Genomic DNA, 57,019 nt, shown 5'->3' with positions numbered 1-57,019 from the left:
CGGGAAACGGCGCTGGGATGTTTGGTCAGCGCGCGGGCGGCGAACCAGCGACTCAGCGGGTTGCCGACGGGAAAACCACCGAGATGTTTGCCTGCCCATACGAGCGGGATCAGGGCCGCGAATTTCCAGGCCGCCCGCCAGCGCACGGGGGAGGACGATGTCCAGCCGCCGGTGGGGGTGATGGCGGTGAGGGTGCGGGCCCTGCCGCGGCGTGCGAGTTCGACACCGACGGCCGCACCGAGCGAGTGGCCTGCGATATGGCAGGTGCGCCAACCCATCTCGTCGAGTTGGGCTTCCACATGGTCGGCGAGTTCGCGGGCGCCGAGGGCGTGGTGCTGGGATTCGGGGCCACCCCAGTGTCCGGCGAGTGTCGGTGCGAACACTTCGCATTGGGTGGCGAGCCGGTTCGCGGCCTGCTCCCAGTAGTGCGGTGACAGCAGCAACCCGTGCAGTAACAGCAGCGGATCACCGGACCCCAGGTGCAGCGCCTTGGTCGGTGTGATGGAAACGGACGCTGAGGTGTGTGAGGTGTTCGAGGTGCCTGACGTCATTGTCACCACCCCTTCCTGGAGCACGAACGGGGAGTATCGGTGCACTGCATTGTACGGTCGGATGGTGCCTTACATCATCTCGACTGTGAACGTCAACGGTGTTCGTGCCGCCGCAGGGAAAGGCCTGCTGGCCTGGTTGGCTACCACCGAGGCCGATATCGTCTGCCTGCAGGAGACCCGCGCCGACGACGCACAGACCGCCGCCGCGCTCGCGCCCGCACTGGCCGGCGGATGGCATCTGGCGCACGCCGAGCCCGCCGCGAAAGGCCGCGCCGGGGTGGGGATTCTGTCGCGGCGGCCCGCGAACACGGTGCGGATCGGGATCAGCCCGGACAGCGAATTCCGTGATACGGGCCGGTATATCGAAGCCGAGTTCGACGAAGTGACCGTCGCCAGCGTGTATGTGCATACCGGCGAGGCGGACACCCCGCGACAGGAAGAGAAGTACCGGTTCCTGGATGAACTGGCTGTGCATATGGGACAGATGAGCTCCCGCACCGGTTCTTACGTCGTTGCAGGCGACTGGAACATCGCGCACACCGAGCGGGACCTGAAGAACTGGAAGGGGAATCTGAAGAAGTCCGGGTTCCTGCCCACCGAACGCGCCTGGGTGGATGCGCGCCTTGCCGCAGGCTATGTCGACGTGGTGCGTGTCCTGCACCCTGAAGGTGCGGGCCCGTACAGTTGGTGGTCGTATCGGGGCCGTGCTTTCGACACCGATGCCGGTTGGCGGATCGATTACCAGCTGGCGTTGCCGGAGCTCGCTTCCCGGGCCAAGCAGGCCGTGGTCGAACGGGCCGCGACCTATGCGCAACGTTGGTCCGATCATGCGCCGGTCACCGTGCAGTATCGGTGATGTCGAGCGCTGGTCAGGCGTGGCGTAATCGGCTGGCGAGATCCTCGCCCAGTAGTACGAACACATCGGTGGTGTGCTCGATCAACTCGTCGCGGCTGATCGCCAGTTCGCCGCGCAGCCAGCCGGTGAGCGTCTGGATGAGGCCGCCGACCAAGTAGGTTGCGCGGAAGTCGATCACCGGGTCCGGTGCGGGGTCGGCGATACCGTAGAACTCGACGCCCTCGGTGGCGACGATGCGGGCGAACACCCGGATCGTTTCGGTGGTGCGGGCGCGCAACTGCGGGGTCGCCATCGACGCCACCAGCGATGTTTCCGCCTTGCGCGGGTCGTCGGTGAGCAGATGGATACCGGCGGCGATCGCGGCCCGCGCCTTGGCCCTTGAATCGTCGGGGGCGGTGTGCAACGCGCCGAGGATGGCGGCGGCCAGTTCTTCGGCAATGGTGTCGAACAGGGCGGTGAGCACTGCGTCACGGCTGTCGAAGCTCTCGTAGTAGTACCGCTCGTTGAGCCCGGCCTGGGTACACAAACCAGACACGGTGAGCTTGGACAAACCTTGGGTGCCGATGATGTCCAACGCGGCCTCCAGCAGCGCCGCGCGTCGCTGCGCCCGGCGCTCGTCCGCGGAGATACCGCCATAGGTCCGCTGCGCTGCCACGCCTCGATTCTGTCAGGTGTCGAACCGATATCGGTGGGACGCCACACGAGCCACAATTTTGGCTGAGCCTATTGCCAGAAAGAGAGTATCTGGAGGATGCTATTGCCAGATGGGCTCGATGAGGAGGCTGTGATGTCCGCACACGGGATGCCCGCACACGTGATGTCCGCAGACAGCAGCGGCAACGGCTACTTCGCCGACGATTCGATGATCCGGCGGGTGATGAGCAAACGCGCGGTCGGTGTGACCTACGGATTGCGCGCCCTGGTGATCGGCGCGGTCAACCCGCTGCTGTACGTCGGCACCGCGGAGAGCACCGCACACCGGGCCACTCCCTACACCCGTCTGGCGCTCACCGGAAAACTGTTCGAGGCCGTCTTCTTCGGCACCAAGGAAGAAGCCGACCGAGCCCTGGCGTTCACCGGCAAGAAGCACGCCGATGTCGCCGGGGCGCTCCCCGAGGACGCGGGCGCAGCACACCCGGCAGGCAGCCCGTACTCGGCCTACGACCCGCATCTGATGTTCATGACCATGGCATTCACCTTCGAATCCGCCGAAGTCATGCACGATCTGCTGGTCCGCAGACTCACCGCCACCGAACGTGAGGACCTCTACCAGGATTTCGTGCACTGGGGCGAACTGTTCGGAATGCCGCGCGCCGCCGCCCCCGCCACCTACCCGAAGTTCCGCCGCTACTTCGACGACTACCTCGAATCGGACGAACTGTTCCTCACCGACGAGGCCCGACTGGTCGGTAACTACCTGTCCGGTCACACAGTGCCCTACCCGCAGCAGGTCCCGGTACAACAGGCGACCTCGGCCTACTATCTGCTCATCCAGGGCAGCCTGCCGTCTCGCATCCGGCGCATGTACGGCATCGACTGGAAGATCACCGACCAGCTCGCCTGCCACGCGCTGGCCCGAGCGGTGCGCACCACCCATACCGCTATGCCGGTGCTGCCGCGCCAGGTGCGCGAGGCTCTGGCCGGTCCGAGCACGCCGTTGTACACCATGATCACCAAACGTGAACAGCGCCTCGCGCGACAGGGACGGCTGAGCATGCCCGCGGTCGATCCGCGCAATTGGGTGGAGCGTAATTCGGGTTGATGCCCATGGGAAGATGCAGGGCATGTCCAGTCCTGCCACCGATGCGGTGCCCACCGCGGAACGTAAACAGCGAGTCCTGTCCGGTATCCAGCCGACCAGCGCCTCGTTCCATCTCGGCAACTACCTCGGTGCGTTGCAGTACTGGGTGACCATGCAGGACGACTACGAAGCGCTGTATTTCATCCCGGATATGCACGCGATCACCGTGCCGCAGGACCCGAAGGAACTGCGGCTGCGGACCCGCCGCGCCGTCGCACAGCTGCTGGCGATCGGCGTCGACCCCACACGGTCCACCCTGTTCGTACAGAGCCAGGTACCCGAGCACGCCGAATTGACCTGGGTGCTGAGCTGTCTTACCGGTTTCGGGGAAGCCAGCCGAATGACCCAGTTCAAGGACAAATCGGTGAAGCAGGGCGCGGAAAACGCCACCGTCGGCCTGTTCACCTACCCGGTACTGATGGCCGCCGACATCCTGCTCTACCGCCCGCACCAGGTCCCGGTAGGCGAGGACCAGCGCCAGCATCTGGAGCTGACCCGCAATCTGGCGCAGCGTTTCAACACCCGGTTCAAGAAAACCTTCGTGGTGCCCGAGGCGCATATCGTCAAGGGCACCGCCAAGATCTACGACCTGCAGGACCCGACCGCGAAGATGAGCAAGTCGGCAGGCACCGACGCGGGTCTGATCAACCTGCTCGACGACCCGAAGGTGACGGCGAAGAAGATCCGCTCCGCGGTCACCGACACCGAACGCGAGATCCGCTACGATCCCACGGCCAAACCGGGCGTCAGCAACCTGCTGGTGATTCTGTCCGCACTCACCGGCAACCCGATCGTCACCCTCGAACGTGATTACGCGGGTAAGGGTTACGGCGACCTGAAATCCGATGTCGCCGACGCGCTGGTCGAATTTGTCACGCCGTTGCGGGCGAAGGTGGAAGAGTATCTGGCGGATCAGGGCGAACTCGACCGCATCCTCGACAGCGGGGCGCAGCGGGCACGCGAGATCGCCGGCAACACCCTCGCACAGGTCTACGATCGGGTGGGTTTCCTGCCCCGCTAGCCCGTTCGTCGCATCCGGCGAGGTCCGGCTGAGGGGTTTGAACGTGCAGTTGATCGACAACATCAAAGCCGCGGCGCAACGTAATGTGACATCGCGGCCCTGGCTCGACCATCTGGTGCGCGCCGCCGAGCGGTATCAGACGCAACGCGGCAACCACTATGCGGCAGGTATCACCTATTTCACCGTGCTGTCGCTGTTCCCGCTGCTGATGATCGCCTTTGCCGCAGCGGGTTTCGTGCTCGCAGGCAACGCCGAGCTGCTGCGCGAGATCCAGAGCTCGGTGGTGGACAACATTCCGGGCGAGATGGGCGACCAGATCAACGACCTCATCGACCGAGCCATCGAATCCCGCACCACCGTCGGTGTGCTCGGCCTGCTCACCGGTCTCTACAGCGGGCTGTCCTGGATGACGAACCTGCGTGCGGCGCTCACCGAACAGTGGGAACAGCCGGTGCAGGACGGCAACTGGCTGCGCACCAAGATCTCTGATCTGGGTGCGCTGGTCGGTCTCGGGCTGGCGTTCGCGGTATCGCTCGGCCTGTCTGCGGTCGCCTCCAGTGGGCTCGGGCGGCAGCTGCTGGGATCGGTCGGGCTGGACGAGATGCCCGGGGCGCGCTGGGTGCTGTGGCTATTGTCGACCCTGCTCGCGCTGCTGGCGTCCTGGGCGGTGTTCGTGTGGATCATCGCCAGGCTGCCGCGCGAGCCCGTCACCTTCACCAGCGCCGTGAAGGCCGCGGCGCTGGCAGCGGTCGCTTTCGAGATCTTCAAGGTCGTCGCGTCCATCTACCTGCGTTCGGTGCTGGACAGTCCGGCGGGCGCGGCGTTCGGTTCGATCCTCGGCATCATGGTGTTCGCCTATGTCGTCTACCGGATCATCCTGTTCGCCACCGCGTGGGCGGCGACGGCGCAGGAAAACGAGCAACCCGAGCCAGTACCGGTGCCCGGGCCCGCGCTCATCCAGCCCCGGATGCAGGCTTCGCCGGTCGGCGGTCCAGTAGCTTCCTTGGCTTCCTTCGGCGCGGGTGTGTTGGCCGCTGTGGCATTGACCGGTCTGCGTCGCCGCAAACGGTAATCGTGCGGTAAGCCCGCGACCCCGTGGTGGTGACGAATCCGCCTTGTCACGGCGGCACATATCAGCGGCGGCGCCTGCTTCGTCGCGCCAGCAGCAGCAACAGCACCACGGCGATCGAGCCGACGGCAACCAGGGCGACCCGCAACTGTTCCTGCTGGCCGGAGGACGGCGGCTGGGCCAGATGGCTGATATCGCCGTCGGGTGGGGCGGCCAGGATCGCGGTGTTCGACTCGGGGGCGGGTTCGTCGCCGGGCAGGTCGCCGACCGACACGTCAGGGTCGAGTGCGAAACCGTAGTCGAGCAGGCGCGCCGCCTGCTCCCACGGGCGGATCGGCAGCACGTCGGCCTGCAGGAGCGTAACGGCCAGCCTGCGGCCGTTACGCTCGGCCGCGGCGACGAAGGTTTGGCGGGCGTCGTCGGTGAAGCCGGTTTTACCGCCCAGCGCGCCGGGATAGTTGTAGAGCAGCTGGTTGTCGTTGCCGATCCGGAAACCGGGGTGGTCGGTATCGCCCGGGATAAGGGGATTGGCCGGATAACCAGGGAAATCGGCCTGTTCGGTGCCGATCAGCTCGGCGAACAGCGGGATGGTCATCGCCTCGCGGAACAGCAGTGACAGATCGTAGGCCGAGGTGCTCATCCCCGGCCCGTCCAGGCCGGACGGGGTCGCGGCACGCGTATCGAGGGCGCGCAACGAGGCCGCCAGGTCGTTCATTTTCGCCACCGCGGCATCGTCACCGCCGAGCTGGGCGGCGATAGCGTGAGCGGCGTCGTTGCCAGAGCACATGATCAGCCCCTGCATGAGCTGGTGATTGGTGTAGCGCCCACCCGGCCCGATGCCGACACGGCTGCCTTCGACATCGGCGTCGGCCTGGGTGCCCACCACCACCCGATCCATGTCCAGGGTGCGCAGCGCAACCGCGGCCAGCAGTACCTTGATGGTGCTGGCGGGACGGTAGCGGCCGTGCGGGTCCTTGGCGGCCAGTACCGCGCCGGTGTCCAGATCCGACACCATCCATGCCGTCGCCGAGATGTCCTGCGGCGCCGGGGGTGCGCCCTTGGGCAGCACTACACCGCATTCGCCGAGCCGTTCGCCGCCGATCGGAGGTGACGGCACCGGGAGCTTCGTGGGGGTCGGTTCACCCGGTGCGGGAACCTCCGAGGAATCGATCGGTGGTGGCGGCTGGGTTTTCTGCGGACAGTTGTCGGTGTTCGGGGTGCTGAATGCAGAGGTGGTGGGCGGGTTCGCGGCCGCGGGCACGGCGAGAACCGGAAAACCGGCGGTAACGGTGGCCACGGTGAGCACCGGGCCCAGACAGCGTGCGGTGTGGCGGCGGAAATCCCTGACGTTCATCGTGCCGATGAGCCTAGCGAGCGGTTCCGCGCGCGTCGCATTGAACGCGCCGTACCGATGCGTTGGCTGTTGTAGTGGGCTTGACCAGCGGTGATACCGATACGACGGACCGGCTGGCCGGCCGGTGCGGTCTTCGATGGGCATCCACGACCGCTGGTGGACGGCCGACGGGCCGGATCAGCTTGCGGCGGCCGCGGCCCGCAGTGGCGTGTCGTCATCCATCGTGTCGAAGAAACCGCCGATCACGTCTTCGATCTCGGTAACCGACCTGGCGCAGTACAGAACCGGCTGATAGCGGGTGATGTCGTAGGTGGCGGTACCCATCGCGGTGATATCGATCGGGCGCAGATCCGCATGGCGGAACTCCTCGATCTCACCGTAGGAAGACAGCAAACCCGCTCCATAGCAACGGATTTCGCCGTGCTCGCGGACCACGCCGAACTCCATCGAGAACCAGAACACATTGGCAAGGAATTTCAGCGCGGGTTCGGTGGCCAGCCGGGCAGCGGCGGCGCCGACGGTCGCGTAGACGGCGGCAAAACGCGGGCTGGCGATCTGGTTGGCGTGCCCGATCACCTCGTGGATGGCATCGGGTTCGGGGGTGTAGAGCGGGGCGGAGTGGTGGCGGATGTACTGGGTGGAGTGGAAGATCCGGTCGGCGAACGAGCCGAAGAACTCCCGTAGCGGCACCAGCCCGGCGGCGGGCACATAGCGGAAGCCGGTCAGCGGGGCCAGTGCGGCCGAAACTTCGTCCAGTTGAGGAATGCGGTCGGTAGGCAGCTGCAGCCGTGCCTCGGCCTCGAGTACTTCCCGGCAGGCATAGGTCCGGTGTTTACGGGCGAGTTCGGCGGCGACGATCCGCCACACCTGTTCTTCTGCTGCGGTGTAGTCGATATGCGGCACCGGTGCGCCAGGGACATAATCCAGCGCGAGGGCGGCGATGGCGTTGCGGCGGGCGCGGTAGGTGTCGTCGTGCACGCCGGGATGCTCGTCGCTCAGATGCACCGTTACGTCGCCGTCGCCGGCGCGGGTGACCGGTGAATACAGCTGAGCTTCGGTGAACATACTTCGATGCAAGCACCGTCCGCCCGTCCTGACAACAAAACGGCGGTCAACTGGGCAAACTGTCTAGTAGCCGGACTGTCGTGTCATTTATCGCACATACCGCGGCGATATGACGCAAGATGGCGAATGTATTAAGGAGGACGCATGCAGACTGTGCGGATCGATCTCGACCAGAAGCTGCTGGCGGCGGCCGGTGCCATTATGGGCACCTCGACCAGCAACGCCACCGTGAACGAGGCGCTGCGGCGGATCGTAGTTCACGAACGGCAGCTTCGGCATATGGAGAAGCTGGCCGGGAATGCGCTCTCCGGCGCACACGGTCGCGGTTTGGCAGCAGTCGAGAGGTAAGCGCAGGACGACGGGGGACACAGACCGCGGCAGCGTGTCGGTGGGTGGTGGCATGATCCGGTGCCGACACCGCATACGCCAGGGGGAAACGATGTCCGTACCGATCAGCAGCCTGCCCGCGGCCCAGCGGCCAAGGGAACGACTCGCCGAGCTGGGCCCGCACGCGCTCAGCGACGGTGAACTGCTCGCGCTGCTGCTCGGGCACGGGCGTCGCGGCGAGAGCGCACTGGAACTGGCCACGGCATTGCTGGCCGAACACGGTGGCGTCGCAGGCCTGGCGGCGGCACGGCCGGAGGAACTGGCCCGCCGTCCCGGGGTCGGCGCGGCGAAGGCCGCCGCCATTATCGCGGCGTTCCAGCTCGGGGTGCGGGCACGCAGCAGCCCGGAACCCGCTCCGCCGCTGTACTGCTCCGAAGATGTGATGCTGGCGGCGCGGCCGCTGTTCGCGGGTGCGCGGGTCGAGCGGCTGCTGGTGCTGGTGTGCGATGCCCGCAACCGGTTACGGCGGCGGGTTTTCGTCGCCCAGGGAGCCATCGACGAGGTCGCCGTCCCGGTGCGGGAAATCTTGAATACGGTGCTGCGTCACGACGGGCGGGCATTCGCGATCGCGCACAACCATCCGTCCGGCGATCCCACGCCCAGCGTCGACGACCGTCGCGCCAGCACCATACTCGCCGCAGCGGCGCGCACGGTGGGTTTGCGGTTCCTCGACCATGTGGTGATCGCGGGGGAGCAATGGAGCAGTGCCGACCCTCTTGCTTCCGAATGATCCAGCGAACGTAGCGCGCAAGCCTCCGCGTTCAGACGGAAGACAGCGCATCCGGTACAGGCCCGGGCTGTCGCCGCTGGGCCGACGGAGACATAAACGCCTGCGGAGCGGGCGTAAGACTGTGCAATGCCTGCGCTTCCAGCTGTCTGCGGCGAAACACCGAACCCAACTGGTGAGGGTTGAATCCGCTCTTTTCAGGGAGGAGCTAGAGAACGGCTCGACCGGCGCTGTCGGCGGGATGAGGGTGGCGGCGCCTCGGCACGCTGCCGGAAGTGGTCACCGCAGTGGCTGGACGCTGTATCGTAGGCGCTCGCTCGGTCCCCGTAAGCACGTCAGTCGGCGCCGCTTGCGGCGGTCACCGCTCGGCGGCGTGCCGCGGCGATACGGGTTCCGATGATTCCGTGCCGGGGCGCGAACAGGTACACCAGGGTGAACGCGATCCCCTGGGTGACGACGATCATGCCGCCGGAGGCCGTATCGAGGTGATAGCTGAGGTACAGCCCGACCACGGCGCAGCAGGCCGACAGCGCAGGCGCGATGAGCAGCATCCGGCCGAAACGGTCGGTGAGCAGGTACGCCGTCGCGCCCGGAATGATCAGCATGGCTACCACGAGGATCACACCGACCGCCTGCAGGGCGACCACCGATGTCAGTGCCAGCAACCCCAGCAGCGCCGCACCGAGCAGGCGGGGGCTCAGCCCGATCGCGTAGGCATGGGTGGGGTCGAAGGCGTAGAGGGTGAAATCGCGCCGTTTCAGGACCAGCGCGGCGAACACGATGGCGGCGAGGATCGCGATCTGCGTCAGATCCGAGCGGCTCACCCCGAGCAGGTTGCCGAAGATGATGTGATTGAGGTCGGTCTGGCTCGGCGTCACCGACACCAGCACAAGCCCGAACGCGAACAACGTGGTGAACACGATGCCGATCGCCGCGTCCTCCTTGACCCGGCTGGTGTCCCGGACCACCCCGATCAGTGCGACGGCGAGAAATCCGAAGATCACCGCACCGATCGCGAACGGCGCCCCCGCGATATACGCGAGCACCACCCCCGGCAGCACCGCATGCGATACCGCGTCCCCCATCAGCGACCAGCCGACCAGCACCAGCCAGCACGACAGCAGCCCGCACACCACGGCGGCGATCACGCTGACCGTGAGGGCACGCACCATGAACGCGTAACGCAGCGGATCGATCACGAATTCGACGATGTCCACGGCGCTCACCGCTGCCCGAGCACGTCGAGACCGAACGCGAGCGCCAGATTCTCCGGCCGCAACGCGTCCTCGGGTCTGCCGTGCATGAGTACGCTGCGCAGCAACAGCACCGCTTCATCGGCCAGCCCCGGCAGGGCGTGCAGGTCGTGGGTGGAGATCAGGACAGTCGCGCCGTCGGCGGCCAACTCGCGCAGCAACCCGGTGATGGTGGCTTCGGATCGTTTGTCCACCCCGGCGAAGGGTTCGTCGAGCAGCAGCACGGTCGCTCTCTGGGCGATCCCGCGGGCCACGAACGCGCGTTTACGCTGCCCGCCCGACAGCTGCCCGATCTGCCGGTCGGCCAGATCGGTGAGTTCGACCCTGTCCAGCGCTTCGGCGACCGCAGCCCGGTCTTCGCGCCGCGCCCGCCGGGTGAAACCCATGCGGCCGTAGCGTCCGGTGGTGACGACGTCGCGCACCGACAGCGGGAACGACCAGTCCACCGCCTCGCTCTGCGGGACGTAGCCCACCATCCCGCTCTTGCGCGCGGCTGCCGGTTTTCCGCCGTGCACCCGAATGGTTCCGTGGTCGGGTGTCACCAGTCCCATGATCGTTTTGAACAGGGTGGTTTTCCCGGACCCGTTCATACCGATCAGCCCGCACACCCGTCCGGGTGCGATGGTCATATCGACTCGTTCGAGGGCGCGGACTTCGCCGTAGTGTACGGTGACATCGCTGACCTGGATCGCAGGTTCGGTCATGGGGTGCTCCCGGTCAATGCGGTGGCGATGGTTCTGGCGTCGTGGCGAATCAGGTCGAGGTAGGTCGGCACCGGGCCGCCTGCTTCCGACAGCGAGTCGACGTAGAGCACCCCGCCGAACGCCGTGCCGGTGGCCTCGACAACCCGCTGCATCGGCGCATCGGAGACGGTGGATTCGCAGAACACCGCGGGCACCCGGTTCTTCCGCACGAATTCGATGACCGTGGTGATCTGCTGCGGGGTGGCCTGCTGTTCGGCGTTGACCGGCCAGATGTATTTCTCGGTGAGCCCGGCGTCGCGGGCCAGATAGGAGAACGCGCCCTCGCAGGTCACCAGCGCCCGTTGGTTTTTCGGCAGTGCGTCCAGTTCGGTGACCAGTTCGTTGTGTACCTGCTGCAACCGTGCCTTGTAGGCTTTCCCGTTCGCGCGAAAGTCCGCTGCATGTGCCGGATCGAGTTCGGCGAAAGCGGTCACCATATTGTCGACGTAGGTCTGCACGTTCAGCGGCGACATCCACGCATGCGGATTAGGTTTCCCCGCATACGCGTCCTCGGTGATGTCCACCGGCTCCACCCCGTCGCTCACAGTCACATGCTCGACCTCGATCCCGTCGACGAACTGCCCGAACCACGCCTCCAGATTCATCCCGTTGTCCAAGACCAGATCCGCCTTGGCCGCCTTCTTCACATCCCCCGGCGTCGGCTCGTACCCGTGGATCTCTGCCCCGGCCTTCGTCAACGACTGCACATCCAGGTGCTCACCCGCCACGTTCCCCGCGATATCCGCAAGCACCGTGAACGTCGTCAACACCACCGGCTTCCCCTCCCGCGGCAGATGAAACGAATCGCACCCCACCACCCCCAGCGCGATTCCGCACACCGCAAGCATCGCACCGATCCGGGGCCACATCCGCGCCCCCAGACCGGAACCCCGTTCATCCACACCCGAATAGTAATGTTCGGTTACCCTAATTTACAAGTTCGGCATACGGTTAGCACTGTTCTGGTGTCGGCGAGGTCACGTCACTACTCGTTCACCGGCAGGCCTCGGCCTTGCTCATCGCCGCCACCTCGGCTTCGGGAAGGCCTACTCGATGGATGAGTAGATGAACCGTAGGGACTCGCGGGACGGTTCGGGAACGCCGCGGCCGGGAGAATGCCGAAGGCCGCCCTCCCCGTCGGGGAGAGCGGCCTTCATACAAACCTGGCTCAGGGGCTCAGCGGGCGAACAGCAGGGCGCGCTTGACTTCCTGGATGGCCTTGGTGACCTCGATGCCGCGGGGACAGGCGTCGGTGCAGTTGAAGGTGGTGCGGCAGCGCCAGACGCCTTCGACGTCGTTGAGGATGTCGAGGCGTTCGCGGGCGCCTTCGTCGCGGCTGTCGAAGATGAAGCGGTGGGCGTTCACGATCGCGGCCGGACCGAAGTAGCTGCCGTCGTGCCAGTACACCGGGCATGAGGTGGTGCAGCAGGCGCACAGGATGCACTTGGTGGTGTCGTCGAACCTGGCGCGGTCGGCCTGGCTCTGGATGCGTTCCTTGGTGGGCTCGTTACCCGTGGTGATCAGGTACGGCTTCACGGCGCGGAACGCGTCGAAGAACGGCTCCATATCGACGACGAGGTCCTTTTCCACGGGCAGGCCGCGGATCGGCTCGACGGTGATGGTGATGGATTTGCCGTTCTTGGGCAGCATGTCCTTCATCAGCACCTTGCACGCCAGGCGGTTGACGCCGTTGATACGCATGGCGTCGGAACCGCAGACACCGTGCGCGCAGGAGCGCCGGAAGGTCAGGGTGCCGTCCAGATAGGACTTGATGTAGATGAGGACGTTGAGGAAGCGGTCCGTCGGCAGCACAGGCACCTGGAAGGAGTCCCAGTGCGCGCCCTTGTCGTCCTCGGGGTTGAACCGCGCCACCTTGACGGTGATCATGGTCGAGCCCTCGGGGACCGGCGCGGCCGGGGGCGCTGTTGGGTTCTCGGCTACAGCGGTCATCAGTACTTACGCTCCATCGGCTCGTAACGGGTCTGCACCACCGGCTTGAAGTCCAGGCGGATATCGGACAGCAGATCCGCGCCTTCCTTGTAGGCCATCGTGTGCCGCATGAAGTTCACATCGTCGCGGTCCGGGTAGTCCTCGCGGGCGTGGCCGCCGCGCGATTCCTTGCGGTTGAGCGCACCGACGACGGTGACTTCGGCAAGCTCGAGCAGGAAGCCCAGTTCTACGGCCTCGAGCAGATCGCTGTTGTAGCGTTTGCCCTTGTCCTGCACCGTGATCCGCGAGTACCGCTCCTTGAGCGCGTGGATATCGGTGAGGGCCTGCTTGAGCGTGTCCTCGGTGCGGAACACCGAGGCGTTGTTGTCCATCGAACGCTGCAGTTCGGTACGGATATCGGCGACGCGTTCGTTACCGTGCTCGGACAGGATCAGCGCCAGCCAGTCCTGCACCATCTGCGCCGGGTTCTCCGGCATGTCCACGAAATCCGCCCGCTGCGCGTACTCAGCGGCGGCGATACCGGCGCGGCGTCCGAACACGTTGATATCGAGCAGCGAGTTGGTGCCCAGCCGGTTCGCGCCGTGCACCGACACACACGCGCATTCACCCGCGGCGTAGAGGCCGGGGACGATATCGGTGTTGTTGCGCAGTACCTCGCCGTGGATCCGGGTTGGGATGCCGCCCATCACGTAATGGCAGGTGGGGAACACCGGCACCAGTTCCTTCACCGGGTCCACGCCCAGATAGGTGCGGGAGAACTCGGTGATATCGGGCAGTTTCTCCTCGAGCACGTCCTCGCCGAGGTGGGTCACGTCGATGTAGACGTAGTCCTTGTTCGGTCCGGCGCCGCGGCCTTCGAGCACCTCGAGCACCATCGACCGGGCGACGATATCGCGCGGTGCGAGGTCCTTGATGGTGGGAGCGTAGCGCTCCATGAAGCGTTCGCCGTCGGCGTTGCGCAGGATGCCGCCCTCACCGCGGACGGCCTCGGAGATGAGGATGCCGAGTCCGGCCAGACCGGTGGGATGGAACTGGTGGAATTCCATGTCCTCGAGCGGCAGACCCTTGCGGAACACGATGGCCATACCGTCGCCGGTCAGGGTGTGCGCATTGGAGGTGGTCTTGTACATCCGGCCGGAGCCGCCGGTGGCGAACACGATCGACTTGGCGTGGAAGATGTGCAGATCACCGGTGGCCAGCTCGTAGGCGACGACACCGGTAGCGACCGGGCCGCGGTCGGTGTCGGTCAGCACCAGGTCGAGTACGTAGAACTCGTTGAAGAACTCCACGTCGTGCTTGACGCAGTTCTGGTACAGCGTCTGCAGGATCATATGACCGGTGCGGTCGGCCGCGTAGCAGGCGCGGCGCACCGGGGCCTTGCCGTGGTCACGGGTGTGACCACCGAACCGGCGCTGGTCGATCTTGCCTTCGGGGGTGCGGTTGAAGGGCAGGCCCATCTTCTCTAGGTCGAGCACCGCATCGATGGCTTCCTTGGCCATGATCTCGGCGGCGTCCTGGTCGACCAGGTAGTCACCGCCCTTGACCGTGTCGAAGGTGTGCCACTCCCAGTTGTCTTCTTCGACGTTGGCCAGCGCGGCGCACATGCCGCCCTGTGCCGCGCCGGTGTGGCTGCGCGTCGGGTACAGCTTGGTGAGCACCGCGGTGCGCGCTCGGGGTCCTGCCTCGATCGCTGCCCGCATCCCCGCGCCGCCTGCGCCGACGATCACGACGTCGTAGCGGTGCTCCTGAACAGGTCGAGTGTCACTTGTGCCGCTGATTCGTTCGCTGCTCATGCGAGGCCGCCTGTTCCTAACTGATGTTGGGGTCGAAGGTGAAGATGACGTAGGTGCCGACGCCCATGACCAGGATCACCGACAGCGCCAGCAGCATGTTCAGCCAGAACCGGGTGGAATCCTTGCGCGAGTAGTCGGCGATCACGGTGCGCAGGCCGTTGGCACCGTGCAGTTGCGCCAGCCACAGCATGGCCAGGTCCCAGACCTGCCAGAACGGGCTGGCCCAGCGGCCTGCGACGAACGCGAAGTTCAACCGCTTCACGCCTCCGTCGAGCAGCAGCATGATCGACATGTGCCCGATGACCAGGATGATCAGCGCGACCCCGGAGATCCGCATGAACATCCAGGCATAGAGCTCGAAGTTGGTTTTGGCGCGACCGCGCGGCGAGCGAGGCAGATCCAGGCTGGCGGGGCGGTCGTAGGACTTGCCGAGGACGGGTGCGCTCATGCCCGGGCCTCCTTGTTGTTCGGCGCTGTCATGGCGGCGGCGGCAGCTGCGTTGGTGGTTCGCTGTTTCATGTCAGTGCTCCGTGAACAGGAGGTAGACCATGCGGCCGATGGCGGGCACCATCAGCACGACCAGGAGCCCGAGAATCCCCCACAGCATCTGACGCTGATAGCGCGGCCCGTTCGACCAGAAGTCGATCAGGATGACCCGCACACCGTTGAGCGCGTGGAACAGCACGCAGAAGACCAGGCCCATTTCCATGAGGGCCACGATCGGGGTCTTGTAGACCGCGATCGTTTCGTCGTAGACCTCCGGGCTGACCCGCACCAGTGCGGTGTCCAGGACATGGACGAAGAGGAAGAAGAAAACGGTGACACCGGTGATCCGGTGCAGCGCCCACGACCACATTCCGGGGTCGCCTCGGTACAGCGTCTTCCGCTTCGGCTGAGCCGGAGCTTCTATCGTGGTCATAGAGTTCGGTGCCTCCAACATCGCTGATGGACCCGGTCGCAGTTCCGATACCGGCCGCGCGGCCGATGTCCGGTGAAAACCAGCTCGCGCTCGGGGTGTGCGCCCCCGATTGGTTGCGCTCCGGCTGGTTGCCGGGAACCTGAACCGATCTGATGTGGACTCTAATCCTCTCCCAATCGGGGAACTAATTCGGCGTGCGGTGCGTTGCGCGACAACGACGCAGGTTAGGGTTGCCTTTGTTGCATGTGAATGGGATGTGCGACGGCTCGGTCGCGCCCGGATACGGCCGCTTCGGCAGGAGGTTCCCGGTGTCGGAAATCGACTGGAAAGCATTGCGTAGCAATGCAATTGAGACTATGCGCAAGGCATATGCGCCGTACTCGCGCTTTCCGGTCGGCGCTGCGGCCCTCACTGGCGCCGGCGGAATTGTGCGCGGGTGCAATGTGGAAAATGTCTCATACGGTTTGGGGCTTTGTGCAGAAACTGTACTCATCGGTAACCATCAAACGGCGGGCGGTGGGCGTTTGCTCGCGGTTTCGGTGAGCGATTCCCGCGGCTCGGTTCTGCTGCCCTGCGGTCGCTGCAGGCAGGTTCTCTACGAGTTCGGCGGGGCCGATCTGCTCGTGGATCACCCGGACGGGCCGGTGCGGCTGGCAGCGCTGCTGCCCGAGGCATTCGGGCCCGATGACCTGGCTGCCGGGCAGCGCTGAGGAGACGGCGGACCCGGCCGGGTGGGCGTGGCGGCGAACACGTACGGAATCCCGTGCCGTGTGTGCGGGTTGCCCATGACATGACTGTGCCGCTGTCCGTGCTCGATCTCGCCGCTGTCGCGGCAGATGGTTCCCATTCGCAAGCGCTCGCCGACACCCTCACCGTCGCGGGGGAAGTCGACCGGCTCGGGTATCGCCGGTTCTGGGTGGCCGAGCATCATGGGATGCCGGGCATCGCCAGCTCAGCGCCGCCGGTGCTGATCGCGGCCGTTGCCGCCGCCACCGAACGTATACGGGTCGGTTCGGGCGGGGTCATGCTGCCGAACCACTCCTCGCTGGTGGTCGCCGAACAGTTCGGGACCCTGGTCGCCCTGCACGGCGACCGCATCGACCTCGGGCTCGGCCGCGCCGCGGGCACCGATCCGCTCATCTCGTCCACCATTCGCCGGGGCGCCGCCGCGGAAGCGGTCGAGGACTTCCCGAAGCAGGTGGTGGAGCTGATGGCCTACTTCGGCGTCATCCCGCCGCTGCGTGGCGGCCAGGGCGACCGCATCCGGGCCATCCCAGGCCACGGCGACGCACCGCAGCTGTGGCTGCTGGGGTCCAGCGATTTCAGCGCCCGGCTGGCGGCCATGCTCGGGCTGCCGTTCGCGTTTGCTCATCATTTTGCAGGCGGTAGAACCACACCGCTGGTCTTCGAGCTCTATCGCCGGGAATTCACCCCCTCGGCGGTGCTGAGCGAGCCGCATTCGATGGTCGCGGTCGCCACCGTCGTCGCCGACTCCGCCGCCGAAGCGCGCCGCCGCACCCTCCCGCAGAACCTGGTGCAACTGCGGATGCGGACCGGGCAACTGCCACAGCGTATTCCGACGCTGGCCGAAGCCGAGGCCTACCAGTGGTCGGATGCGGAGAACGCGTTCGTCGACGATCGCAACGCCCAGCAGGCCGTCGGCACACTCGACCAGGTCCGCGCCCGTATCGACGAACTGGTCGCCGATACCGGGGCCGACGAGGTGATCGTGGCCCCGCAGGGGCCGACCGTCACCGATCGGCTGCACACCCTCCGCGCGCTTGCCGAGCTGCCAGACTGAGTTCCGTGACAGTATTGGACGCGGTTTCCATCATCACGACCAAACGCGACGGTGGTGAGCTGTCCGACGCGCAGATCGACTGGGTCGTCGACGGCTTCACTCGCGGCGAGGTGGCCGACGAACAGATGTCGGCGCTGGCGATGGCGGTGCTTTTGCGCGGGATGAGCCGCAGGGAGACCGCGCGCTGGACCCAAGCCATGATCGACTCCGGGACCAGGCTCGATTTCACCGATCTGCCCCGGCCGACGGTGGACAAACACTCCACCGGCGGGGTCGGGGACAAGATCACGTTGCCGCTGGCCCCTTTGGTCGCCGCGTGCGGGGCCGCGGTGCCGCAACTGTCCGGGCGCGGGCTCGGGCATACCGGCGGGACCTTGGACAAACTCGAGTCCATCCCCGGCTGGCGGGCCGACCTCGATCGCACGCGGATACGTGAGATCCTGTCCGATCCGGCCGCGGGCGCGGTGGTGTGCGCGGCGGGCGCCGACCTGGCTCCGGCGGACAAACGGCTGTACGCGCTGCGCGATGTCACCGGAACCGTCGAGTCGATCCCGCTGATCGCCAGCTCCATCATGAGCAAGAAGATCGCCGAGGGCACCGCGGCGCTGGTGCTGGATGTGAAGGTAGGGGTGGGCGCGTTCCTGAAATCCCGCGCCCAAGCGCACGAACTGGCCACCACCATGGTCGAGCTCGGCGCCGACGAAGGGGTGCGCACAGTAGCGCTGCTGACGGCGATGGACACTCCGCTCGGGCGCACCGCGGGCAACGCTCTCGAGGTGGCCGAGTCCGTCGAAGTATTGGCCGGGGGCGGGCCCGCCGATGTCGTCGAACTGACGGTGGCGCTGGCGCAGGAGATGGTGGCGCTCGCCGGGCTCGACGCCGATCCCGCCGCTGCCCTCGCCGACGGGCGCGCCATGGATCACTGGCGTGCCATGGTGCGTGCCCAGGGCGGCAACCCGGGCGCGCCTCTGCCGCGTGCCCGGCACACCGAAACCATCCGCGCCGACCGAGACGGCGTGTTGACCAGGCTCGATGCGCTGTCCGTCGGGGTGGCCGCCTGGCGTCTCGGCGCAGGCCGCGCCAAACAGGGCGATCCGGTGCAAGCCGCCGCCGGTGTCGAGATGCATGCCAAGCCCGGTGACACCATCGTCGCAGGTCAGCCGTTGCTGACCCTGCACACCGACACTCCCGCCGCCATCCCCGGCGGTCTGACCGCCCTCGCTGACGCCTGCACCGTAGAGCCGTCCTCGGGTGAGCTGTGCCCGCAGCCACTGATTCTGGAACGAATCGAGCCCTGATCGCCCTCGGCGCCTGCGCCCTGGACGTTAGTCCTGGTCATAGTGGGAGCGGTCGCCCGCCGCACGATGCGCTCGTCGGTTGCAGGGAGAGTAACTCGAAATGAAATTCGGCAAAGCGGAGGCGACAAGATGAGAGACGTGCGACAACTTCGCTGACGATCAGCACTGCGGCGGCTACCGTCGATACATGACTGGACCGATGCCGCTGGACCTTGCTTCGATCCGCCGAGCGCCGAAAGCGTTGTTGCACGATCATCTCGACGGTGGTCTGCGCCCCGCCACGGTGCTCGAACTCGCCACCGAATGCGGTTACGACGCGCTACCGGCCGATAATGTCGAGGCGCTGGGCCGCTGGTTTCGTGAGGCCGCCGACAGCGGTTCGCTGGAACGCTATCTGGAAACCTTCGAGCACACCGTCGCCGTGATGCAGACCGCCGACGGCTTGCGCCGGGTCGCCCGCGAATGCGCGCAGGACTTGGCTGCCGACGGCGTGGTGTACGCGGAGGTGCGGTTCGCTCCCGAACAGCATCTGGAGCGCGGGCTCACCCTCGACGAGGTGGTCGAGCACACCCTCGCCGGGTTCCGGCAGGGCCAGGAACTGGCGGCGGAGGAAGGCAACCCCATCGTGGTGACCTGCCTGCTGACCGCGATGCGGCATGCAGCGCGGTCCCGTGAAATCGCCGAACTGGCAGTGCGTTTCCGCGAACGCGGGGTGTGCGGTTTCGATATCGCGGGCGCCGAAGCAGGCTACCCCCCGACCCGGCATCTGGACGCGTTCGAATACCTGCGAGCCAACCACTCACACTTCACCATTCACGCCGGTGAGGCGTTCGGATTGCCGTCCATTCATGAGGCGCTGGCCTTCTGCGGCTGCGACCGGCTCGGGCACGGGGTGCGCATCACCGACGACATCAATGTGCCCGGCGCGGTGGAGGATGCCCAACTGGGTGTGGTCGCCAACTATGTCCGGGATAAGCGAATCCCGCTGGAATTGTGCCCGTCGTCGAATGTGCAGACCGGTGCGGTGCCGTCGCTGGACAAGCATCCGTTCGATCTGCTGGCCCGGCTGCGTTTCCGGGTCACCGTCAACACCGACAATCGGCTGATGAGTGACACCACCATGAGCGGGGAGATGCTCAAACTGGTGGACACCTTCGGTTACGGCTGGAGCGATCTGGAGCGTTTCACGATCAACGCGATGAAGTCGGCGTTCATCCCGTTTCCGGAACGGCTGCGCATCATCGACGACATCATCAAACCGGGGTACGCGGTACTACTCGGCTGATTCCCACCGGCGTCACCGCCACCGCGATACTGTCCTCCTCCGCGCACCCGGCGCTGCTGAGACAGGCCGGGCACATGTCGGTTCGGCGACTGGTCCGGGTGCTACTGCGGGGAGAGCCGGGCCTCGAAGTTGCGTTCCAGCTCCCGCCACGCCTGCGCTTCCGCATCGTAGGGCGGGTTGGGCGCCATCCGGGTCGGGTCGGGATTGAGCAGGTAGGAGACGTACCAGCCGAGCGGGGTCGACTTGGCCAGCGCCTGTTCTACGGCGTCGTCGTCGGCGTAGTCGGCGGCGTCGGTGAACAGTTCCACCGCCAGGTCGAGCTGGTCGACGTCGACCGCTTCCGGGCCGTCGGCCAGATCGTCGGCCAGGCCGGGCAGTACGTAGACGTTCTCGTCGGTGACCTCCACCTCCAGTGACCCGTCCACCGCCGCGGTCTGTACATCCGAGTAGGTGCTCACCCGGGCCAGGTCGTGGTCGTGGTCGTCGGCCAGGTAGCGGGCCAGCGCCCGTTCGGAGGGGAACACCAGGATCGTCTTCTTGGCGCCGAGGAAAATCGGCTCGTCGTCGAGGTAGCAACGCAGCGTGAAATAGCTGCCTGCCGCGGTGACGATCTTGACCGGGTCGATGCCGACCTCATGCCAGAACGAGTCCTCTTCGTCCTCGTCGGTGTCGGTGTCGTCTTCATCGAGGTCCACCGGCTCGAAATCGCTGTCCTCGTCGCTGTCGGCGGCATCGTCGGCATCGACGACGTTCTCTTCTGCGGCGAGCAGTTCGGCTTCGGCGATGGAGACGGCTGCGGCGTCGACATCGGGGGTGCGCACCACCGAGTCGATGGCGTCGAGCACATCGTCCCAGCTCTTGGCTACTGCGGTGCCGATCTGATCCCACAGCTCCTGGCCCTCGCGGCCCGCGAAAGCGGGTACGCCGCCTGCCAGCGCGCCCAGCGCCGGATGCGAACCGAAGAATTTGGTCACCGTATCCAGCTCGCAGACCTCGCCGATATTGCGAACCATCGCGAGGGTGTCTTCGAGCTCGGCGACCGTGTCCGAGTCCGGGTCGCCCGCCACCAGTTCGGGAACCCCGACCAGGTCGAAGGAGAAATTGTCCTCCGGCTCCAGCTCCACCGCCAGCAGCCCGGCCACGACCTTCCAGGCCGGATGGTCGACCAGATCGTTGTCGGTGTCGGTCCGGATGAAGGCGGCGAGTTCCGCGACGGACTCGAAACCGTAGAGGGCGTCCTCGTGCCCGAGGAACGCCTCCCACTCGTCGTCACCGTCACGCCAGCGCGGTGCCCACAGGGTGACGAGATCGCCGTCGGTCAGACCGAGCTCGATCGGGACGATGTCTCCAGAAGCCATGAGCCGAAGCCTATCGAGGTTCCGGCTCAGGCACTATCCGGCCCGCCATCTGTCGTTCCCGCAGGCTGGTGCGCCGGGGAAGCGAACGACTCGTTCAGCGTCGCAACGACCTTGGAGCGCTGCCCGCCTGCGTCCTCGGCGGCCTGCCTGCATGCCCAGATGATCAGCTGGGAGACCTCGGCGGGCGGTAGCGATGTGGCCGATTCGGTGAGGCTGAGCCCGACCAGTGCGCCGTCGCTGTTCACCTCCACGCTGACCATGCCGTCTTCGGTGGTGAACCGGCCGCGCACCTGTTTCAGGCCGTACAGTGCGGCTTCCAGCGCTTCCAGTTTCTGCGTCGCCCCGGCGACCAGGGCATCCATTTCCGCGCTCATACCGGCCTCATCCAGCTCGTCGGTCCCGTGTCGGCGTCGTCGATGCGGTCCAGTTCGTCCACCGCCTGCTGCCGGGTGGGTAAGCCGAGCTGATCCAGGACCTGCTCGGGCACACCGCTGTCGGCGAGCACTTCGCGCCGCCGCGCCCTGGCGGCGATGGTGGAGCGCTGGGTGAGCCGCAGGATCTCAGCGGCCAGAGCCTGTGCGCCGTAGCGGTATTCGCTGCGTTCGAATTTGATCTCCACCGGCATGCCCTGGTCGGTGGCCCGCACCGAGATCGTGCCTGACCGGTTGGTGCTGGCGGCCACCGTGACGGTGGGGACCGTGGGGACGGGTTGTTCGCTCATTCGGTGGGCCTATAGAAACCGTAGAACTCCATACCACTGTTCTCCGTTCGAATAGAACTGATCTGGACCGGGTCGCCGGCCTCGATGAGCTGCCCGTTACCGACCACCATGGCGACATGGCCGTCCCATACGGCCAGGTCGCCGGGCATCAGGTCGCCGGGCGACACCGGGGTGGCGCCGTTGGCCTGTTCGTGCGCAAGACGAGGCAGTTCGACACCGGCCTCGCCGTAGGCGTACTTGGTCATACCGCTGCAGTCGAGGCCGGCGCCGGGGGTGTTACCGCCCCAGACATATGGGGTGCCGAGCGTGCCGAGGGCGGCGCGCACCGCGGTGGCGGCCTTCTGGTTCGGCGCTTCCACCACGCTGCCGTCGGGCAGTGTGACCTTGACGCCTTCGCCGGTGCTCGTCCCGCTGTCGGTGGTGCTGCCCGGTTTTCCCGGTGTCGACTGCGAAGTTGCGGAGGCGGCCGGGCTCATCGCCGCGCCGAGCATCTGGCCCGCGGTTCCGGTCAGGCCCGAGACCAGCTGGGAGATGCCCTGCGGTCCGCCGAGCGCTGAGGCCACCGCGGCCACGGGAGCCGTCGCTGCGGGCGCGGTAGCAAGCGGCGGGGTCGGCGGCGGCGGGGCGAGCTCGTTCATCGATGCGGTGTGGGTGGTGAGCTCGTTCTGTACCCTGCCAACCACCCCGAGGGCTTGGCCCAAGTGGTCGATCGCCGAACCAACGAGCACGGTGAGCCCGGCCGGGGTGGCCAGGGCCGGACCGGCGGCGACCGCAGTGTCGATGAACGATTGCGCGATCGCGGTCAGCTCTTTTTGCCCGGTCTCCACTTCGGCGGCGGCCCGGCCGACCACCGTCGCCATCTCGTTGCCGCGGTCGGAGATGCTCGCCGCCGAGGTCTGTACCCGCAGCGCCTTCGAGGTGGCGGCATCGGCGCCCTGACCGTCCCAGGCGGTGTTCATCTGGTTGATGGTGGTCCGACCGAAGGCGTGCACCTGGTCGATCGCGGTGGATGCGGAACGCAGCGCATCGCCCGGCCCGCCGACCGGCAGCACACCGCTCCCGAAGCTGGCGAGCAGATCGAGAATCGGCTTCGCCAGGGCGTTGATGTCGATCACCGGGTCATCCTTCGGTGGAGGCGGACTTCAATGCGTTCGCGTTGTCCAGGTCGGTTTCGTGATAGCTGGTGGCGGAAGCGACCGCGGCGCCGCTCATGCTGGACAACACCGCAGACAGTTGACCGATGGTCGCGACGTGCCCCGCGTGCGCGGCCGAGTACGCGGCCATGAAATCACCGCCGATCAACCCGAATATCGGACCAAGCAGGGCGGGCCCGGCCCCGGTCGCTCCCGCGCCCGCCGCGGCGAGCTCCCCGGCCATCAATCCGGTGCTGGCGCCGTAGACGGCGATACCATCGGCATCCGCTGCGATTTTCGTCATCAGAGCTTCCCCCATCGTCTTCGTTTCCGGGCAGAGTATGTCATCTACCTGTTTGGACGCACCGACTTCGCGATCGGTTCCATCGTGTCGCAAGAAATTCCGCGACGCACTGCGTGGCCGATACCGGACCGACTTTATCGTTCCCTCATGCGCATGCACACTGTGGACCATCCGCTCGTCGCGACTCTACTCACCATCCTGCGGGACGTGCGCACCCCGGACCCGGCTTTCCGTGGGGCGCTGCGCGATCTGACCGGCCTGCTGATCTATGAGGCGTTGCGGGATGCGCCGGTGGAAAACTTCGAAGTCACCACCCCCATCGCGGTGACCGAAGGTACGCGGCTGGCGAATCCGCCGCTGCTGGTTCCGGTGCTGCGCGCCGGACTCGGGATGGTGGATGCGGCGTCGGCGCTGATCCCCGCTGCCAGGGTCGGTTTCGTCGGTATGGCGCGGGACGAGCAGAGCCATCAACCGGTTCCGTACCTGGAGTCGTTGCCGCCGGATCTGTCCGGGGTACCGGTCTTCGTGCTCGACCCGATGCTGGCGACCGGTGGGTCGATGCGGTACACACTCGAATTGCTCACCACCCGTGGCGCCACCGATATCACCGCCGTCTGCGTGGTATCCGCTCCGGAAGGTATTGCCGCGCTGGAGGATTCCGGGCTACCGGTGCGGTTGTTCACGGCCGCGGTCGACCAGGGGCTCGACGAGGACGCGTTCATCGTGCCGGGTCTCGGCGACGCGGGCGACCGGCAGTTCGGACCGCGGTGATACCGCCCCGCGGGTCTACGGCGTCAGCTCGCCAAGTCCCGGCAGAACTGTCGTAGGCGAGACAACCGCTGTTCGGCCGAGGTGCGTGCCGAGCCGAGTGCGGCCCGCTCGGATACCGGTTCGACGACTTCGAGATAGCACTTGAGTTTGGGTTCGGTGCCGGACGGACGGACGACGATGCGTGCGCCTGCATCTGCGAAAATCAGCGCATCGGTCCGCATCCGGCCACCCGCCTTCGCCAGGTCGGTGTACGACATGGTGGTTCCGGCGATTTCCCGAGGCGGCTCGGCGCGCAGCCGGTCCAGTACGGCCGCTGCGGCTGTCGCATCCGGCAGCCGCAGCGAGACCTGATCACCCGCGTGCACCCCGAATTCGAGCGCGTAGTTGTCGAGCTGGTCGAACAGAGTGCGGCCCTGCGCCTTGCGCTGCGCGACCAGATCGGCGGCCGCCACCGCCGCGGAGATACCGTCCTTGTCGCGCACCATGGCCGGATCGACGCAGTGGCCGATCGCCTCCTCGTAGGCGTAGACGAGGCCGTCGCCCGCCCTGGCCAGCCATTTGAAGCCGGTCAGCGTCTCGGCGTAACGGGCGCCCCTGGCGGGGGCCAGTCGCGACAGCAGGCGCGAGGAGACGATGGTGGTGGCGACCAGCGCATCCGGTTTCGCGGTCGCCAGCACGTAATCAGCGAGTAGCACACCGGTTTCGTCACCGCGTAGCATCCGTATCCCCTCCGGACCACGGACTCCGACGGCGCAGCGGTCGGCGTCTGGGTCGAGGGCTATGGCGATATCGGCGTTGACTCGGCGCGCCAGGTCGAGCAGCAGGTCGGTGGCGCCGAGCTCCTCGGGATTCGGGAACGCGACGGTCGGAAAATCAGGGTCGGGCGCGAACTGTTCCTCGACTACGTGCACATCAGTGAAACCGGCGGCAGCCAGCGCTTCGACCGCAGTGGGCCCACCCACGCCGTGTAACGGGGTGAGGGCGATCCGGATAGCTGCTCTGGCCCCGGGGCCGCCGATCAGTTTCGGTAGCCGCGCCATCCGGTCGAGATACCGCGGCAGCAGGTCGGCGCCCGACGGCGCTACCGGTGCGCGAGCGATCGGCTCGGCGACAGCCTCGATCATGCCCTCGATCTCGGTATCGGCGGGCGCGAGCAGTTGCACGCCGCCGTCGAGATACACCTTGTAGCCGTTGTCGGATGCGGGGTTGTGCGATGCGGTGATCTGCACGCCTGCCACCGCGCCGAGCTCGCGCACCGCAAACGCCGTCACCGGGGTGGGCAGCGGTTCGGGAAGCAGGGTCACCGCGAAACCCGCTCCGGCGAAGATTTCCGCTGTGACGGTGGCGAATTCGGCCGAGCCGTGTCTGGCGTCGCGGCCGACGACTACCCGGCCGCCGCCGAGGCACCGGTCCTGTAGCCAGCGCGCCAGTCCGGCGGTGGCGCGGCCGACCGTGGTCACGTTCATACCGTCGGGCCCGTCTTGCAGGGGCCCGCGCAGGCCTGCGGTTCCGAAACGCAGCATCTACAGCCGTTCCACCACACTGCGCAGCAGTTTGCCGAGTCGTGGCGCGGCGGCATGCCCTTCGGCCAGCACATCGGCATGCGCCAGCGGCGCGCCCGTCACCCCGGCGGCCAGGTTGGTGACCAGCGAGATACCGAGCAGGCGGGCGCCGAGCGCGCGAGCGGCGACGGCCTCCAGCACGGTCGACATCCCGACCAGGTCGGCGCCGATGGTGGCCAGCATCCGGATCTCGGCGGGAGTCTCGTATTGCGGCCCGGTCAGTCCCGCGTAGACGCCCTCGGTGAGGCTCGGGTCGATCTGCTTGGCCAGCACTCGCAGTTCGGGATCCCAGGTGTCGACCAGGTCGACGAACGTCGCTCCGGTCAGTGGGGTGCGGGCGGTGAGGTTGAGGTGATCGCTGATCAGCACCGGTTCCCCGACGTGCAGCCCGGGTCGGATACCGCCTGCCGCATTGGTCAAGATCACCACCTCGGCGCCCGCGGCCACCGCGGTGTTCACCGGGTGCACCACCTCGGCGGGGCCGTGGCCCTCGTACAGGTGCTGGCGTCCCATCAGCAGCAGGACCGGTGTATCACCTACCGGGATCGAAAGCACCATCCCCACATGCCCCTGTGCGGTCGGGGTGGCGAATCCGGGCAGTTCCGGCATCGGCACCGACGCGGTCGGGGTGCCGATCTCTGCGGCGGCGTCCTGCCAGCCCGAGCCGAGCACCACCGCGACGCGGTGTCGCGCTACTGAGGTCCGTTCGGCGATCGCTTCCGCGGCCTGTTCGGCAAGCATGAAAGTCACTGTATCGGCTCCCGTGACGCCCCGGCTCGATAACGCAAGCGCCCCGCGGCACCGGCGCGCGCGGGACACAACAGGCCTACCGGCGAGTAGTCTCGCTGCCCGTCCCGCTACCCTGCCCGTATGCCGTATCTGGAACGTGACGGGGATGTGTTTGTGCTCCACCTCTGCGACGAGGGGAAGACAGACAGCGACAACCGCTTCCATCCCGACTGGATCGACCGGTTCCACGCGCTGCTGGACACCGTCGAAGCGAGCGAAGGCCCCGCGGCCCTGGTCACCATCGCCGACGGCAAGTTCTACAGCAATGGTCTCGACACCGACTGGCTGTTCGCCAACCTCGACCAGATGCACGGCTACCTGGACCGGGTGCACACCATGTTCAGCAGGCTGCTGGCTTTCCCGCTGCCGACCGTCGCCGCGATCAACGGCCACGCCTTCGGTGCCGGCGCCATGCTCGCCACCTCGCACGACTTCCGGGTGATGCGCGCCGACCGCGGCTTCTATTGTCTGCCGGAGGTGCAGCTGGGCATGCCGTTCACCGTCGGTATGAACGCGCTGCTGACCGAACGCCTGACCAACCAGGTCGCGGTGCACGCCATGACCACCGGCCATCGCTACGACGCCGACGACGCCATCGCCTCCGGCATAGTGGACGGCAAGGCCACCGCGGAGGAACTGCGCGATACGGCCCTCGCCCGCGCCGCCGAGCTCGCCGGGAACCGCAAGCCCAACCTCCCGGTCATCAAACGAGCCCTGCACGCCAAGGCCCTTGCCGGTCTCGCGGTGCCGAATACGACGGACAACCTCGCCTTCGCCGGCTGACACAGCGAACGTAGCCGCAAACCTCCGCCGGACCGCTGATGCTCTGGCCACCCGCTACCGTCGAGTATGTTCCGCCACACCGGGCGCGGGCGCTCGCTGGCGCGTCGGCAGTGCGAGACTGTGTGCCATGCCACACTCGCGCAGCGGCCCCGAATTTCACGGTGCCCATTCCCACCAGCCAGGTAGCGAGCCGACGCTGCCCGGCGGGGAGCCGACGCTGCCCGGTGGTGGGTCCGCTCGCGGTCAGCCGGTGCCGGGCCGAAACCAGGACGGGCCTCCGAGCCAGGAGCCGGCCGGAAATCCTTATATCGCGCGCTCGGATGCGGCCATCACCGCCGCCGGTTCGGAGCTGATCGCGCTCTCACACTCGATTCACGCCGAACCGGAGCTGGCGTTCGAGGAGACCCGTAGCGTCGCCAAAGTGCTGGTCCCGCTCGCCGAACGCGGGTTCGAGATCGACCACGGTGTCGCTGGCCTGCCCACTGCGTTCCGCGCGAGCTACGGCAGCGGCCCGCTGACCGTCGGGCTCTGCGCCGAATACGACGCCCTTCCCAAACTCGGCCACGCCTGCGGCCACAACATCATCGCCGCCGCATCGGTCGGCGCGGCCCTCGGCCTGGCCGAGGTGGCCGACGCACTCGGGATCACCGTGGTGGTGCTCGGCACGCCGGCCGAGGAGAGCGGCGGCGGCAAGATCCTGATGCTGGAGCACGGTGCCTTCGACGACATCGCGATGGCACTGATGGTGCATCCGGGACCGGACGAGATCGTCGATGCGCGCTCGCTGGCGCTCGCGGATCTGTCGGTGGTGTTCCACGGTCAGGAAGCGCACGCGAGCGCGGCCCCGGAACAGGGCCGCAACGCCGGTGATGCGGCGACCATCGCCCAAGTGGCGATCGGTCTGCTGCGCCAGCATCTGCGCCAGGGACAGCAGCTGCACGGTATAGTCGGCGACGGCGGCGTAGCCCCGAACGTCGTGCCCGCACGTGCGGAACTGCTGTACTACTTGCGCGCAGCCGACTCCGCATCCCTCGGCGATCTGATGCGACGCGCATCGGCCTGCTTCGAGGCGGGCGCCCTCGCGACCGGCTGCACCCACGAAACCCGGACGCTCGCGCCCACCTATACCGAGCTCACCCCCGATCCGGCGTTGCTGTCTGCCTATCGCACGCAGATCGCCGGCCTGGGACGGACGCCGATCGCGCCCGAGCTGGCGGCACAGCGGCCCCTGGGCAGCACGGATATGGGCAATGTCACCAACGTCATCCCGGGGATTCACCCGGTCATCGGCATCGATGCCGGTGGCGCGGTGACACACCAGCCGGGTTTCGCGGCGGCTAGCGTCAACGCCTCGGCCGACCGCGCGGTACTGGACGGGGCGACGGCGCTTGCGCGTACTGCGATCGCCGCGGCCCGCGATGAATTACACAGAGACAGGTTGTTGCAGCGGCTCGTCAGACGACAGGAGGATATTCGGTGAGTACAACCGGCCGTTCGGTGCGGATCGGGCAGGACGCGGTGGACGCGGTCGAGGCCTGGCTGGCCGAGCACACGGTCGACCTCGTCCAATGGCGCAGGCATATCCATGCCAATCCGGAATTGTCGCGCACCGAGTTCGCGACCACCGAATTCGTCGGCGCCTGGCTCACCAAGGCGGGACTCACCCCGCATGTGCTGCCCGGCGGCACCGGCCTGATCTGTGATATCGGCCCCGATACGCCCCGGATCGCGCTGCGCGCCGATATGGACGCCCTGCCGCTGCAGGAATTCACCGGACTCGAATTCGCTTCCACCGTGCCCGGCGTCTCACACGCCTGCGGTCACGATGCGCACACCACCATCCTGCTCGGTACCGCGCTCGCGCTGGCCGACCTGGAACTGCCGGCCGGTGTGCGGCTGATCTTCCAGCCCGCCGAGGAGGTCATGCCGGGCGGCGCGCTGGACGTGGTCGCGACCGGCGCGATGGAGGGTGTCGAACGGATCTTCGCGCTGCACTGCGATCCGCGGCTGGAAGTCGGCAAGGTCGGTATCAGGGTGGGCGCCATCACCTCGGCCGCCGACACCGTCGAACTGGTGCTGGATTCCCCAGGCGGCCACACGTCGCGCCCGCATCTGACCAGCGATCTGGTCTACGCGATCGGCACCGTGATCACCGGCCTGCCCGGGCTGCTCAGCCGCCGCATCGATCCGCGTACCAGCACGGTGATGGTGTGGGGTGCGGTGAGCGCGGGCAAGGCACCCAACGCCATCCCACAGACCGGCATGCTCACCGGAACCATCCGCACCGGTGATCACCCGACGTGGTCGCTGCTGGAACCGATGGTGAACGAGATCGTCGACGGGCTGCTCGCGCCCACCGGGGTGCGCTATCAGCTGAACTATAGGCGCGGTGTGCCGCCGGTGGTCAACGACCCCGAATCCACCCGGATCTTCGAAGACGCCATCCGTGCGGTGGGTCCAGGCACGCTCGCCGACACTCCGCAGTCCGGCGGCGGTGAGGATTTCTCCTGGTATCTGGAGGAAGTCCCGGGCGCAATGGCGCGGCTCGGTGTCTGGTCGGGGCAGGGCGAACAGCTCGACCTGCATCAGCCCACCTTCGACCTCGACGAGCGGGCGCTGGCCATCGGTGTGCGCACCATGACCAATATCGCGCTGGGCGTCAGCTGAAGTTGTTTCCGGGGCCGACGTTGCGGCTGTTGCGGGTGCGCAGGGCGTGCACGTATTCCTCGGGCGCGCCCGCCTTCTCCGCGGCATCGGCCATCACGCCAAGGTAGCGGGCCGACGGCAGCCCGCCCTCATAGGCGTCGAGCACATAGAGCCAGGCCAGGATCGGTTCGGTGCCACTGCCGGGGTTCGGGGTCACCCGCAGCCGGATCTTGCGGTGGATCCCGAAATCCGAGCCCTCCCAGCGGTCCAGGCGCTGCTCGTCTTCGGGGGAGACGTCGTAGAGCACGACGAACACCCGAGAACCCGGCTCCTCCACCACCGTGGCCAGCGGTCCCTCCCAGCCGATGTCGTCCCCGCTGAAGGTGAGACGCCAGCCCTCCAACCAACCCGTCCCGAACATGGGGGAGTGCGGGCAGCGCTCGAGCATCTGGGTCGAGTCCATATTGGACCCATAGGCGGCGTAGATCGGCACGAGGTGAAGGGTATCAGCGGCCGCCGTGGCACACCGGCAACCGAGCGAGCCGGGGCAGGCCAGGCCAGTTACCGTTACCGAGTGCCGGAGATCCCGGTCAGAAGGTTCGAGCGGAGGTACCCATGACCCGCATTGCGATCATCGGCGGCGGACCGGCCGGATACGAGGCGGCGCTGGTAGCAGCCCAGCACGGGGCGCAGGTCACGCTGATCGACTCCGAGGGCATCGGCGGGGCCTGTGTGCTGTGGGATTGTGTGCCCTCCAAGACGTTCATCGCCTCCACCGGGGTGCGTACCGATCTGCGTCGGGCCCGTGACCTGGGTATCCGTCTCGATCCCAGTCAGGCCAAGGTTCGGGTGCCGGAGGTGAACGAGCGGGTCAAGGCGCTGGCGTTGGCGCAGTCGGCCGATATCCGGTCCAAACTGCAGGGCGCGGGGGTGCGAGTACTCGCGGGCCGCGCCAGGCTGCTTGACCGGACCTCCGGGCTCCGGGCGCACCGCGTCGAGGCACGGCTCGGCGACGGTGAGGAGGAGATCCTGGAGGCCGATGTGGTGCTGATCGCCACCGGCGCCAGCCCGCGGGTGTTGCCCGGTGCGGAACCGGACGGTGAACGGATCCTGAACTGGCGTCAGCTCTACGACCTCGACGAGCTGCCCCGAACGCTGGTGGTGGTCGGTTCCGGTGTCACCGGTGCCGAGTTCGTTTCCGCCTACACCGAAATGGGCGTGCGGGTGATCCTGGTGTCCAGCCGGGATCGGGTGCTGCCGCATGAGGACGCGGACGCCGCGCTGGTACTAGAGGACGCGTTCGCCGAACGCGGGGTGGAGCTGGTCAAGCACGCGCGCGCCGAATCGGTCCGGCGTACCGAAGAGGGGGCTGGCGGGGTGGTGGTCACTCTGTCCGACGGCCGCACCGTCACCGGCTCGCATGCTCTGATGACGGTCGGCTCGACGCCCAATACCGATGATCTGGGCCTGGAACGTGTCGGCATCGAACTCGACCGCGGCGGATATCTTCGAGTCGACCGGGTTTCGCGGACCGGGGTGCCGGGCGTGTACGCCGCAGGCGACTGCACCGGATTGCTGCCGCTGGCGTCGGTTGCGGCCATGCAGGGCCGGATCGCGATGTATCACGCGCTCGGGGAGGGGGTGAACCCGATCCGGCTCAAAACCGTCGCCTCCGCGGTGTTCACCCGCCCGGAGATCGCCACCGTCGGAGTCGGCCAGACCGCCATCGACAACGGTGAGGTGCCCGCGCGCACGGTGATGTTGCCATTGAACACCAACCCGCGTGCCAAGATGTCGAGCCTGCGGCGCGGTTTCGTCAAGATCTTCTGTCGACCAGCGACCGGTGTGGTGATCGGCGGTGTCGTCGTCGCGCCGATCGCCTCCGAGTTGATCCTGCCGATCGCGATGGCGGTGCAGAACAATCTGACGGTCAACGATCTGGCGCAGACGTTCTCGGTGTACCCGTCGCTGACCGGTTCGGTCACCGAGGCCGCGCGCCAGCTCATGCGGCACGACGACCTGGATTGAAAACACCGGTTCGGCCTCGGCGGCAGCCTGCGATGTTCTGCCTGGACCGGTCCGTAACCGTCTGTGGCTTGGCCAGAGAGCGGATATCCGCGAGACGCCATGGCGCCTGCATAGATTCGTCACGTTGCCAGCAGCGCATACTTGTGGTTCACTTCCCCGCAGAGATGCGATCGGCGGGCGGTCGCGAGGTTTGTTGTCAGGGGGACTCGTCCTTTCCGGGCGCGAACGGCGAACGGCCCCCGGGCCGTTACGCAGGTGCGCGTCTCATTGTGGACAACTGAGTGCGGCCCGGCGGGTCCGTACCCGGGAAAGAGATTGGGCGAAAAGTGAAACATCGCAAGCCGAGTCGGACGCACCGAGCCATGGCCAGTACTTCGCTGCCGCTGGCCACTGCGGCCGCCGTGGCCACGTTCTTCGCCTCGCCGGCGGGGGCCGTTCCGAACGATCAGCCGACCACACCGGGCACACCCGGCCCGGCGCAGCCGGGTACCACCGACACCCAGAACAGTCCGGAGACCACCGAGCCCGGTGTTCAGCAGCCGGGGGTACAGGGCCAGGACGATCCGGCGACGCCACCTACGCCGAGCCAGCCGGGTGTCACCACACCGAAGCCGAACCAGCCAGGCCAGGAGCGGGAGCAGGACAACCTGACCGCGCCCACCCAGCCGGGTGTCACCACACCGCGTGTCGCACCGCTGCCGGTGCCCGGCCAGCCGAACCCGGTGCAGCCGGTGATCGAGCAGGACCGCCAGCCGGGGGAGCAGGATCCCAACCGGCCCGAAGCGGAAACCGAGCCGGGCGCGGAAGGTGCCGATGCTCCGGATGCCGAGAACTCCGACGGCGCCGCGCCTTCCGGAGACAACGCCCAGGCCACCGATCCGGAGATGGAGACGCTGGTGCAGCCGCAGCAGTGGCAGGCGCCGCGTAACGAGGCCGCTCCGCCCGCGCCGGTTGTCGAGATGACCGGTCCGCACGCGGAGATCGGTGCGGCCATCGACGGCGGCACCCTGATCCCGGGCCATGTCGCCAACACCCATCACTTCCGCAACGACGCGGGGTATGTCGGCACCGTCGGCTACGCCACTCCGGAGGGGGCGGGCGAGGCCGGTATCTCGGTCGAATTCCTCGATGTGAACACGATCAAGGTGTCCACCTTCACCGGCGGCCAGGGACTGCCGGACAACAAGGCCACCCATATGATCGACACCACTCAGCTGAACGCGGCCAAGGCCGCCGTGGAGCATTGGATCGCCGCGCAGCCAGGTGGGGCTGCCGCGCTGGAGGCGGCGGCGAACTTCCAGCCGCCCGCGCTGCTCCCGCCGGGTGATATCGCGCCGCAGACGATCAACGTCGCTGGCGTGACCACCCAGTGGGGTGGTTCACTCCAGTACTGACACGAGCCGAGTCATGGGTGGGGCGGTCGTTCGCGACCGCCCCACCCATGTGTCCTGGGAGAGGATTGGGTGTGGCCGGGGAGACCGAAGGCAAGGACAGCAGATCCGATCGGGCGGACTTCGGTCCCTCACCTGGCGCGGCCGGGCAGTCGTTCTCCGATTTCGGGCCTGCAGATTCGGGGTTCGGGCCCGCCGATTCGGCGTTCGGTGCGGGCGATGCGCAATTCGGCCCGGGCGACGACGACTCCCAGGCGCTGTGGCGGCCCGAGCCCGCGCCGGAGAATCCGGAGCTGACCTGGCGGCCCGCTTCGGAAACCCCGCCGGAACCGCCCGCCACCGTGCCCCCGCCGCCCCCGCAGTACCGCGCGCCGGACAGCACGTTCCCGGAGATGTCGATACCGCAGCAGCGTCCCGCCGACGACTCGCGTACCGTGCGGCATTCGGTAGCACCTGAGGAAAATCTGACCGTCCGGCACCCGGTCGACGACCGCACGGTGCGCCACTCCCAGCCCGACCGGAATCAGCCCGAGGCCGGTCCTGCTGCGGGTCGTCAGGCCGACGACCTCGACACCTGGTGGAACCGCCCCACCTCGTCCGGCGGTATGCCTGCCTCGCCGAAAACCGTAGGCTCTGCCGGGGCGGACAAGGATCCTGCTGGTTTGTCATGGGCCGATGACCCGATCGCGCGGCGGCTCACTCCGCAATCGGTGACCGAAGCCCTGGCACGTCCGCAACGCCGGAAACGGTCGAACGGTCGCCTGATCGCGATCGGTGGTGTAGTGGTCACCGCGGCCGTCGTTATCGGGTCGATCGTGCTGCTGACCAGCGGTGGAGAACCAGGGACACCGGCGCCGCCCGATACCACCAGCGCAGCGTTGAGCTGCCCGGCCAGCCAGGACGGCAAGGTGACGGTGGGCAACGGCGCGGGCGACACCGATAGCGGTCCCGGCGCGATCCTCGGCTTCCAGCACGCGTTCTACGTTGACCGCAACGGCCAGAAGGCACGCGAGTTCGTGGCCCCTGATGCGGAGAACATCTCCTCGGCGGAGGTGATCCAGGCCGCCATCGACGAGCAGATCCCGAAGGGGACGACGCACTGTATGCGGATCACCGAACGTGCTACCGACACCTTCGATGTGGATCTGACCGAACACCGGCCGGATGGTACGACCACGGTGTATCGGCAGACGGTGACCACAGCCCAGCGTGACGGCAAGACGCAGCTTTTCTCCATCGGCCAGCGATAAATCTCAATATTTGAGAAACAATTTCACATCCTGGTAAGCGTATGCGACAGTGGGATTACGTGCTTTCCGCGTAATCCCTGGAGCTTCCATGACCCAGCTCAGCCCGCCGCTGGCCGCGAAGGTGGCCGGTCTCACCAGTTCGGCCATTCGTGACCTGCTGAAACTCACCGCCCGAGGCGATATCGTCAGCCTCGCGGGCGGACTGCCCGACGCCGAATTGATGCCCGGCGAACGCATCGCGCGCGCGGCCGATTCTGCGCTGCGCGGTACCGGAAGCCTGCAATACACCGAATCACCCGGCTGGGGGCCGCTGCGCGCGGTGCTCGCCGAACGCGAAACGGCGCGGCTCGGCCGGACCGTCGGGGTGAACGAGGTGTTCGTCACCCACGGCTCCCAGCAGGCGCTGTCGCTGCTGGCCGAGGTGCTGCTCGACCCGGGCGCCCTGGTGGTGGTCGAAGACCCGGCCTATGTGGGTGCGTTGCAGGCCTTCCGCGCCGCGGGCGCGCGCATCGTTGCGGTGCCGATGGACGCCGACGGACTGCGTGTCGATCTGCTCACCGAACTGCTCGAACGCGGCGAACGACCCGCAGTGGTGCATACGGTGAGCAATTTCCACAATCCGGGCGGGGTGACCATGAGCCCGGCCCGGCGCCGCGAACTGGCGGTGCTCGCCGAAACCCACGGCTTCTGGGTGATCGAGGACGACCCCTACGGTGAGCTGTGGTTCGACCGGCCCGCCCCGGAACCGGTGGCGGTGTATTCGCCGCAGGTGATCCGGCTGTCGAGTGCGTCGAAGATTCTGGCACCCACCCTGCGTGTCGGCTGGATGGTTGCGCCAGCGCACGTCTGCCGCGCCGTGGAACTGCTCAAACAGGGCGCCGACCTGTGCGGTTCCGCGCTGACCCAACAGATCACCACCGAACTGCTCGCCGACACCGACTGGCTCACCGCCCATATCGGCACCGTCCGTGCCGCGTACGCCGAACGTGCCAAGGCGCTGACGCATTCGGTGCGCACCAGGCTCGGCGACCGCATGACCTGCAGCAAAGCCGCCGGTGGCATGTTCGTCTGGGCCGCCTTCACCGACGGAACCGATACCGGTGCGCTGCTTCCGAAAGCGCTGGATGCAGGCGTCGCCTACGTGCCAGGACAAGCATTCGCCGTGGAATCCGCCTACCCGAACGCCCTGCGCATGTGCTTCACCACGTCCAGTCCCAGCGCCCTCGACGAGGCGATCGCCCGCCTGGCACGAGTCAGCGAGTAACTCAATCGGCCCAGTGGTAGGTGCGCTCCACCGCTTTGTTCCAGGCGTCGATATGGGATTTGCGTTCGGGCTCGGGCATGGCCGGCTGCCAGGTTTTGTCGGCGGACCAGTTCGCGCGGATATCGTCGGTGCCCGACCAGTAGCCGACAGCGAGCCCGGCGGCGTAGGCGGCGCCGAGCGCGGTGGTTTCGTTCACCATCGGACGCACCACCGGCAGGTCGAGGATATCGGCCTGGAACTGCATGAGCAGATCATTGCCGACCATGCCGCCGTCCACCTTGAGCTCGCTCAACTCCAGGTCCAGCCGCTCGGACTCGGCGTCGGCGCGCATGGCGTCCATCACCTCACGGGTCTGGTAGGCGGTCGATTCCAGCACCGCGCGAGCGAGATGGCCTTTGTTCACGAAACGGGTGAGACCGGCGATCACACCCCGCGCGTCCGGCCGCCAGCGCGGGGCGAACAAGCCGGAGAACGCCGGGACGATATAGGCGCCGCCGTTGTCGGCCACGCTGCGCGCCAGCGGTTCGATCTCGCCGGCCTCGGAAATGATGCCGAGGTTGTCGCGGAACCACTGCACCAGGGCGCCGGTGACCGCGATCGAACCCTCCAGTGCGTACACCGCCGGTTCGTCGCCGAGCCGGTAGCACACGGTGGTGAGCAGACCGTGTTTGCTCACCACCGGCGTGGTCCCGGTATTGAGCAGCATGAAATTGCCCGTGCCGTAGGTGTTCTTGGCATCCCCGGGGGACAGGCACGCCTGCCCGAAGGTGGCGGCCTGCTGATCGCCGAGGATGCCGGCAACCGGAACACCAGCCAGCGGACCGCTGGTGATTTCCGCGTAAACCTGTGAGGAGCTGCGAATCTGCGGCAGCATCGCCATGGGCACACCGAACTCGGCGCAGATCTGTTCGTCCCACTGCTGGGTGCGCAGATCCATGAGCATGGTGCGCGAGGCGTTGGTCACATCGGTGATGTGCTGCCCGGTCAGATTCCACAGCACCCAGCTGTCGATGGTGCCGAAACACAGTTCGCCTGCCTCGGCCCGTTCCCGTGCCCCGTCGACGTGGTCGAGGATCCAGCGCAGTTTCGGCCCGGAGAAGTAGGTGGACAGCGGCAGTCCGGTGCGGTCCTGGTAGCGTCCGCTGCCGATATCGCCACCGAGTTCGGTGCACAGCCGGTCGGTACGGGTGTCCTGCCAGACGATCGCGTTGTGGATCGGCGCACCGGTGGACCGCTCCCACACCACGGTGGTTTCGCGCTGATTGGTGACGCCGACGGCGGCGATCTCCCCGGCTTCGATTCCGTTCTCCGACAAGGCTGCACCCAGCACTAATGCGGTGTTGCGCCATAGGGTTTCGGGGTCGTGCTCGACCCAGCCGGGGCGAGGGAACAGCTGCTCGTGCTCGCGTTGGGAGATCCCGGCGACGCGGCCCTGCCGGTCGAAGACGATGCACCTGCTCGAGGTCGTGCCCTGGTCGATAGCGGCCACATAGCGACGCATTCGTGCAGGCTACCGGACAGCGGTGCCCGGCGGCCCGGTTAGCCGGGAGCCTTGGGGCCGTACGGCAACCAGCGGCGGCACCCGACCCCCGAGCGCGCGAGGACACCGGCCTGCGGAAGTTTCCGCATAGTGTGTACGGGAACAGCTCGAACGTGATGATCACGACGTCGGCGACCGCATCGGCACAAGGAGTCGAGCCATGACCAAGAAGCCGGAATCGCAGTTTCTGGGGCCGGACCAGCGCCGTACCGCCTGGGAGCGGTTCGGTAAGGAACATTTCGATGTGATCGTCGTCGGCGGTGGGGTGGTCGGTGCGGGTATTGCACTGGACGCCGCCACCCGGGGTTTGCGAGTCGCGCTGGTGGAGGCTCGCGATCTGGCCTCGGGTACCTCCAGCCGGTCGTCGAAGATGTTCCACGGCGGCCTGCGTTATCTGGAGCAGCTCGAGTTCGGCCTGGTCAGGGAGGCGCTCAAGGAACGTGAGCTGTCGATGTCGACATTGGCTCCGCATCTGGTCAAACCGCTGCGCTTCCTGTACCCGCTGACCCGGCGGGGGTGGGAACGGCCGTACGTGGCGTCGGGTCTGCTGCTCTACGACACCATGGGTGGCGCCAAGTCGGTGCCCGGTCAGCGGCATCTGACCCGCCACGGTGCGTTGCGGCTGGCGCCCGGTATGCGGCGCGATTCGATGATCGGCGGTATCAGCTACTACGACACAGTTGTCGACGATGCCCGCCACACCATGACCGTGGCCCGCACCGCCGCCCATTACGGTGCGGTGATCCGGACCTCGACGCAAGTTGTCGGGTTCCTGCGGGAGGCCGACCGGGTGGTCGGGGTGAAGGTGCGCGACAGCGAGGACGGTCGTACCGCGGAGGTGCGTGCGCATGTGGTGATCAACGCGACCGGGGTGTGGACCGATGAGATCCAGGCGTTGTCGCAACAGCGGGGCCGGTTCCATGTCCGGGCGTCCAAGGGGGTGCATATCGTGGTGCCGCGCGACCGTATCGTCAGCGACGCCGCGATCATCCTGCGCACGGCGACTTCGGTGCTGTTCGTCATCCCGTGGGGCGCGCACTGGATCATCGGCACCACCGATACCGAGTGGAATCTCGATCTCGCCCATCCCGCCGCGACCAAGGCCGACATCGACTATCTGCTGGAGCGGGTCAACCAAGTGCTGGTCACGCCGCTCACCCACAGCGATATAGACGGCGTGTACGCGGGGCTGCGTCCATTGCTGGCGGGGGAGAGCGACGATACGTCGAAGTTGTCACGTGAGCATGCTGTGGCGCGGATAGCTCCGGGTCTGGTGGCGATCGCGGGCGGTAAGTACACCACCTACCGGGTGATGGCCTACGACGCTGTCGACGAGGCGGCGCAGGATATTCCGGCCCGGGTGTCGCCGTCGATCACCGAGAAGGTGCCGTTGCTCGGTGCGGACGGCTATTTCGCGCTGGTCAATCAGACGGTGCAGCTGGCCGAGGAGTACGGGGTGCACCCGTACCGGGTCAAACATCTGCTCGACCGCTACGGTTCGCTGATCGACGAGGTTGTGGCCATGGCCGCCGACCGGCCCGATCTGTTGCAGCCGATCGCAGAGGCGCCGTCGTATTTGCAGGTGGAGGCGGTTTACGCGGCCGCGGCCGAGGGCGCCCTTCACCTGGACGACATCCTGGCCCGGCGCACCCGCATCTCTATCGAGTACGCGCACCGGGGTGCGGACTGCGCCGAGCAGGTGGCGCGGCTGGTCGCACCGGTACTGGGCTGGGACGAGGCGGAGATCGATCACGAGGTCCGCACCTATCTGGCGCGGGTGAACGCCGAGATCCGCTCCCAGACGCAACCGGACGACGCCTCCGCCGATGCGCTACGCGTCGCCGCGCCCGAACCGCGTCCGGAGATCCTGGAACCCGTTCCCACCGAAGGCTGACCGGGCCCCCCTTGATATGCAAGCATTTACTTGCATATAGTGGTCGTGGTGGGTGATGTGTACAAGGCGATCGCCGATCCGACTCGGCGGGCAATCCTCGACGAATTGACCGACCGGGACGGGCAGACGCTGTTCGAGCTGTGTTCCCGGCTGACCATGAAGCATGGACTGAGCTCGTCGCGGCAGGCGATATCGCAGCATCTCGAGCTGCTGGCCGACGCCGGTCTCGTCCGCACCACCCGGCAAGGCAGAACCAAGCTCCACTCCATCGACCCCGAACCGCTGCGCGGGATCACCGATCGATGGCTGGGGCACGACCGGAAGGAACACTGATGCGGATCACAGTGACCAGTGTCTTTGTCGATGACCAGCGCAAGGCATTGCAGTTCTACACCGAGGTACTCGGCTTCGTGAAGAAGAACGATATCCCACTCGGGGACGCGAGCTGGCTGACCGTCGTCTCGCCGGAGGACCCCGACGGCGTCGAACTCCTGCTCGAACCCGACGGGCACCCCGTCGTCGGCCCGTACAAGCAAGGGCTGCGCGCCGACGGCATTCCGTGCACGTCCTTCACCGTCGAGGATGTGCACGCCGAGTACGAACGGCTGCGCGGGCTCGGCGTCACCTTCACCCAGGAACCGACGACGATGGGTGAGGTCACCGTCGCGGTGTTCGACGACACCTGCGGGAACCTCGTGCAGATCGCGGGCGCACCCGGCTGACCCGCCGGACTCGGTGGCCACCTTCTCGGCGGCGCACAGGCTTGCAGCCGACCACCGACCGGTTATGGCGACCGGTCTAGTGAACGATGGAGAGCGGGCTCGGTGAGGTGGTGGCCGGTAGGAGCGGAGCGGAGGGGACAGGTTTGTTGCCGCCGGTCGAGCCTTGGTGTAGCAGCAGGTAGCAGAACACGGCAGTGGCAAGCGTGGCGAGCGCCGCGATGAGCAACTTGCCGCCGAGGGCGGCCAGCCGGGCCGTCCGAGGGGTCATAATGGGCCTGCTTCACATGGGTGGATCGACGCGCAATACATCGGGCGTATCGTCTGCTCCCGTCTCCGCATTAGCACGATGAACAAGCACATCACAGATTGGAGTCGTGGACGGCGCCGCCGGATCCCCGGCTGATGAGCTCAGCGCGTCGGCCGCTGGCAGCGGGGACAGAAATAGATGCCGCGCTCGCGGTGACTGATCCGGTCGGATGCGGGTACCGTCTCGCCGAGCATCTCCACCCGCAGCGTGACGCCGCAGCGTGGGCAGGGCCGCCGGGACTTCCCGTAGACGAACGGACGCCACGGCGGTTGATGCGCCGCTGTATGCAACACCCGATGCGCCTCGTTCACCAGAGCAAGCAGATCGGGCACCGCGTGCACAGGAGTGTCGGGGTGCACCTTGCGCAGGAAACAGATTTCGCTGCGATAGATATTGCCGATCCCGGCCAGGTTGCGCTGGTCGAGCAGCGCGGTACCGATCGCCTGCTCAGGGTCCTGTTCCAGCCGGCGCACCGCCTCCGCCGGGTCCCAGCCCGGCCCGAGCACATCGGGCCCGAGATGGTCGATGACGGTGTGCTCGTCCGCGCGGCGCAGTACGGTGACCGTGCCCAGCGAGAAACCGACCGCCTCGACCTCCTCGGTGGCGAGCACCAGCCGGGCCGCGACGCGAGGTTTGGTCCAGCGCTGACCGCAGGGGAACACCCGCCAACTGCCCTCCATGTGCAAATGCGTGTGCACGCTGACCGTTTCGGTGCGGATGAACAGGTGTTTGCCGTAGCTGCCGACGCTGTCCACGGATTGGCCGCGCAGGTCGAGGGCGGCATAACGCGGAACCCGGAAATCGCTGCGCGACAGCGTCTTACCGGCGAGCGATGCCCGCAGCCTGCCCGCGGTGCGGAACACTGTGTCACCCTCGGGCATTGCGCAGGCCCCTCACCCCAGCACGGAATGGACGGAAACCCGCCGCTGGGAAGGTACAGCGGCCACCTCCGCGACGGGCTCGGCGTACGGCAACGCCTACCGTCGCCGGCGGGCGAGTTGCCCGCACGTGTCTCGGCTCCCGGTGCGCGGTGTCCGGCAGGCAGGCGGTGGGACCGGCTTGTGCGACGTAGCAGAACCTGGCCGCGCCTACTCGGGACTGCCCGGCGTTGCGTCTCGGAGCCGGGCGGCGCTTTCCATGCGGTCGCGGTACAGCGGACGCGTTCGCTCGAGGGCCTGCGATGCTCAAGGCCGACCTCGCAACCGCAAGCCGCGCGGTGTGGCGGAGAAACCGGAGTCGGACAGGAAAGAGGCGAAGGTGTTGCCGTGCACCGTGTCTCCGTCGATCCGGTCGATGACCAGTGAATCGACGCGGCGGGTGTGCACCAGCGCGGCCAGAGCATCGGCGGCGGCGCGGCGGGCAGTGTCGTCTTCGGTGAAGGTGAGCAGGGTTTTACCGCCGCGCTCCAGGTACAGCACCAGCTCACCGGCGACCAGCACCACTAGCGCACCTGCCTTGCGGCCGGGACGGTGCCCGGAGCCGCCGCTGGTTTTCGGCCAGGGCAGCGCCGCACCGTACGGGTTGGCGGGGTCGCAGGCCGCCAGCGCGAGCGCGCTACCCGCCTGGGCGGTGTCTTCATCGCGAACCCGGTCGCCCTCGAAGGAACGTAGCCGATCGACCACCTCGGTGGTGGAGAACTGCGCGCCACCGAGCGAGTCCACGAAATAGCCGCGGCGGCAGCGCCCACGGTCCTCGAATTCGCTCAAGACCCGGTACATCAGCGCGAACCCGCCCACAACGCCCTCGCTCTGCACCGACCCCCTGGTCAGCACCCCATAGCGTTCCAGCAGCAGATCGGCCGTGGCGTGAGCGCGGATCGTATTGTCGGTCAGCCGCTCCGGTAGCAGGGACCAGCGTCCGGCTACCGTCGGCGGCCCGGATCTGGTCGGCATGGACGGCCGCGGCAGATAGGCGCGACCCCGCGGGGCGCGGCGCGGTGTGCGATGCGCCGTCGGCGTCCGCGTCGTCCCCGACAGCCGCGCCCGCACCGGTGCGAAAGTATCGCCCGAAACGGAACCAGCCCACACCAGATCCCACAGTGCCGCCGCCACCCGCGCATCGTCCAAAATGCCTGTGGCATCTGCGAGTTGACGGAAGAAGTACGCGCCACCCCCGTGCAGCACCGAGGGCAGCTGCACCTGCTCCACTTCCGGCGCTACGGCGGCCACGGGGGCATCGGGCGTGGAAGCCCATTGCGGTATCACGGCGCCGAGCGCGGTGAGCAGTCGCAAATGAGTTTCGGTGAGTTCGATGTCGTCAGAGGGCGGGAGCGTGGTGGGGGACTGGTCGGCGAGGTGCAGGGCGATCCAGCCGTCTTTGGCGTTGATAGCGCCGTGGCCGGACCAGCGCACCTCGCCGGTGGCCATCAGCTCGTCGAGCATGGCAGGGGAGTAGTCCGCGACTCGCACGGGCAGGACCAGCGACTCCCAGGCCGACGCCGGGATCGGAACTCCGGCCAGCTGTTCCACTACGGCGGCGACGCCATCGATACCCCGCAGTTCGCCACTGCCGATGTGCTGCCAATCCGGTAGGAAACGCCCGAACGCGGCCACCGATACCGGTTCGACCTCATGCCGGGCCGCGGCCAGGCTGCGCTGGCGCAGCCTACGCAGCACCTGGGTGTCACACCATTCGGACCCGGCCGCCGCCGGTGTGAATTCGCCCTGTACGACTCGCTTTTCCGAGGCCAGCCGATGCAGGGCGTCCGCGGCCACGGCGGTGCCGAGACCGAATCGCTGCGCCACGGCAGACGTGCCGAACGGGCCATGCGTGCGCGCGTACCGGCCGACGAGGTCGCCGAGCGGGTCGGCAACCGGTTCGATGAATGCCGCCGGAACCCCCATCGGCAGCGGCACCCCGAGCGCGTCGCGCAAGCGGGAGGCATCCTCGATAGCCACCCACCAGCTGCGTCCCGCGTACGAGACTTCCAGCGCGCGCTGCGCCTGCCGCAGCTCGGCGAACCATTCCGACGGATCGTCACGGCAGCGTTGCGCGGCTTCGGCGGCAGTCAGTGGGCCGAGTAGGCGCAGCAGATCGGCGAGGCCCTCGGCGTCGCGGGCGTGCCGCTGCGGGGTCAGCCGCTGCAATTCGTGTTCGGTCTGCTCGATGATCTGCGCATCGAGCAGTTCCCGCAGTTCGACCCGGCCGAGTAGTTCGGCGAGCAGCCCAGAATCCAGCGATAGCGCCGCCGCCCGCCGTTCGGCCAGCGGACTGTCCCCGTCGTACATGAACTGGCCGATGTAGTCGAACAGCAAAGCGTTCGCGAACGGGGACGGGGTGGCCGTCTCCACTTCCACCACCCGCACCTGCCTGCGCGCCACCCGCTCCAGCAGCTCCCGCAGCGCGGGCAGATCGTAGACATCGCGCAGGCATTCGCGCACCGTCTCCAGCAGGATCGGGAAATCGGGGAACTTGCGCGCCACATCCAGCAACTGCGCCGACCGCTGCCGCTGCTGCCACAGCGGGGCGCGGCGGCCCGGGTCGCGGCGCGGCAGCAGCAGTGCCCGCGCGGCGCATTCGCGGAACCGGGACGCAAACAGTGCCGATCCGCCGACCTGCTCGGTGACCAGATCGTCGATTTCGTCCGGTGCGAAGACGAACAGTTCCGCACCGGGTGGATCGTCGGTGGTGTCGGGCAGCCGGACCACGATCCCGTCGTCGGAGGCGTTGGCCACCGCGTCGATCTCGAAGCGCTCGCGTAGCCGGGCGCCGACGGCCAGCGCCCACGCGGCGTGCACCGGCATCCCGTACGGTGAGTGCAGTACCAGCCGCCAGTCGCCCAGTTCGTCGCGGAAACGTTCCACGAGCAGTGTGCGGTCGGTGGGTAGCCTGCCGGTCGCGGTGCGCTGTTCGTCGAGTAGCGCGGTGAGGTTGGTGACGGCGTTGTCGTCGAGACCCGCCGCGCCGGTGAGCTTCGCGAACACCTCGCCGTCGCTGTCGGCGCGAGCGGCTTCCTGGCCTGCCCGGCGGATGAACTCGCCCAGTGCCGCGCCCAGCTCCGCGGGCCTGCCGAGCCCGTCGCCGTGCCAGAACGGTAACCGTCCCGGCTGCCCGAACGCGGGAGTGACCAGCACTCGATCGTAGGTGATCTCCTCGATCCGCCAGCTGGTCGCCCCGAGCGCGAACACATCGCCGACGCGGGACTCGTAGACCATCTCCTCGTCGAGTTCGCCGACTCGGGAGGCTTTTTCACCCATCATGTACACCGCGAACATGCCGCGGTCGGGGATCGCGCCGCCGGAGGTGACCGCGAGCCGCTGCGCTCCAGGTCTGCCGGTGAGGGTGCCCGCGTCGCGATCCCAGACCAGCCGCGGCCGCAGTTCGGCGAACTCGTCGGACGGGTATCGCCCGGAAAGCAGGTCGAGCACGGATTCATAGGACGAGCGCGGCAGCGCCGCATAGCTGCCGGTGGCGCGTACTGTGTCGAACCAGGCGTCCACGTCGAGGGTGTCTAGGGCGCAGGCGGCGACGGTCTGCTGCGCCAGAATGTCCAGCGGATGGACGGGAATGCGGATCGCCTCGATCTGGCCGGTGCGCATGCGCTGTACCGCCACCGCGCAACCGATGACGTCGGCGCGGTGCTTCGGGAACAGCACCCCGCGCGATATCTCACCCACCTGATGTCCCGCGCGCCCGATCCGCTGCAACCCGCTGGCCACCGACGGTGGCGCCGCCACCTGCACCACCAGATCCACCGCACCCATATCGATACCGAGCTCGAGGCTGCTGGTAGCGACCACGCAGCGCAGCCGCCCACTTTTCAGATCATCCTCGATGAGGGCGCGCTGCTCCTTGCTGACCGAACCATGATGGGCGCGAGCCAGCAGCGGGTCGGCACCGTGGGCGACCTCGGTGGACGGGCCGAGCTGGGCAGGCGGAGCGTGTTCGGTATCTATCGGGGCGCCGTGGCGTTCGGCGTAGGTTTCGTTGAGCCGGGCGGTGAGCCGTTCGGCGAGGCGGCGCGAATTGGCGAACACGATGGAGGAGCGATGCGCCAGGACCAGCTCGACGATGGCCTCGTCGACATGCGGCCAGATCGAGCCCGGCTGATCCGAGTCGCCCGTTTCGGTCATATCGGCGACCGGCACCCGCACCGACAGGTCGAAAGTTTTCGGCGCGGGTGGCGAGACAATGGTGATCGGGGCGTCGCCGACCAGGAACCGCCCCACCTCTTCCGGCGGCCGGACGGTGGCCGACAGGCCGATGCGCTGAGCCTGCCGCGCGGTGAGCTGATCGAGCCGGGCCAGCGACAGCGCCAGGTGCGCGCCCCGTTTGGAGCCCGCGATGGCGTGCACCTCGTCGACGATCACCGTCCGCACCCCGCGCAGCGTTTCCCGCGCGGCCGAGGTGAGCATCAGGAACAGCGATTCCGGGGTGGTGATCAGGATGTCCGGCGGGGTGCGCTGCATGGCGCGGCGCTCGTTCGCGCTGGTATCGCCGGACCGCACGCCGACGGTGATCTCCGGCGGCTGCAGGCCGAGCCGTTTCGCCGTGTGTCGCACCCCGACCAGCGGTGCCCGCAGATTGCGCTCCACATCCACCGCCAGCGCCTTGAGCGGGGAGATATAGAGCACCGAGGTCCCGCCGTTGTCCGGCCGGTTCCCGGTGGCGAGCTCATCGATCGCCCACAGGAACGCCGACAGCGTCTTACCCGACCCGGTTGGTGCGACAACCAGCGTGTGTTCGCCTGCCGCGATCGCCCGCCACGCCCCCTCCTGGGCTGCTGTCGGCGCAGTGAAAGCACCGTCGAACCATTCCCGGGTGGCGGTGGAGAACTGGGCCATGCCCTCAGTGTGCACTTGTCCACCGACAGACCCACGCATCCGTTGTCTTCGGCGTCCACACGCGGTGATATGGCACTATCCATGACGGCCCGGCGGGCTGCTGACAACCCCGGCCCGGGTCGAAGGCTGAGCAGACCGGGCTGACCGAATCGTCGGCAGGCGGGATCACCTCCTACGGATATCGGCCCCCTGAGCCGCACATGTCCGACGTGCTCGAACTCGACCTGGTCGGCCCTTGCGTAGGGGAGCGCTCCCCGCCGGCAGGCTGTTCTCCGGGGCAGGTCGTACTGCGTTTGCCGGGTGGTTTTCTGCGCGGGTCGGGTGTGCTCACCTCACCGGCACTTATCCGAACCGGATGCCTTGAGCCAGCGGCAGCTCGTCGGAGTAGTTGATCGTGTTGGTGGCGCGGCGCATATAGGCCTTCCACGCGTCGGAGCCGGATTCGCGGCCGCCGCCGGTGTGCTTCTCCCCGCCGAACGCGCCGCCGATCTCCGCGCCGGAGGTGCCGATATTGACGTTGGCGATACCGCAATCGGAGCCTTCGGCGGCGAGGAAGCGTTCGGCTTCGCGCTGATCGGTGGTGAATACGGCCGACGACAGACCCTGCGGTACCGCATTGTGCAGTTCGATCGCGGCGTCGAAACCGCGGTAGGTGAGCACATAGAGGATCGGCGCGAAGGTTTCCTCCCGCACGATCGCGGTCTGCGCAGGCATTCGCACGATCGCCGGACGCACATAGAACGCTTCGTCGCCGAACCCGTCCACGCGTTCACCGCCGCAGAGCAGTTCCCCGCCGTCGGCGATGGCGCGGGCGATGGCGGCGCGCATCCGCTCGTAGGCGTGGCCGTCGAGCAGCGGACCGATCAGGACATCGCGTTCGAGCGGATTGCCGACGCGCAGCTGCAGATACGCCTTTTCGAGCTGGTACAGCATCGGCCCCGCGATATCGGCGTGCACGATGAGCCGTCGCAATGTGGTGCAGCGCTGCCCTGCGGTGCCTGCGGCGGCGAAGACGATGGCCCGTGCGGCGAGTTCCACATCCGCCGACGGGGTGACGATCGCGCCGTTGTTGCCGCCCAGTTCCAGCAGGCAGCGCCCGAATCGGGCCGCCACCCGCGGTGCAACCGCCCGGCCCATCGGCACCGACCCGGTGGCGCTGAGCAATGCGACCCGTTCGTCGTCGACGAGCCTGGCGCCGACCTCGGCGTCGCCGAGCAGCAGTTGATGGATCTGCGGGTCGGCGCCCACCTCATGGGCGGCCCGGCGCAGCAGGGTGTGGCAGGCCAGGGCGGTCAGCGGGGTGCGTTCCGATGGTTTCCAGACCACGGTGTTGCCGCACACCAACGCTATGGCGGTGTTCCACGACCACACCGCGACCGGAAAGTTGAATGCCGAGACGACGCCGACGACCCCGAGCGGATGCCAGGTCTCCATCAGCCTGTGCCCTGGCCGTTCCGAGGGCATGGTGCGGCCGTAGAGCTGCCGGGAAAGCCCGACGGCGAATTCGCAGATATCGATCATCTCCTGCACTTCGCCCGCGGCTTCCGCGCCGATCTTGCCCGTCTCCAGCGTCACCAGTTCGGCAAGTTCGGCGTGGTGCAAGCTCAGCAGTTCGGCGAGCCTGCGCACCACTGCGGCGCGCTGCGGTGCGGGGACACTGCGCCAGGTGCGGAAAGCGGTTGCGGCCCGTTCGATTGCCTGATCGGCATCGGCGACGGTGTCGGCGCGCAGGGTGCCCAGCTGGTCGCCGGTGATCGGTGTCCGCGCCACCAGGGTGCCTGGTTTCGGTGCCGCTGCGCCGATACCGCGCAAGAGCGCGTCGGCGCGCTCGGGCAGCTGCCGGATGGAATGTTCGCTGAGCAGTCGTGTCATCCGATACTCCGCTCTGTTGTCCGTACCGGACAGCGTTCCGGTTGCGGAATGGACGATTACAAGTGCGATTCACCAGCCGCGGTCGCTGCGTTAGCCTTCGCTGATGGCGGAAACACCGGCAAGACCAGTACTCGACGATATCGATCGCCTGCTGATCCGGGAGCTGATGGCTGATGGGAGAGCCACGCTGTCGAATCTGGCGGAGAAGGCGAGCCTGTCGGTATCCGCCGTGCAGTCGCGGGTGCGCAGGCTGGAGGCGCGCGGGGTGATCCGGGGGTACACGGCAAAGGTGGACCACGAGGCGCTGGGGCAATTGCTGTCGGCTTTCGTGGCGATCACTCCTCTCGACCCGTCCCAACCCGATGATGCGCCCGCATTGTTGCAGCACATACCCGGAATCGAGGCGTGCCACTCGGTAGCAGGTGACGAGAGTTACGTGCTGCTGGTCCGGGTGGCCTCGCCGCGACACCTCGAGCAGTTGCTCCAGGAGATCAGAGCGACTGCCAATGTGCGTACCCGGAGCACCATCATCCTGCAGACATTCTATGACAGGTAACGTTTAGCAGAAATTACTGCGCTTTATGGTGGAGTAAACGCAAATTTTTTCGTACCCTTCGGGTGTGACCATCGAATTGGAGCGTCCCGGCGCGGGCGATGCCCCGGATGTCACGGTCATCCCCGCCACCCGCGTGCACGAGATCTTGTCGGCGAGCATCCTCGCCGATGGCTTCGACCTGGTTCTGGACCTGCGCAACTCGCGCGGGTGCCAGTTGATCGACGAACGAGACGGCACCGCCTACCTGGACATGTTCGGCTTCTTCGGTTCCAGCGCCCTGGGCATGAACCATCCAGCCCTGGCCGCCGACGAATCTTTCCGCGCCGAACTGGCCACCGCTGCGATCAACAAACCGAGCAACTCCGATATCTACACCGTCGCAATGGCCCGGTTCGTCGACACCTTCGTGCGGGTGCTCGGCGATCCGCGGTTACCGCATCTGTTCTTCATCGACGGCGGTGCGCTCGCCGTGGAAAACGCGCTCAAGATCGCCTTCGACTGGAAGAGCAGGCACAACGAAAGTCACGGGCGCACCGCGCGTTCGGGCGGCAAGGTGCTGCACTTGACCGGCGCGTTCCACGGCCGCACCGGATACACCATGTCGCTGACCAACACCGAGCCGGTGAAAACCGCGCGTTTCCCGATATTCGACTGGCCGCGTATCGACACCCCGTACCTGGCCGACGGCCGCGATATCGTTGCCGCCGAACGCGCCGCCCTCGACCAGGCTGCTCGTGCCTTCGCCGAAAACCCGCACGAGATCGCTTGTTTCATTGCCGAACCGATCCAGGGCGAAGGCGGCGACCGGCATCTGCGCCCCGAGTTCCTGCAGGCGATGCAGCAGCTGTGCCACGACAACGACGCGCTGTTCGTGCTGGACGAGGTGCAGACCGGCGTCGGCATGACCGGGACCGCCTGGACTTACCAGCAGCTCGGGCTCCAACCGGATGTGGTCGCGTTCGGCAAGAAGACCCAGGTGTGCGGGGTGATGGCGGGCGGACGCGTCGACGAGGTCCGCGACAATGTGTTCGCTGTGAGTTCCCGGCTCAACTCCACCTGGGGCGGCAACCTCACCGATATGGTGCGCACCCGCCGGATCCTGGAAGTCATCGAACGCGACGGGCTGATCCAGGCATCCCGGCCGCTCGGCGCCCACCTGCTGGAGCGGCTCGCCGAACTGGCGCGCAGGCGGCCCGCGATCACCGAGCCACGCGGACGCGGCCTGATGTGCGCGGTCACCCTACCCGACACCCTGGCTCGTGATGAGGTGCTGACCCGGTTGCGTGAACGCGAACGGGTGCTGGCGCTGGGGACCGGAGAGCGCGGTATCCGGTTCCGGCCGCCGCTGATCGTCGGTATCGACGAATTGGACGCTGCCGTCGACGCGCTCGATCACGTACTCGATGACCTCGATTGATACCGGTTGCGTATTGCTCGGCGTGGGTCGGCGTGTGTAGCGCCGCGGCGACCTAGGCTTCGCATCCATGTCATACCGTCTTCACCACACCCAGCCGTCGGGGTCGCGCGTGAATCGGCGAACGGCACTGTTACGCGCATGCGTCGTCTCCGTCGCGGTATGCCTCACCGGATGCTCCGTGAGCGAAGCAGGCTCGGTCGGGGAGGAGCCTGCCCCGTCGGCGGCTCCGCCACCCCATCTGGCGACACTGCTCCCCGGAATGCCGCCGCCGCTGTCGCCGACCGATATCTACGCGGCGAACCGGAAGCTCAGCCCGGCCGTATCCGAGCACCGGGAGCTGGTCTACGTCCCCAACAGTGAATCCAACACGGTGTCTGTTATCGATCCGAAAACCTTCCAGGTGATCGACACCTTCTCCTCCGGCGGCGAGGAACCCCAGCACGTAGTGCCGTCGTATGACCTGCAGACCCTGTACGTCACCAACGATCTGCCGATCGGCGGCGGCAGCCTGATGCCGATCGACCCGCGTACCGGCCGTCCGGGCGCGCCGTTCCCGGTACGCGACCCCTACAACATGTATTACACCCCCGACGGGAAGTACGCCCTGGTCGTCGCCGAGGCGGATAAGTCGCTGGACTTCTACGACCCGCGCACCTGGGAGAAGAAGCACGCGCTGCCGGTACCCGACTGCGCGGGCGTCGACCATATGGACTTCACCGCCGACGGTCGCTTCGCCCTGGCCAGCTGCGAGTTCATCGGCCGCATGCTGGTCTTCGACGTCGCCGAACGTAAACAGGTGAAGCTGATCGACCTGCCGGGCGGGCGGTCGGGTAAACCGCAGGACGTGAAACTGTCCCCGGACGGGCGCACCTTCTACGTCGCCGATATGACCGCAGGTGGCATCTACCTCTTCGACGCCCTGACCTTCGAGAACACTGGTTTCGTCCCCACCGGCGATGGGGCGCACGGACTGTATGTGACCCGTGACTCCACACAGATGCTCATCACCAACCGGCACGAGGGCAGCATCTCGATCTGGGATTTCAGGGAAGACAAGCTGGTCGGTGAATGGTGGATACCGGGCGGTGGCAGCCCCGATATGGGCAATATTTCCGCCGACGGCCGGACTTTCTGGGTCGCGGGACGCCACCACAGCGAGGTGTACGCCATCGATATCGTCGAATGGAAGCTGCTGGCCCGTATCCCGGTGGGAGCCGGGCCGCACGGCTTGACGATCTGGCCGCAACCGGGTCGCTACTCCACCGGGCACACCGGCGTGATGCGCTGAATCGGTCCTACGTTCACACCTGGGAGACGATGGGACGCAGCCCGAGCGCACCTGCGGTGAAGCGGTGTACCGCGGCGAGCCCCTCCGTCAGTGCTTTCTCGTAGCCAGGACGGGACCAGCCGGTGATTTCGGCAGCGCCGTCCCCTGTGGGGACGACCCAGATTTCGGCGACCAGTTCCGCGGTGGTCGGCTCGCATACCGCCCAGGAGAACCGGGTTTCGTCGTCCCATGCAGCCCTGCGTCGCCGCACGTAATAGGGATCGGTGATCCCACAGGCGGCGAGGGCGGGTCGGTCGTCGACGCGTTCGTCGGCCCGCAATGCGCGCAGATACCATGATCCCGCGTTGATCTCGATCGGTTCCATTCGGTCTCCCCTGACTGGTCGAGCGGGCTGGGCGGCCCTGCCTTGTTTCGGTGGCCGCTCACACCGTAGCGTTCGTTCTTCCCGGCACAGGGAAGCCCCAATTTTTTTGTGCGCCGTTGCACAACGTACCGTTAGGTAACGGCATATATGTCGTTCGTCACGCCGGCCGTCAGGTGGGTAGTGGCCGCCACTCGAACGACGAAAGTAGGTGACTATGTCTCCGGATGTGATCGGTTTCGCCCTTCTCCTCATCGGCGTGCTGATGCTTATTTCCAAGATCATCAGAGTGAAATGGCGGTTGGCGCAGAAGCTGTTCATCCCCAGTTCCATCCTCGGCGGCGGGCTGGCGTTGCTGATCGGCCCCGACATCTTCGGGCGCATCGCCTCCGCTCTCGGCACCGACCGGTTCGCCGAATCAGGCTTGTTCACCCCGGAGATTCTCGAGGTGTGGAAGGCTCTGCCCGGCCTGCTCATCTCCCTCGTATTCGCTGGTCTGCTGATGGGGCACAAACTGCCCTCACCCAAAGAGGCGTTCAAGGTCGCCGGGCCGCAGATCGCCTTCGGTATGACAGTGGCCAGTGGTCAGTACGTTTTCGGCCTGCTGCTGGCGATCCTGATCCTCGGCCCGGTATTCGGGTTGCCTGCGATGGCCGGAACGTTGATCGAAATCGGCTTCGAAGGTGGCCACGGCACCGCGGCCGGGATGGCAGGCATCTTCACCGAGTTCAACTTCCCGGAGGGGCAGGACTTGGCGCTGGGCCTGGCCACAGTCGGCATCCTGTCCGGCATCATCTGCGGTATCGCGGTCATCAACTGGGGGGTGCGCAAAGGCCACACCGAAGAGTTGAAGGTGAACGCGTCGCCATCGGTGACCGAACAAGCAGGTCTGGTGGAGAAAGAGCAGCGCCGCTCGGCCGGGACGCTCACCGTCAATCCGTCTTCGATCGAACCGCTCACCCTGCATTTCGGTCTGCTCGCGGTGGCCGTGGTGATCGGCTGGCTCATCCTGTCCGGGCTGCAGTGGGTCGAAGCCAAGCTGTGGGCGAGCAGTTTCGAACTCTTCGCCCATGTCCCGCTGTTCCCGATCGCGATGATCGGCGGCATCGTCGTGCAGATCGCGATCCAGGCGTTCGACAAGGACGAAATCGTCGACGTGCAGCTCATCGAGCGGATTCAAGGCTTCAGCCTCGACGTGCTGGTGATCGCGGCGCTCGGAACGCTGTCGCTGCAGGCGATCGCGGCAAACTTCTGGCCCTTCCTGCTGCTGGCGATCACCGGCCTCGTCTGGACCCTGGGGGCGTTCTTGTTCCTGGCCCGGCGGATGCTGCCCGACTTCTGGTTCGAGCGCGGTATCGCCGATCTCGGCCAGGCCATGGGCGTCACCTCCACCGGGCTGATCCTCCTGCGGGTCGTCGACCCCGACCTGAAGACCCCGGCCTACCAGGCATTCGGTTACAAGCAGCTGATCCTGGAGCCGTTCTTCGGCGGCGGCCTGGTTACTGCGGGCGCGATACCGATCATCGTGAACTTCGGTGTCGGCTGGTTGTTCGCGGGCATGCTGGCATTGTTCGTGGGCATGCTCGCGGCGGGCCTGCTCTACTTCGGTCGACAAAAAGCGCCTGACCGAGCGTCTGCCGTCAAGGTCTCCTGACCGCCTGGTCCGAGCGGCGCAGCACAGTCGAGCGACCCATGGTCGCCATGTGCTGCGCCGCTCGGCGTTCGGTAGGGGAGGTCACACTGCACGACCACAGGTGGGCGGACTAAGGTCGAAAGGCAAGTCGGCGCATTCTGTTTCGTGCTCTGAGCTGGTATTTCGAGCCGATCAGTAACCGCGGACCGTCAATGGCGACTGGGAAGGGGCCCGTTATGGGGCAGACCCGTCTGGGTCGGTACCGGCTCGATCGCCTGCTCGGTAAGGGCGGGATGGGCGAGGTCTGGCTGGCGTTCGACACCGCGACCGCACGCCGGGTGGTGCTGAAGTTGCTGCCCATCGAACTCGCCGGAGACCAGACGTACCGCAAACGTTTCGGGCGGGAAGCCGAACTGGCCGCGCGGCTGCGCGACCCGCATATCGTGCCCATCCACACCCACGGGGACATCGATGGCCGCCTGTTCATCGAGATGGAATTCATCGAGGGCCTCGATCTGGCGCGACTGCTTCGCCGCGACGGCCCGCTGCCACCGGCGCAGGCCGTGGATATCGTCGCCCAGACCGCCGCGGCGCTCGACGCGGCGCATCGAGCCGGGCTCGTCCACCGGGATGTCAAACCGTCCAATATCGTGGTCCGGCCCGACGGGTTCGCCTATCTGATCGATTTCGGTATCGCCTACGGTTCCGACGCCACCGCGGTCACTACGGCAGGCCTGGCCATCGGCACCTGGGCGTATATGGCTCCGGAACGGTTCACCGGCCGCGCTGATGCCCGCTCCGACGTCTACTCGCTGGGCTGCGTCCTCTACGAATGCCTGACCGGCGCCCGCCCCTTCGGCGACACCGACCCCGCCCAGCAGATGCACGCCCATCTCACCACCGATCCACCCAGCGTGCACCGAGCCGCTCCGGAGGTCGCCCCGGCGCTGGACGCAGTCATCGCCCGCGCGCTGGCCAAAGATCCGGACGAGCGTTACGCCACCGCGGGAGAATTTGCGCATGCTGCCCGGGCAGCGCAGGCGGGCAACATGTCGGACACTGCGAGCAGCCCCCTTACCCAGCGCCTTCCTGGGCCAGGCTCTGCACAACTGGACGATCGCCCGTCTGATATCGGGGAAGCCCGCTCGATTGGTGCTGGTCACGGTGTCCTGCCGCCGACCAAGCGCTTTCCCGAACCTGGGTCTGGGCAATCGGCTGATCGTCCGTCCGACGGCGGGGAAGTCCGTTCTACCAGTGTTGGGCACAGCGTTCTGCCATCCACCAGGCACCTTCCCGGGCCTGGCTACGCGCGCACGGCCGCGTATACCCGTGTCGAGACCGGGTTACCGCTGGCGGGAGCCGGCGAGGGGCGGTCAGGGCGGGAGCTGCCGGATTCCGCAGCGCCGCGTCTGCCGGTGCCGCAGAGCGGTGCGCAGGTCGCGCCGGGGGGCCCGGGACCTTACGGTCCGCAGAGATGGCTGGGGCGGCTGCCTGGGGCGCGGGGAGTCGCTTACCGTTTTCCTGGAGGCTACGGCGCGCCTGGGCCGTACCCGGCTGGACCGGGGCAGCGGCGCGTGGTGTTCTCCGGGAGGCGACCGCGCCGGGTTCCGGTGGCGGTGCCACCCCGGCGCAGGAAGAAGACGGCGGGCAAAGTATTCGGTGCACTGCTCGTGATCTTGCTGGCGCCGTGCGTTTTCGGTGCGGGATGTTTCGCGGTGCTCGCGGCGAATTCCGACGATGCGAAGGTGGAGTTCCGGGCGGGCGACCCGGGGGTGGCGCAGCCGGGTCTCGGCGATCCGGTGCGGGACGGGAAGCTGGAATTCGTGGTGACGAAGGTGGAAACCGGGATCGCTATGGTCGGGGTGGAACGGGCCGAGGGCGCGTTCACCGTGATCGGTATGACTGTCCGCAATATCTCCGCGGAGCCGAAAACCTATCTGCCGCTGGGGCAGCAGCTCTACGACACAGCAGGCCGCCGCTACGACCCCGACGTCACCGCCACCGCCCAGCGCGCTGCCACTGCCGCCGCGCCGACAACCCTGCAGCCCGGTGAATCCACCGCCACTCACCTGGTCTTCGGTGTGCCAGTCGATTCGGTTCCCGCCCACCTCACCGTCCGCGACTTTCCGCTGTCACAGGGCACCCGGGCGCCGCTGCGCTAACTGTCACCGCACCACGCGTTCCGTTGCCCCGTATTGCCGCTGCCGTCGGTGCTCCTGAGGCGGACAGCCACCGGACGCGGATAGGCGAACGCGGGACAGCGTGGTGCTCATCGCCGTTGGCTCGGCTGTACCGTCGGCTATCGTGTCACGCGTGCCCGCATGCCTGTGGGAATCGGTGAAAAGGGCGTCCACCTCAGCTCTTCCAGGCGGTGCACCATCCGCTGGGATACCTGCCGTGAGCGCTGCCGCCCTCGATGACGAGCGTCGGTCGATGGCCGTCGGATACGACGCGATCGCAGACGACCGCGCAACCACAGGGTAGAGCTGATCGCCCTGACCAGACACGACAGGGCGGGCGCAGATACCGTGTCCTGCGCCCGCCCGCGAGCCGGTATTCACCTGTTACCGACCGGATTCACCTAGTGTCGGATCACAGGCCTCCGCTGGTTCGCCGCGATTATTTGATCTCGGCGAGAACCGTTCCCTGGGTGATGGCCGAGCCCGCCGCGACATTCAGGCCGGTGACCACACCCGCCTTGTGCGCATTGACCGGGTTCTCCATCTTCATCGCCTCTAGCACCAGAATCAGGTCGCCCGCCTCGACGGTCTGCCCCTCCTCGACCGCCACCTTGACGACGGTGCCCTGCATGGGTGCGGTGATCGCGTCACCGGAGGCGGCCCCGCCGCCCGCACCGCCACGCTTACGCGGCTTCGGCTTCTTGCGGACCACACCCACAGCGGAACCGTTGGCGCTGCCGCCGCCCATGGTGAACTGGCCGGGCAGCGACACCTCGACCCGGCGGCCGCCGACCTCGACGACAACCTTCTGGCGCGGCTGCTCCTCGTCGTCGGCCGCAGGTGCCTCACCGGTGTAGGGCTCGATGGTGTTCTTCCACTCGGTTTCGATCCACTTGGTGTAGACATCGAACTTCTGGCCGTCGCCGATGAACGCCGGGTCCTCGACGATCGCCCGGTGGAACGGGAGAACGGTGGCCAAGCCCGCCACTTCGAACTCGGCGAGCGCGCGCCGGGCACGCTCCAGCGCCTGGGTGCGGTTCTCGCCGGTGACGATCAGCTTGGCCAGCATCGAGTCGAACTGGCCGCCGATCACGCTGCCCTGCACCACACCGGAGTCGACACGCACACCGGGGCCGGTCGGCTCCTTGTAGACGGTCACCGGGCCGGGGGCGGGCAAGAAGTTGCGACCCGCGTCCTCGCCGTTGATGCGGAACTCGAACGAGTGCCCGCGCGGCGTCGGATCCTCCTTGATCTCCAGCTCCTCGCCGTTGGCGATGCGGAACTGCTGGCGCACCAGGTCGATGCCCGCGGTTTCCTCGGTGACCGGATGCTCGACCTGCAGCCGGGTGTTCACCTCGAGGAACGACACGGTATCGCCCTGGACCAGGTATTCGACCGTGCCTGCACCGTAGTAGCCCGCTTCACGGCAGATGGCCTTGGCCGAGGCGTGGATCTTGGCCCGCTGCTCGTCGGTGAGGAACGGTGCGGGTGCTTCCTCCACCAGCTTCTGGAAGCGGCGCTGCAGCGAGCAGTCACGGGTGCCTGCGACCACGACATTGCCGTGCTTGTCGGCGATGACCTGCGCCTCGACGT

Annotated in this window: 52 protein-coding genes (1 of these 52 cut by a window edge); 26 read left to right on the top strand and 26 right to left on the bottom strand. The window is 67.1% G+C overall.

Annotation, left to right across the window (positions count from 1 at the left end; translation table 11 throughout):
• Positions 1-551, bottom strand: the 5' portion of a protein-coding gene (gene ephH, locus B0T44_RS17720) for an epoxide hydrolase EphH (RefSeq protein WP_081512258.1). 316 nt of this gene lie to the left of the window's left edge; only the first 551 of its 867 coding nucleotides appear in the window; the start codon lies at positions 549-551; the stop codon falls past the left edge of the window.
• Positions 552-615: 64 nt separating this feature from the next.
• Between ephH and B0T44_RS17715 the strand changes: the two genes are divergently transcribed.
• Positions 616-1,407 (top strand): exodeoxyribonuclease III, encoded by a 792-nt coding sequence (locus B0T44_RS17715; RefSeq protein ID WP_175648164.1) that lies wholly within the window; start codon positions 616-618, stop codon positions 1,405-1,407.
• 13 nt (positions 1,408-1,420) lie between these two features.
• Here the strand turns inward: B0T44_RS17715 and B0T44_RS17710 are convergent, their stop codons facing one another.
• Positions 1,421-2,062 (bottom strand): TetR/AcrR family transcriptional regulator, encoded by a 642-nt coding sequence (locus tag B0T44_RS17710; RefSeq protein WP_077121897.1) that lies wholly within the window; start codon positions 2,060-2,062, stop codon positions 1,421-1,423.
• A gap of 132 nt (positions 2,063-2,194) precedes the next feature.
• On the opposite strand from B0T44_RS17710, the gene B0T44_RS17705 reads away from it, so the two are divergent.
• From B0T44_RS17705 to yhjD, 3 genes are read left to right on the top strand one after another with little or no spacing between them, the layout of a single operon-like run.
• Entirely contained in the window at positions 2,195-3,169 is a 975-nt protein-coding gene (locus B0T44_RS17705) for an oxygenase MpaB family protein (protein ID WP_254854261.1), read from the top strand.
• Positions 3,170-3,191: 22 nt separating this feature from the next.
• A complete protein-coding gene (trpS, locus tag B0T44_RS17700) occupies positions 3,192-4,229 on the top strand; it encodes a tryptophan--tRNA ligase (RefSeq protein ID WP_077121899.1) in 1,038 nt (345 codons plus the stop codon).
• 43 nt (positions 4,230-4,272) lie between these two features.
• Positions 4,273-5,301 carry an inner membrane protein YhjD gene (yhjD, locus tag B0T44_RS17695; RefSeq protein ID WP_077121911.1) on the top strand — a complete coding sequence of 343 codons (1,029 nt, stop codon included), beginning with the start codon at positions 4,273-4,275 and terminating at the stop codon, positions 5,299-5,301.
• A gap of 61 nt (positions 5,302-5,362) precedes the next feature.
• Here yhjD and B0T44_RS17690 read toward each other — a convergent pair whose 3' ends face one another.
• Together B0T44_RS17690 and B0T44_RS17685 are read right to left on the bottom strand one after the other, a co-directional pair.
• A complete protein-coding gene (locus tag B0T44_RS17690) occupies positions 5,363-6,652 on the bottom strand; it encodes a D-alanyl-D-alanine carboxypeptidase family protein (protein ID WP_081512252.1) in 1,290 nt (429 codons plus the stop codon).
• A gap of 177 nt (positions 6,653-6,829) precedes the next feature.
• Positions 6,830-7,717, bottom strand: a complete 888-nt coding sequence (locus tag B0T44_RS17685) for a phenylalanine 4-monooxygenase (protein ID WP_077119784.1) — start codon at positions 7,715-7,717, stop codon at positions 6,830-6,832.
• A 144-nt stretch (positions 7,718-7,861) separates the two neighbouring features.
• Between B0T44_RS17685 and B0T44_RS17680 the strand changes: the two genes are divergently transcribed.
• Together B0T44_RS17680 and B0T44_RS17675 are read left to right on the top strand one after the other, a co-directional pair.
• Positions 7,862-8,065 (top strand): type II toxin-antitoxin system VapB family antitoxin, encoded by a 204-nt coding sequence (locus B0T44_RS17680; RefSeq protein ID WP_077119782.1) that lies wholly within the window; start codon positions 7,862-7,864, stop codon positions 8,063-8,065.
• A gap of 91 nt (positions 8,066-8,156) precedes the next feature.
• The gene (locus B0T44_RS17675) at positions 8,157-8,834 is read left to right on the top strand and encodes a JAB domain-containing protein (protein WP_077119780.1); all 678 of its coding nucleotides are present in this window, start codon (positions 8,157-8,159) and stop codon (positions 8,832-8,834) included.
• A 332-nt stretch (positions 8,835-9,166) separates the two neighbouring features.
• Here B0T44_RS17675 and B0T44_RS17670 read toward each other — a convergent pair whose 3' ends face one another.
• The 7 genes from B0T44_RS17670 to sdhC form a co-directional block, all read right to left on the bottom strand.
• Positions 9,167-10,003, bottom strand: coding sequence for a metal ABC transporter permease (locus tag B0T44_RS17670; protein ID WP_425436845.1), 837 nt, complete (start codon positions 10,001-10,003; stop codon positions 9,167-9,169).
• Between the two features lie 50 nt (positions 10,004-10,053).
• On the bottom strand, positions 10,054-10,788 hold the full coding sequence (locus B0T44_RS17665; RefSeq protein ID WP_077119778.1) for a metal ABC transporter ATP-binding protein: 735 nt from the start codon (positions 10,786-10,788) through the stop codon (positions 10,054-10,056).
• Entirely contained in the window at positions 10,785-11,696 is a 912-nt protein-coding gene (locus B0T44_RS17660) for a metal ABC transporter substrate-binding protein (protein ID WP_425436846.1), read from the bottom strand. The genes B0T44_RS17665 and B0T44_RS17660 overlap by 4 nt, the downstream gene beginning before the upstream one ends.
• 307 nt (positions 11,697-12,003) lie before the next feature.
• Complete coding sequence (locus B0T44_RS17655) at positions 12,004-12,777, bottom strand: succinate dehydrogenase iron-sulfur subunit (protein ID WP_077119776.1); 774 nt, start codon at positions 12,775-12,777, stop codon at positions 12,004-12,006.
• A complete protein-coding gene (gene sdhA, locus B0T44_RS17650; protein WP_077119774.1) occupies positions 12,777-14,570 on the bottom strand; it encodes a succinate dehydrogenase flavoprotein subunit in 1,794 nt (597 codons plus the stop codon). The genes B0T44_RS17655 and sdhA overlap by 1 nt, the downstream gene beginning before the upstream one ends.
• 16 nt (positions 14,571-14,586) lie before the next feature.
• Entirely contained in the window at positions 14,587-15,018 is a 432-nt protein-coding gene (locus B0T44_RS17645; protein WP_077119772.1) for a succinate dehydrogenase hydrophobic membrane anchor subunit, read from the bottom strand.
• A 72-nt stretch (positions 15,019-15,090) separates the two neighbouring features.
• Positions 15,091-15,489 carry a succinate dehydrogenase, cytochrome b556 subunit gene (gene sdhC, locus B0T44_RS17640; RefSeq protein WP_081512251.1) on the bottom strand — a complete coding sequence of 133 codons (399 nt, stop codon included), beginning with the start codon at positions 15,487-15,489 and terminating at the stop codon, positions 15,091-15,093.
• A 308-nt stretch (positions 15,490-15,797) separates the two neighbouring features.
• On the opposite strand from sdhC, the gene B0T44_RS17635 reads away from it, so the two are divergent.
• The 4 genes from B0T44_RS17635 (at position 15,798) to B0T44_RS17620 (ending at position 19,873) form a co-directional block, all read left to right on the top strand.
• Entirely contained in the window at positions 15,798-16,199 is a 402-nt protein-coding gene (locus B0T44_RS17635) for a cytidine deaminase (protein WP_077119813.1), read from the top strand.
• An 80-nt stretch (positions 16,200-16,279) separates the two neighbouring features.
• Positions 16,280-17,290 (top strand): LLM class flavin-dependent oxidoreductase, encoded by a 1,011-nt coding sequence (locus B0T44_RS17630; protein ID WP_077119768.1) that lies wholly within the window; start codon positions 16,280-16,282, stop codon positions 17,288-17,290.
• 5 nt (positions 17,291-17,295) lie between these two features.
• Positions 17,296-18,588 carry a thymidine phosphorylase gene (locus B0T44_RS17625; protein WP_217697535.1) on the top strand — a complete coding sequence of 431 codons (1,293 nt, stop codon included), beginning with the start codon at positions 17,296-17,298 and terminating at the stop codon, positions 18,586-18,588.
• A gap of 187 nt (positions 18,589-18,775) precedes the next feature.
• Entirely contained in the window at positions 18,776-19,873 is a 1,098-nt protein-coding gene (locus B0T44_RS17620) for an adenosine deaminase (protein WP_077119764.1), read from the top strand.
• 101 nt (positions 19,874-19,974) lie between these two features.
• Here the strand turns inward: B0T44_RS17620 and B0T44_RS17615 are convergent, their stop codons facing one another.
• Genes B0T44_RS17615 through B0T44_RS17595 form a run of 5 tightly spaced genes read right to left on the bottom strand, consistent with a single transcriptional unit; the run spans position 19,975 to position 23,389 of the window.
• The gene (locus B0T44_RS17615) at positions 19,975-21,231 is read right to left on the bottom strand and encodes a SatS C-terminal domain-containing protein (protein ID WP_077119762.1); all 1,257 of its coding nucleotides are present in this window, start codon (positions 21,229-21,231) and stop codon (positions 19,975-19,977) included.
• Between the two features lie 26 nt (positions 21,232-21,257).
• On the bottom strand, positions 21,258-21,605 hold the full coding sequence (locus tag B0T44_RS17610; protein WP_077119760.1) for a YbaB/EbfC family nucleoid-associated protein: 348 nt from the start codon (positions 21,603-21,605) through the stop codon (positions 21,258-21,260).
• Positions 21,602-21,952, bottom strand: a complete 351-nt coding sequence (locus B0T44_RS17605; RefSeq protein ID WP_077119758.1) for a hypothetical protein — start codon at positions 21,950-21,952, stop codon at positions 21,602-21,604. The genes B0T44_RS17610 and B0T44_RS17605 overlap by 4 nt, the downstream gene beginning before the upstream one ends.
• A complete protein-coding gene (locus B0T44_RS17600; RefSeq protein WP_077119755.1) occupies positions 21,949-23,067 on the bottom strand; it encodes a C40 family peptidase in 1,119 nt (372 codons plus the stop codon). Before B0T44_RS17600 ends, B0T44_RS17605 begins: the two co-directional genes overlap by 4 nt.
• A 4-nt stretch (positions 23,068-23,071) precedes the next feature.
• Complete coding sequence (locus B0T44_RS17595; RefSeq protein WP_077119753.1) at positions 23,072-23,389, bottom strand: type VII secretion target; 318 nt, start codon at positions 23,387-23,389, stop codon at positions 23,072-23,074.
• 147 nt (positions 23,390-23,536) lie between these two features.
• Here B0T44_RS17595 and upp point away from each other — a divergent pair, with 147 nt between their 5' ends.
• A complete protein-coding gene (gene upp, locus B0T44_RS17590; protein ID WP_077119751.1) occupies positions 23,537-24,160 on the top strand; it encodes a uracil phosphoribosyltransferase in 624 nt (207 codons plus the stop codon).
• A gap of 23 nt (positions 24,161-24,183) precedes the next feature.
• Here the strand turns inward: upp and B0T44_RS17585 are convergent, their stop codons facing one another.
• A complete protein-coding gene (locus tag B0T44_RS17585; protein WP_077119749.1) occupies positions 24,184-25,683 on the bottom strand; it encodes a phospho-sugar mutase in 1,500 nt (499 codons plus the stop codon).
• Entirely contained in the window at positions 25,684-26,463 is a 780-nt protein-coding gene (locus B0T44_RS17580) for a purine-nucleoside phosphorylase (RefSeq protein ID WP_077119747.1), read from the bottom strand.
• Positions 26,464-26,592: 129 nt separating this feature from the next.
• On the opposite strand from B0T44_RS17580, the gene B0T44_RS17575 reads away from it, so the two are divergent.
• The 3 genes from B0T44_RS17575 to B0T44_RS17565 all read left to right on the top strand — a co-directional run bounded on the left by B0T44_RS17575 (position 26,593) and on the right by B0T44_RS17565 (position 29,961).
• Positions 26,593-27,294 carry an enoyl-CoA hydratase-related protein gene (locus tag B0T44_RS17575; protein WP_077119745.1) on the top strand — a complete coding sequence of 234 codons (702 nt, stop codon included), beginning with the start codon at positions 26,593-26,595 and terminating at the stop codon, positions 27,292-27,294.
• A gap of 127 nt (positions 27,295-27,421) precedes the next feature.
• On the top strand, positions 27,422-28,774 hold the full coding sequence (locus tag B0T44_RS17570) for a M20 family metallopeptidase (RefSeq protein WP_254854229.1): 1,353 nt from the start codon (positions 27,422-27,424) through the stop codon (positions 28,772-28,774).
• A 38-nt stretch (positions 28,775-28,812) separates the two neighbouring features.
• Positions 28,813-29,961, top strand: a complete 1,149-nt coding sequence (locus B0T44_RS17565) for a M20 family metallopeptidase (RefSeq protein WP_077119811.1) — start codon at positions 28,813-28,815, stop codon at positions 29,959-29,961.
• Here the strand turns inward: B0T44_RS17565 and B0T44_RS17560 are convergent.
• The gene (locus B0T44_RS17560; protein WP_077119743.1) at positions 29,954-30,433 is read right to left on the bottom strand and encodes a gamma-glutamylcyclotransferase family protein; all 480 of its coding nucleotides are present in this window, start codon (positions 30,431-30,433) and stop codon (positions 29,954-29,956) included. The genes B0T44_RS17565 and B0T44_RS17560 overlap by 8 nt on opposite strands.
• A 122-nt stretch (positions 30,434-30,555) precedes the next feature.
• Between B0T44_RS17560 and B0T44_RS17555 the strand changes: the two genes are divergently transcribed.
• The 4 genes from B0T44_RS17555 (at position 30,556) to B0T44_RS17540 (ending at position 35,873) form a co-directional block, all read left to right on the top strand.
• Positions 30,556-31,968 carry an NAD(P)H-quinone dehydrogenase gene (locus B0T44_RS17555; RefSeq protein WP_077119741.1) on the top strand — a complete coding sequence of 471 codons (1,413 nt, stop codon included), beginning with the start codon at positions 30,556-30,558 and terminating at the stop codon, positions 31,966-31,968.
• Positions 31,969-32,330: 362 nt separating this feature from the next.
• Positions 32,331-33,362: a hypothetical protein gene (locus B0T44_RS17550; protein WP_245839332.1), complete on the top strand. Its 1,032-nt coding sequence runs from the start codon at positions 32,331-32,333 to the stop codon at positions 33,360-33,362.
• A 71-nt stretch (positions 33,363-33,433) separates the two neighbouring features.
• On the top strand, positions 33,434-34,609 hold the full coding sequence (locus B0T44_RS17545) for a DUF8176 domain-containing protein (RefSeq protein WP_254854228.1): 1,176 nt from the start codon (positions 33,434-33,436) through the stop codon (positions 34,607-34,609).
• Between the two features lie 88 nt (positions 34,610-34,697).
• Entirely contained in the window at positions 34,698-35,873 is a 1,176-nt protein-coding gene (locus B0T44_RS17540; protein ID WP_077119736.1) for an aminotransferase-like domain-containing protein, read from the top strand.
• A gap of 1 nt (position 35,874) precedes the next feature.
• Here the strand turns inward: B0T44_RS17540 and glpK are convergent, their stop codons facing one another.
• Positions 35,875-37,374: a glycerol kinase GlpK gene (gene glpK, locus B0T44_RS17535; protein ID WP_077119734.1), complete on the bottom strand. Its 1,500-nt coding sequence runs from the start codon at positions 37,372-37,374 to the stop codon at positions 35,875-35,877.
• 199 nt (positions 37,375-37,573) lie between these two features.
• Here glpK and glpD point away from each other — a divergent pair, with 199 nt between their 5' ends.
• Genes glpD through B0T44_RS17520 form a run of 3 tightly spaced genes read left to right on the top strand, consistent with a single transcriptional unit; the run spans position 37,574 to position 40,029 of the window.
• Complete coding sequence (glpD, locus tag B0T44_RS17530; protein WP_077119732.1) at positions 37,574-39,307, top strand: glycerol-3-phosphate dehydrogenase; 1,734 nt, start codon at positions 37,574-37,576, stop codon at positions 39,305-39,307.
• Between the two features lie 48 nt (positions 39,308-39,355).
• A complete protein-coding gene (locus B0T44_RS17525) occupies positions 39,356-39,640 on the top strand; it encodes an ArsR/SmtB family transcription factor (protein ID WP_077119805.1) in 285 nt (94 codons plus the stop codon).
• Positions 39,640-40,029 carry a VOC family protein gene (locus B0T44_RS17520; protein WP_077119731.1) on the top strand — a complete coding sequence of 130 codons (390 nt, stop codon included), beginning with the start codon at positions 39,640-39,642 and terminating at the stop codon, positions 40,027-40,029. Before B0T44_RS17525 ends, B0T44_RS17520 begins: the two co-directional genes overlap by 1 nt.
• Before the next feature lie 76 nt (positions 40,030-40,105).
• Here B0T44_RS17520 and B0T44_RS17515 read toward each other — a convergent pair whose 3' ends face one another.
• The 4 genes from B0T44_RS17515 to amaB all read right to left on the bottom strand — a co-directional run bounded on the left by B0T44_RS17515 (position 40,106) and on the right by amaB (position 47,991).
• Entirely contained in the window at positions 40,106-40,297 is a 192-nt protein-coding gene (locus B0T44_RS17515) for a hypothetical protein (protein ID WP_077119729.1), read from the bottom strand.
• Between the two features lie 140 nt (positions 40,298-40,437).
• Positions 40,438-41,217, bottom strand: coding sequence for a DNA-formamidopyrimidine glycosylase family protein (locus tag B0T44_RS17510; protein WP_077119727.1), 780 nt, complete (start codon positions 41,215-41,217; stop codon positions 40,438-40,440).
• A gap of 303 nt (positions 41,218-41,520) precedes the next feature.
• Positions 41,521-46,119, bottom strand: a complete 4,599-nt coding sequence (locus B0T44_RS17505; RefSeq protein WP_139347936.1) for an ATP-dependent helicase — start codon at positions 46,117-46,119, stop codon at positions 41,521-41,523.
• 342 nt (positions 46,120-46,461) lie between these two features.
• A complete protein-coding gene (gene amaB, locus B0T44_RS17500; RefSeq protein ID WP_077119724.1) occupies positions 46,462-47,991 on the bottom strand; it encodes an L-piperidine-6-carboxylate dehydrogenase in 1,530 nt (509 codons plus the stop codon).
• Positions 47,992-48,094: 103 nt separating this feature from the next.
• Between amaB and B0T44_RS17495 the strand changes: the two genes are divergently transcribed.
• The 3 genes from B0T44_RS17495 to B0T44_RS17485 all read left to right on the top strand — a co-directional run bounded on the left by B0T44_RS17495 (position 48,095) and on the right by B0T44_RS17485 (position 51,252).
• Positions 48,095-48,547 carry an Lrp/AsnC family transcriptional regulator gene (locus B0T44_RS17495; RefSeq protein ID WP_077119722.1) on the top strand — a complete coding sequence of 151 codons (453 nt, stop codon included), beginning with the start codon at positions 48,095-48,097 and terminating at the stop codon, positions 48,545-48,547.
• 64 nt (positions 48,548-48,611) lie between these two features.
• Positions 48,612-49,964 (top strand): L-lysine 6-transaminase, encoded by a 1,353-nt coding sequence (lat, locus tag B0T44_RS17490; RefSeq protein WP_081512250.1) that lies wholly within the window; start codon positions 48,612-48,614, stop codon positions 49,962-49,964.
• Positions 49,965-50,142: 178 nt separating this feature from the next.
• Positions 50,143-51,252, top strand: a complete 1,110-nt coding sequence (locus B0T44_RS17485; RefSeq protein WP_245839336.1) for a YVTN family beta-propeller repeat protein — start codon at positions 50,143-50,145, stop codon at positions 51,250-51,252.
• A 13-nt stretch (positions 51,253-51,265) separates the two neighbouring features.
• Here the strand turns inward: B0T44_RS17485 and B0T44_RS17480 are convergent, their stop codons facing one another.
• Complete coding sequence (locus tag B0T44_RS17480) at positions 51,266-51,616, bottom strand: hypothetical protein (RefSeq protein WP_077119718.1); 351 nt, start codon at positions 51,614-51,616, stop codon at positions 51,266-51,268.
• A gap of 214 nt (positions 51,617-51,830) precedes the next feature.
• Here B0T44_RS17480 and B0T44_RS17475 point away from each other — a divergent pair, with 214 nt between their 5' ends.
• Positions 51,831-53,267: a sodium/glutamate symporter gene (locus B0T44_RS17475; RefSeq protein WP_077119716.1), complete on the top strand. Its 1,437-nt coding sequence runs from the start codon at positions 51,831-51,833 to the stop codon at positions 53,265-53,267.
• 215 nt (positions 53,268-53,482) lie between these two features.
• Entirely contained in the window at positions 53,483-55,408 is a 1,926-nt protein-coding gene (locus B0T44_RS17470; RefSeq protein WP_077119715.1) for a serine/threonine-protein kinase, read from the top strand.
• Positions 55,409-55,865: 457 nt separating this feature from the next.
• Here the strand turns inward: B0T44_RS17470 and B0T44_RS17465 are convergent.
• Positions 55,866-57,019, bottom strand: a 1,154-nt coding sequence (locus B0T44_RS17465; RefSeq protein ID WP_139795329.1) for an ATP-binding protein, incomplete at its 5' end; no start/stop codon positions are given.

Origin of the sequence: Nocardia donostiensis (assembly GCF_002081715.1) — a bacterium.
GTDB lineage: Bacteria > Actinomycetota > Actinomycetes > Mycobacteriales > Mycobacteriaceae > Nocardia > Nocardia donostiensis.
Note: the sequence above shows the minus strand (reverse complement) of the source record. Positions and strands in the feature narration are given on the sequence as shown.

Excerpts from the sequence above, each read along its gene's own strand:
- B0T44_RS17685 (WP_077119784.1), bottom strand. The coding sequence starts at position 7,717 with ATGTTCACCGAAGCTCAGCTGTATTCACCGGTCACCCGCGCCGGCGAC.
- upp (WP_077119751.1), top strand. The coding sequence starts at position 23,537 with ATGCGCATGCACACTGTGGACCATCCGCTCGTCGCGACTCTACTCACC.
- sdhA (WP_077119774.1), bottom strand. The coding sequence starts at position 14,570 with ATGAGCAGCGAACGAATCAGCGGCACAAGTGACACTCGACCTGTTCAG.
- B0T44_RS17605 (WP_077119758.1), bottom strand. The coding sequence starts at position 21,952 with ATGAGCGAACAACCCGTCCCCACGGTCCCCACCGTCACGGTGGCCGCC.
- B0T44_RS17620 (WP_077119764.1), top strand. The coding sequence starts at position 18,776 with ATGACTGGACCGATGCCGCTGGACCTTGCTTCGATCCGCCGAGCGCCG.
- B0T44_RS17645 (WP_077119772.1), bottom strand. The coding sequence starts at position 15,018 with ATGAGCGCACCCGTCCTCGGCAAGTCCTACGACCGCCCCGCCAGCCTG.
- B0T44_RS17480 (WP_077119718.1), bottom strand. The coding sequence starts at position 51,616 with ATGGAACCGATCGAGATCAACGCGGGATCATGGTATCTGCGCGCATTG.
- B0T44_RS17670 (WP_425436845.1), bottom strand. The coding sequence starts at position 10,003 with ATGGTGCGTGCCCTCACGGTCAGCGTGATCGCCGCCGTGGTGTGCGGG.
- B0T44_RS17705 (WP_254854261.1), top strand. The coding sequence starts at position 2,195 with ATGTCCGCACACGGGATGCCCGCACACGTGATGTCCGCAGACAGCAGC.
- B0T44_RS17585 (WP_077119749.1), bottom strand. The coding sequence starts at position 25,683 with ATGCTGCGTTTCGGAACCGCAGGCCTGCGCGGGCCCCTGCAAGACGGG.
- B0T44_RS17515 (WP_077119729.1), bottom strand. The coding sequence starts at position 40,297 with ATGACCCCTCGGACGGCCCGGCTGGCCGCCCTCGGCGGCAAGTTGCTC.
- B0T44_RS17615 (WP_077119762.1), bottom strand. The coding sequence starts at position 21,231 with ATGGCTTCTGGAGACATCGTCCCGATCGAGCTCGGTCTGACCGACGGC.
- B0T44_RS17570 (WP_254854229.1), top strand. The coding sequence starts at position 27,422 with ATGCCACACTCGCGCAGCGGCCCCGAATTTCACGGTGCCCATTCCCAC.
- B0T44_RS17630 (WP_077119768.1), top strand. The coding sequence starts at position 16,280 with ATGACTGTGCCGCTGTCCGTGCTCGATCTCGCCGCTGTCGCGGCAGAT.
- B0T44_RS17520 (WP_077119731.1), top strand. The coding sequence starts at position 39,640 with ATGCGGATCACAGTGACCAGTGTCTTTGTCGATGACCAGCGCAAGGCA.
- B0T44_RS17610 (WP_077119760.1), bottom strand. The coding sequence starts at position 21,605 with ATGAGCGCGGAAATGGATGCCCTGGTCGCCGGGGCGACGCAGAAACTG.
- B0T44_RS17505 (WP_139347936.1), bottom strand. The coding sequence starts at position 46,119 with ATGGCCCAGTTCTCCACCGCCACCCGGGAATGGTTCGACGGTGCTTTC.
- B0T44_RS17655 (WP_077119776.1), bottom strand. The coding sequence starts at position 12,777 with ATGACCGCTGTAGCCGAGAACCCAACAGCGCCCCCGGCCGCGCCGGTC.
- B0T44_RS17680 (WP_077119782.1), top strand. The coding sequence starts at position 7,862 with ATGCAGACTGTGCGGATCGATCTCGACCAGAAGCTGCTGGCGGCGGCC.
- B0T44_RS17495 (WP_077119722.1), top strand. The coding sequence starts at position 48,095 with ATGGCGGAAACACCGGCAAGACCAGTACTCGACGATATCGATCGCCTG.
- B0T44_RS17595 (WP_077119753.1), bottom strand. The coding sequence starts at position 23,389 with ATGACGAAAATCGCAGCGGATGCCGATGGTATCGCCGTCTACGGCGCC.
- glpD (WP_077119732.1), top strand. The coding sequence starts at position 37,574 with ATGACCAAGAAGCCGGAATCGCAGTTTCTGGGGCCGGACCAGCGCCGT.
- sdhC (WP_081512251.1), bottom strand. The coding sequence starts at position 15,489 with ATGACCACGATAGAAGCTCCGGCTCAGCCGAAGCGGAAGACGCTGTAC.
- B0T44_RS17660 (WP_425436846.1), bottom strand. The coding sequence starts at position 11,696 with ATGTGGCCCCGGATCGGTGCGATGCTTGCGGTGTGCGGAATCGCGCTG.
- B0T44_RS17510 (WP_077119727.1), bottom strand. The coding sequence starts at position 41,217 with ATGCCCGAGGGTGACACAGTGTTCCGCACCGCGGGCAGGCTGCGGGCA.
- glpK (WP_077119734.1), bottom strand. The coding sequence starts at position 37,374 with ATGCGTCGCTATGTGGCCGCTATCGACCAGGGCACGACCTCGAGCAGG.
- B0T44_RS17550 (WP_245839332.1), top strand. The coding sequence starts at position 32,331 with ATGGCCAGTACTTCGCTGCCGCTGGCCACTGCGGCCGCCGTGGCCACG.
- B0T44_RS17470 (WP_077119715.1), top strand. The coding sequence starts at position 53,483 with ATGGGGCAGACCCGTCTGGGTCGGTACCGGCTCGATCGCCTGCTCGGT.
- B0T44_RS17675 (WP_077119780.1), top strand. The coding sequence starts at position 8,157 with ATGTCCGTACCGATCAGCAGCCTGCCCGCGGCCCAGCGGCCAAGGGAA.
- B0T44_RS17665 (WP_077119778.1), bottom strand. The coding sequence starts at position 10,788 with ATGACCGAACCTGCGATCCAGGTCAGCGATGTCACCGTACACTACGGC.
- trpS (WP_077121899.1), top strand. The coding sequence starts at position 3,192 with ATGTCCAGTCCTGCCACCGATGCGGTGCCCACCGCGGAACGTAAACAG.
- amaB (WP_077119724.1), bottom strand. The coding sequence starts at position 47,991 with ATGACACGACTGCTCAGCGAACATTCCATCCGGCAGCTGCCCGAGCGC.
- B0T44_RS17575 (WP_077119745.1), top strand. The coding sequence starts at position 26,593 with ATGCCGTATCTGGAACGTGACGGGGATGTGTTTGTGCTCCACCTCTGC.
- B0T44_RS17475 (WP_077119716.1), top strand. The coding sequence starts at position 51,831 with ATGTCTCCGGATGTGATCGGTTTCGCCCTTCTCCTCATCGGCGTGCTG.
- B0T44_RS17540 (WP_077119736.1), top strand. The coding sequence starts at position 34,698 with ATGACCCAGCTCAGCCCGCCGCTGGCCGCGAAGGTGGCCGGTCTCACC.
- B0T44_RS17580 (WP_077119747.1), bottom strand. The coding sequence starts at position 26,463 with ATGCTTGCCGAACAGGCCGCGGAAGCGATCGCCGAACGGACCTCAGTA.
- B0T44_RS17690 (WP_081512252.1), bottom strand. The coding sequence starts at position 6,652 with ATGAACGTCAGGGATTTCCGCCGCCACACCGCACGCTGTCTGGGCCCG.
- B0T44_RS17555 (WP_077119741.1), top strand. The coding sequence starts at position 30,556 with ATGACCCGCATTGCGATCATCGGCGGCGGACCGGCCGGATACGAGGCG.